Here is a 57671-nt window from a genome sequence, read left to right on the forward strand (position 1 = left end):
GCTGAGTTGCTGAGTTGCTGAGTTGCTGAGTTGCTGAGTTGCTGAGTTGCTGAGTTGCTGAGTTGCTGAGTTGCTGAGTTGCTGAAAAGGATAAGATCAGTTTAGGGAAGGATAAAACGAAAAAAACCTGCTTTTTCAAGCAGGCTTTTCGAATATGGTCGGCGAGAGAGGATTCGAACCTCCGACCCACTGGTCCCAAACCAGTTGCGCTACCAAGCTGCGCTACTCGCCGATTTTTTCTGTATCTTATTTCTTCACGCTACCGCGTAATTTTGCCTGGTGCGAAGGGAGGGACTTGAACCCTCACGTCCGTAAGAACACTAACACCTGAAGCTAGCGCGTCTACCAATTCCGCCACCATCGCGTGCCCAGCAAAATTTGGGGTGGCTAATGGGACTCGAACCCACGACAACTGGAATCACAATCCAGGGCTCTACCAACTGAGCTATAGCCACCATAATTCTGGTGCGTAAGCATCTCTGCTTACTATTTTCACTGCATAACGCGGTTAAAACCAACCACCGAAGCTCTTGCGCACAAACTAAATGGCGCGCCCGACAGGATTCGAACCTGAGACCTCTGCCTCCGGAGGGCAGCGCTCTATCCAGCTGAGCTACGGGCGCGTAGCGCCGTTGCGGATGGGCATACTACGGGCTTGACCTCATACTGTCCAGCGCTTTTTTATAAAAAAAACGCGTTTGATTACGCTTTGTGCATTCCGTCGATTATTAATGCAGTTTTGCTGCCTGCACTGATGATATTGCTGAATAAATCGGCGATATCAGAGATCGCCACGCCAATGATAGCGCAAATATTTCAGCAGTTTTAACTGGCGGCGCCAACGCGAAGGCTGCCGAATCAAACGATAGAGCCATTCCAGACCTAATTTCTGCCAGATTCGCGGTGCACGCGCAACGTGGCCGGTGAAAACATCGTAGGTACCGCCTACGCCCATATAGAGCGCATGCGGCCAGTGCGCGCGGCAATCACGCATCAGCAACTCCTGACGCGGCGAGCCCTGCGCCACCGTGACAATCTGTGCACCGCTGGCCGCAATGCGCGCAAACAACGCCTCACGCTCTGCCGGGGCAAAATAGCCATCCTGACTGCCGACGATGTTCACATTCCACTGACGACGCAGTTTGTCACAGGTTTCATCCAGCACCGCCTGACGACCACCAATCAGAAACACCGGAATGCCGCTGCGGCCTGCGCGCTCCATCAGGGCTTCCCACAGATCGGCGCCAGCGATGCGACTAACCTGCAACTGCGGATATTTTTTGCGTAAGGAGCGCACAATGCTAATGCCATCCGGATATTTAAATTCCGCTTCAGCAATCAGTGCACGCAGTTGCGCATCTTCTTCCAGCGTCAGCATCTTTTCTGCATTCATCGCCACCAGCGTACCACAGCGCGGTTTGCCATCCGGCAGCAAGAAGTGCAGGAAGCTGTCCATGTCGTTAAAGGCGTGAAGATCGACACCGCGCAGGTTATAGCGCGGCTTATCGGTTTTCATGAATAATGTTCCCAAAGGTTAAGACAGGCTGTGAACCACCGGCTCGCTACGTGAGCGAATTAAACCCGCGCGCGCTAACAGCCAGTACAGCAATTTAGCCACCGCCATGCAGGCAGCAAAAATAATGCAAAAGAACACCACGCGCGAACCGAAAGCATCCAGCCCTTCACGCGCCAGCACGATCATATTGAAGACCGCGCCGAAGCAGAAGCTCTGCAGAATCGCCCCGCTATAGCGGTTTGAAGCATCACGGCCTTGCAGATAGAGGTTATCGAACCCTTTCATCAGCCAGCCGACGGCAATCGCACCCAGCGGAATAAACCACACGCCGCCCATTACCAGCAACGAACCCAGCAGCGTCGGCGAAATCGCCAGCCCTGAATGGTTGTTCAGCACTTCCCAGGTAAAGTAGTTGGCGCTGTTTAACACAATCGATGGACGGCCAGGCCAGAGCCAGCTCGGGATGAAGACATAAAAGTCACGCCAGATCGGTGCTAAGCCCTGGAAGTCAATTTTGTCGTAGTTCTGCAACAACAGCGCGAGATTTTCCCAGGGGGAGAAGGTATCACGCGTTAAATACAGGAAGGTGTAAAACGCTTCATCGCCCACCACATCGAGGTTATAGCGCCGCAGTGCCAGCCAGAACATACCCGCAATCGCCATCACGCCTGCGCCCACCAGCATCCACAAGGTGATCCAGCCGCGCGTAATACCGATAAACAGGAACAGAGCGAAGGCGATGATGATATTGGCTCGCGTCCCGCCCACCAGCGCATAGGTCAGTAAACCAAATGCCACCGACACCAGCAAAAACCCCAGCCACTGGCGCTGCGTGGGGGTGAGGAAATAGCGAATCAGCATCGCCGGAATAAAGAAGTAGAAGAAGCGTTTGAGCGCTACGCCGGACACTTCGCTGGAGAAAATCTGGTTATACGCAGAGAGTCGGAACAGCAGCAGGCCGTTGTGCATAAAGAACACGGTCACCGTGCCAATCGCCACCAGCGCTAACAACAGACAAGTGAGATGGGTTTCAACACGGTTCATCTGCAGCCAGGATTTACGCGGCGCAGCGTTAATCGGCCTTAAGCGGACTTTATAGCTGACGTAATAGATGGCGTAGAAACTGGTGGCAGCCAGCAACGCCTGCAACAGGTACTCCGGCGGCACCACTTCCACATTAAAACGGAACACCAACACGCTAGTTAGCGGGAACCCGAAATAAAAAGTCAGCAAATATAAAATGGTGAAGAACAGGTGAAAGTTAAAGCGCACCCGTTTAAATTCCCGCCAGGTCAGCGTCAAAATGAAGCCCAGCGAGAAAAGATAAACCACCAGCAGACCACTAAACTGCATCAGGCTCATGTTCTCTCCCTTTCACTCAGGGTCAACGCGTTGCGCCAGCCAGCCAGATAACCAGGGGCGAAAAAGGCAATCGCGGATTTATCACACTGTGCCAGCTGACGCTGAGCTTCAGCCACACTCGACGCATCCAGTGCATCTTCACTAAAAAGAACCGGCAACCCTTGTTCGCTGAGGTCGCGCCAGAACGGATTTTTGCGGTTCAGCACAAAGGGAATATTGGCCTGAATCAGCAAACATAAGGTGCCAATACCCTGCTGGCGCTCGAACATAAAATAGCCGAGCTGACAGTCGCTGAGCAATTGCAGATAGGTGTCAAAATCTATCTTGTCGCGCAATAAGGTTACCTGACCTTGGGGGAACAGGCGCTGCGCGGCCGTGTTGATCTCTTCGATGTACTCATGATTATTTTCCGGGTAGCCCAGCGGGATCAGTATTTTCACCCGATCGCCAAACTGCGCTCGAATCGCCTGCAAGCCTTCAATATGGTTGTTGCTGCGATCGCCTGAGTTACCCAACAGCACGGTGAAATCACCGGTCGCGCTACCGCCCGGCACTGCGGCATCGGGCATGCGGGTTGGGAAATAGAGCAGTGAAGTGAGCACACGCGGATGGCGTTGTTGAAAAGCGTGCAAATCCCCACGCGTTGCGAACACGTGAGCAATGCGACGCTGTGCCATACGGCGCAGCAGATAAAACAACTGATACTTCAGGCCACGCCCTTCTTCATACAAATCAGCGCCCCAGATGTGCCAGAACGCCTGCTCACGCCGTAATTTACCGCTGAGCAAAGCCAGCCAGATTTGCGGATTAAACTGTCCATGAAAGAAGAAGCGTTGCGTGCGGTCAGCCGCACGGGTTATCACCGTCTGCGCCAGCGCGCGCTTGCTGGGATAGGTTTCAATCTGCAGCGCGGTATAAGCTTGCAGCGCTTCAGGCGTTGAAGTCACCACCATAAACTGGCGCGGTCCAGCACCCGGCAATTCGGTGCTCATCACCTCATTAAAGAAGCGCAACACCGTATGGTTATGATGTGGGATATCCGATCCCAGCACGTGAAATAAAGTCATTTTTTTCGGCAATAAATCATAAAGGCGCCACAGCAAAGGGCGAAGTAGAGCACGTAAGTCGCCATATAGGCTTGTGCGGCTCCGGCGGTTCCATGTAATGGAATCAGCCAATGTGAGAACGCGGTCAGCAGCACGAACTGGCTGATTTCCGTCAAAATATAAAAGCGCAGTGAAGCTTTAGCGATCACCAGATATCCGAAAACATAGGCGCCAACTTTAAAGACGTCACCGCATAACTGCCAGATAAACAGGTCCCGCATCGCGGTAAACTGCGGTGAAAACAGCAGCCAGATGGCAATGTCACGCAGTAACCACACGCAGAAACTCGCAGCCGCCACTGCAGGTAACACAAAACGCAGCGCACGCCCAATTTCACGCGCAATCTGCGGCTTACTTTCCAGTCGCGCCAGCGTCGGCAGTAACCAGACACTAAAAGTCGCCGTAATAAATTGCAGATAGGCATCGGAAATACTGGTCACACCCTGCCACAGGCCTACCTGCGCCCACCCCTGCTGTTCGGCCAGCAGATTACGCATCATCACCCACGCCACTGGCAGGGTCACGGAGGTGATAAGCGCCATCAGGGTGAATTTTGCCAGATTTCGCGCCAAATCCGGCTGCCAGCTCGGTGTTAACCAGCGCAGTGGCAGTACCTGACGATGACGGCGCAGCATCAGCAGTGCCGGGAACACCAACAGTGCAGGTACTAGCGCTAAGCCGACTAACGCTCCGGCATATCCACCCAGCCACCAGCACAACACATAACCCAGCACGCCCACCAGACTACCGATAATCAGCGCCTGCGCATTGCCGCGCGCATCGCGAAACCCCTTGAGCAAGGCCAGCGTCAGATTGGCCCAGGCAATGCCAAACTGCAGAAAAGCCACGATGCGCACCACGTTGGCATAGTCGTCGTGACCAAATAGCGCATGACTGATCGGCCCCGCTGCCAGCAAGAACACCAGCGCCACCAGCGTGGAGAAGCCGATCACCATGGTGGATGCCGTACCCGTCACGGCACGCAGTTGCTCAGGTTGCTGCTGAAATTGCGCGATGTAGGTGGTCACACCGTTGAAAATGCCTGCGCCGGCCAATACACCCAATACGGTAATCAGTTGGCGAAAGTTACCGGCCTGGCCAACCCCTTCTGGCCCAAAGCTGACCGCCAGCAGTTTCACCACCAGCAGACCGGCAATGATTTTTACCAACGTCGATGAGGCCGTCCAGACTGAGGCTTTGGCTAACGACATCAGGCAAAGAAACTCAACAGCGAGCTGATAACGGTGCGCTGATTGTTATCCGACAGGTTATAAAACAGCGGCAGGCGCAGCAGGCGCTCACTCTCTTTGGTGGTGAAGCGGTCATCACCGTGGAAGCGACCAAAACGTTCACCGGCTGGCGAAGAGTGCAAGGGGATGTAGTGGAACACCGTGAGGATTTCCGCCTCTTTCATCCAGTTAATCAGTGCCTGACGGTCGTCGCTGTCGCGCAGTTTGATGTAAAACATGTGCGCGTTGTGAAGGCAGTTTTCCGGCACCATCGGTAGCTCGATGCGTCCCGCCGCCGCCAGCGGTTGCAGGGCATCATAATAGCGCTGCCACAGGCGCAAACGCTGCTGGTTAATACGCTCAGCCGCTTCGAGTTGCGCCCACAGGTAGGCAGCCTGCAGATCCGCCATCAAATAGCTCGAACCGATATCGCGCCAGGTGTATTTATCCACCTGACCACGGAAGAACTGGCTACGGTTGGTGCCTTTTTCACGGATGATCTCAGCGCGCTCCACCAGCTTCGCGTCATTAATCAGCGTCGCACCACCTTCGCCACCGGCAGTGTAGTTTTTGGTTTCATGGAAGCTGAAGCAGCCAATATGACCAATCGTGCCCAGCGCACGTCCTTTGTACTGCGACATCACCCCCTGCGCCGCATCTTCAATCACAAACAATTGATGCTTCGCCGCCAGCGCCATGATGCTATCCATCTCGCAGGCCACGCCCGCGTAGTGCACCGGCACGATCGCACGGGTTCTCTCGGTGATCGCCGCTTCAATCAGGGTTTCATCGATATTTAGCGTATCGGGGCGAACATCGACGAACACGATCACGGCACCGCGCAGTACAAAGGCATTGGCGGTGGAGACAAAGGTATAGCTCGGCATGATCACTTCATCGCCGGGCTGGATATCGATTAACAGCGCGGCCATTTCCAGTGATGCGGTGCAGGATGGCGTCAGCAGCACCTTTTTGCTGCCAAAATGCTGCTCCATCCACTGCTGACAGCGACGGGTAAATCCACCGTCACCGCAGAGTTTGCCGCTGGCCATCGCCGACTGCATATATTCAAGTTCACTGCCGACGACTGGCGGCGCATTAAATGGGATCATGTAGCTGTCCTGTAAAACCAGTAGGCGGTGCTTTCAAGGCGTGCACCGCTGCGTAAATAGAGGCGCATCGCCGTAAGATTGCTAAGCTGGGTCGCGACGCGCAGTCGTTCAAGTTGTCGCACGCGGCCCCAATCCGCTGCCGCCAACAGCAAGCGTTGACCAATGCCCTGCCCTTGCGCTGCGGGTAACACGGCGAGCAGGCCGATACGCGCATCACCGTTCACTTCACGCATCGAGACATAGCCTTGTAATTGGCCGGATTCGTCGCTGGCCACCAGGCATTGGTGATCAAAGGTGCCGCGTACCGCGTTTTCAATCCACTGCGCATAGAAACGACCGCTGTCATCGGCGTTAAACCAGGGCGCACGAAAACGGCTTTGGCGAAAGGCATGCGATGCCGCCTCACGCAATGCCGGAATCTGTGCTTCACGCGCGATGCGCACGCCAACCTGGCGCTCGGTGCGTTTGATATTGATGGCCAGATCGGCCTCACCTTCCACCAGCTGAAAACCGTGCTGGCTTAAGGCATCAATGGCGTCGGTGCGCTCGGCGGGCACTTTGGCCTGCCACAACGTATCTGGCTGTTGCAGCGCGTCGGCAAGGGTGAAGTCGCCATCCAGGTCGATACGCGCACTGTTCACGCCAAAGAAATCGCTTTCCCACTCGAGGGGGTTAATACTGACGCGGACGGGCATGGAGAACATCCATCAGGTATTGGCCGTAGCCGGTTTTGGTCAACGCTTGCGCCGCCGCCAGCAACTGTTCGTCACTTAGCCAACCGTTGCGCCACGCAATCTCTTCCAGACAGGCAATTTTAAAGCCCTGACGTTTCTCCACGGTCTGAACAAACATACTCGCTTCAATCAGACTGTCGTGTGTACCGGTATCCAGCCAGGCAAAACCTCGTCCCAGCAACTCGACAGAGAGTTCACCCTGCTCAAGATACATCTGGTTAATCGCGGTGATTTCCAGCTCGCCCCGTGCAGAAGGCTGCACCTGTTTGGCAAACTCCACCACGCGATTGTCGTAGAAGTAGAGGCCGGTTACCGCCCAACGTGATTTAGGTTGCTGCGGCTTCTCCTCAATGGAAAGCGCATTGAAGTCGTCATCAAACTCCACCACACCAAACCGCTCGGGATCCATCACCTGATAGGCAAACACCGTCGCACCGCTACTGCGCGCAGCCACTTTTTTCAGTTTCGGACTGAAGCCCTGGCCAAAATAGAGGTTGTCGCCCAGCACCAGACAGCAGCTGTCATTGCCAATGAAGGACTCACCAATGATAAACGCCTGCGCCAGACCATCGGGGCTGGGTTGCTCAGCATACTCTAGCTGCAGGCCGAACTCGCTGCCATCACCGAGCAAACGCTCGAAGTGCGCGCGATCTTCCGGCGTGGTGATAATCAGGACCTCGCGGATCCCCGCCAGCATCAGCACCGACAGCGGATAGTAAATCATCGGTTTGTCGTAAACTGGCAGTAGCTGCTTTGAGATAGCGCGAGTAATAGGGTGCAAACGCGTGCCCGAACCGCCCGCCAGGATGATACCTTTCATCGTTGCTGCTCCTGTATTGCGCCTCAGCGCGGCGTGGTTAAACCCAACCGCTCACCACGATAGCTACCGTTGAGAATCGCCTGCCACCATTGTGGGTTTGCCAAATACCACTGCACGGTTTTGCGAATGCCACTTTCGAAGGTTTCCTGCGGCATCCAGCCTAATTCACGCGCAATTTTGCTGGCATCAATGGCGTAACGCAGATCGTGACCGGGACGATCGGTGACAAAAGTGATCAGATCTCGATAGCGCGTCAGATGCGTGGCGCGCTGCTGCGGTGCCAGTTCGTCCAGCAGATCGCACAGGGTTTCCACCACCTCAATATTACGGCGTTCGTTGTGACCACCAATATTATAGGTTTCACCCACTTTGCCGCTGCTCACCACACTGTAGAGTGCTCGCGCATGATCCTCTACATACAGCCAATCGCGAATCTGGCTGCCGTTGCCATACACCGGCAAAGGCTTACCCGCCAACGCATTGATGATAGTCAGTGGAATCAATTTTTCAGGAAAGTGATAAGGGCCATAATTGTTCGAACAGTTGGTGACGATGATCGGCAAGCCGTAAGTGCGTAACCAGGCGCGAACCAAATGATCGCTGCTGGCTTTCGTCGCTGAATAAGGGCTGCTGGGCGCATACGGCGTGGTTTCGGTAAAGAAATCATCGCTGCCATGCAAATCGCCAAACACTTCGTCAGTGGAAATGTGATGGAAGATAAAGCCTTTTTTACGCTCATCCGCCATACCATTCCAGTAATGGCGTGCGGCTTCCAGTAACTGATAGGTGCCCACGATATTGGTTTCGATGAAGGCAATCGGGCCATCAATCGAGCGATCCACATGGCTTTCTGCGGCCAGATGCATAATGCAATCCGGTTGATATTGGGCCATGACACGATCCAGTTCGGCTCGGTCGCAAATATCCACCTGCTCAAAGGCATAGCGCGCATCATTCTGTATTGAAGCCAGAGAGGCTAAATTGCCTGCGTAGCTGAGTTTATCCACCACCACCACCTGATGGTCGGTTTGCTCAATCAGAAATCGCACCAGTGCGGACCCAATAAAGCCTGCGCCACCTGTCACCAGGAACTGTTTCATCGCCAGACACCTTTGGTATCGATAATCCACTGCTGCGTGATCTCGCTGGCATCGATAGCGCGGAACTGCGCGTGATCAACCAGCATCACGATGATATCTGCTTGCTGCAATGCATCCTGGGTGGAAACCAGAGCCGCTTCATGGGCCAGTCGCGCAGGAATGTCTGCCACATGCGGTTCTACCACCAGCGTGCTGCCGCTGTGCCACTCGGCAATCAGGTGCGCCACTGTCATTGCCGGGCTCTCGCGCAAATCATCAATGTTCGGTTTAAACGCCAGGCCGAAGCAGGCAATCGTCACCTCAGAAGCACGTTTGCCGCTGGCAGTCAGGCAATCCGCCAACTGCTGTTTGACCTGATCTAACACCCACGTCGGTTTCGCATCATTCACTTCACGCGCGGTACGAATCAGACGCGCCAGTTCCGGATTTTGCGCCACGATAAACCAGGGATCGACAGCGATACAGTGGCCACCAACACCTGGTCCGGGCTGCAGAATGTTGACTCGTGGATGGCGGTTCGCCAGCGCAATCAACTCCCACACGTTGATCTTCTGTTCCGCACAAATCAGCGATAGCTCATTGGCAAACGCAATATTCACATCGCGGAAGCTGTTCTCCGTGAGTTTGCACATCTCGGCAGTACGCGCGTTGGTTTCCACACATTCGCCGCGCAGGAAGATGCGATACAGTTCGCTGGCCCGTGCTGAGCACGCAGGCGTCATGCCGCCAATCACACGGTCATTTTCCAGCAGCTCTACCATCACTTTGCCGGGCAGCACGCGCTCCGGGCAGTAAGCGATAAACACGTCACAGTTATCACCGTGCTGCGGGAAACGCAGGTCAGGACGTGCCTCCGCCAGCCAGGCGGCCATCTGTTCGGTCGCGCCAACCGGTGAGGTCGATTCGAGGATCACCAAATCGCCCGTTTTCAGCACCGGTGCAATCGACAACGAGGCTGCCTGTACATAGCTCAGGTCCGGCTGATGATCGCCGATAAACGGAGTAGGTACGGCGATTAAGAAGGCATCCGCAGCTTCGGCTTGCGTGGTAGCTCGCAGAAAACCTGCCTGCACGGCTTCACGCACCACGTCACCTAACTCCGGCTCGACAATGTGAATGTCGCCGCGATTAATGGTCTCGACCGCGCGGACATTGATATCCACGCCGATCACTTTTTTTCCCTTTGAGGCAAAAACGGCCGCCGTTGGCAGCCCAATGTAGCCCAGTCCGATAACGGAAATGGTTTCAAAACGCATAATTATACTCTGTGTTGTTTCAGTGCCTGCAGGATGCGCGAGCAGGCTTGTCCATCGCCATACGGATTGTGCGCGCGACTCATCCTCTGCCAGGCTTCCTCGTCCTGCAGCAGCAGGCTGACTTCTTCGACAATCCGGTTGATATCGGTACCGACCAGTTTTACTGTGCCCGCATCCACCGCTTCCGGACGCTCAGTCGTATCACGCATGACCAGAACAGGTTTGCCCAACGATGGCGCTTCTTCCTGAATACCACCGGAATCGGTGAGGATCAGCCAGGAACGGTTCATCAGCCAGACAAAAGGTAGATACTCCTGTGGCTCAATCAAAATGATATTGTCGATGCCGCTCAGGATACGATTTACCGGCTCGCTGACGTTGGGATTGAGGTGCACCGGATAGACGATTTGCGCCTGCGGATGCTGACGTGCAATCTGCGCCAGCGCGCTGCAAATGCGTTCAAAACCGCCGCCAAAGCTTTCACGACGATGGCCGGTGACCAGAATCAGTTTTTTATCCGCATCAAGGAACGGATAACGTGCTGCAAGACGTGCATTCAGATCGCCATCATCCAGCACCCGATCGCGCACCCATAGCAGCGCATCAATCACCGTATTGCCGGTAACAACGATACAGTCATCCGGCAAATTCTCACGCAGCAGATTCTGCCGCGAACTCTCGGTTGGGGTGAAATGGTAGCTCGCCAGATGACCGGTTAAGGTGCGGTTAGCCTCTTCCGGCCAGGGCGACATCAGGTTGCCGGTGCGCAATCCTGCTTCGACGTGCCCCACCGGAATCTGATGATAAAAAGCGGCTAAGCTAGCAGCAAAAGTGGTGGTGGTATCACCGTGCACCAGCACCACATCGGGCTGAAAATCGGCGAGCACCGTTTTCATCCCCTGCAAAATGCGGCTGGTGATCTCCGTCAGCCCCTGTTCCGGGCGCATGATATTGAGATCGTAATCGGGCTGCAGCTTGAACAGCCGCAGCACCTGATCGAGCATTTCACGATGCTGCGCGGTCACGCACAAGCGCGATTCAAACGCCGGGTCCTGCGCCAGTGCCTGCACCAGCGGGGCCATTTTTATCGCCTCAGGACGCGTGCCAAATACGGTCAGAACTTTCACGTGGCTTCTCTTAATGGCTCGTTGGTGACGTCGGACGAGGACGGCGCATCAGCGCCACACCTGCACCCACCAGCGCGCCAATGACGCCCCACATGATCATCATAAACATTCGGCGCGGACTGTCGCGCGACACCGGCTCTTCAGGCGTGCGCAGATAGCGGTAAGTCTGGAAGGGCTTATCCAACTGCGCACCTGCCTGCAACGTGCCCAGCATCGCTCTGTTTTGATCATAGCTCAAATCGTAAGCGGGCCCGCTGGCCTGCAATGTATCGAGCTGAGCCTGCAACATTTGCTGTCCGAGCAGGAAGCGATCGCTGTCAGGCAGCGCTTCGCCAATGGCCGGAGCACGGTTTTCTTTGATGCCCTGCTGACTAGCAACCTTTAAGGCCTGTTCAATACGTTGACGCTGGCGATCAAATACCGCCTGTGCCACTTCCTGCTGACGGGTAACCTGCGCCTGCAGCTGCGCGCTGCGCGCCTGCCATGCCCCCTTCAATTCTGCATTCAAATGGCGCGCCGCGCGTTCGCTGGCATAGGCGATATATTGGCGCAGCAGGTTATTCGCGTCGCCAGCGGTTTCGGCAATCAGCTTAATGTTATCCAGCGTGTTATGCGCCGCATCCGCTGGTGTGAACTGGATATTGGTAATCAAATCATCCAGCAGTGCGGCATCGTTATGCGCGTTGCCACTTTTGCGGCTTTTGAAATAATCGGTCTGCTGCCAAAAATCACGGCGCGTGTCCCAGGAGGCCAACTGCATAGTGAACTCCTGATAGACCTCATCCATCACTGTTGGGGCGGGTGTGTTGAGATTGAGCGTGTTGTTACGCACATCGAGGTTATTGAGGAATTGCTGCTGCACGAAGAAGTCACCCAGCATGTTAACCGTTGGACGATCGGTAACGGCGGTGGTGCTCCAGGCTTGCTTCATCAGCATCGAGGCGAGCCAAGCCAATAAGGCAAACAGCAGCGCAAAGCCGATAACCCAGCGCTTACCGCGCCACAGCGTGCAGCCAAGGCCGCGCACATCCAGTTCGTTCTCCACAACGACAGAGGTCATAACAAAAGTCCTTATCGGGGTACTGATCGGGGTAATTTATTTTTTATCTTCGCCACTGCTTTGCCAGCGGCGTTTAATACGACGAATTTTGCGCGCCACACGCCAGGCGTGTTTCAGGCAATAGCCGTAAAGGAAAAAGGCCATCAGGAACAGCACCAGCATCACCCACTCGGGGATGAAGGCAAGGTATTCGCCCAACACACCAATACCGGCCAACAGCGCTGCAGCTACGGTAATCAGCACAAAGGCCTGACGCGAAGTGAAACCCGCTCGCATGATCAAATGGTGAATGTGCTGGCGGTCAGCTGAAAACGGACTCATCCCCTTACGCAGACGGCGATACATAATCGCCACCATGTCCATTAGCGGAATGGCAATCAGCCAAAGTGCCGTGACCGGCGTAATCGGATGGCTCAAACCCTGGGTGGTTTCCAGCAGGATCCAGATAATGGTGAAGCCAATCATGGTGCTGCCGGCGTCGCCCATAAACACTTTGTAGCGGCGACCAATCAGACCCAGATTGAGCAAAATATAGGGGATGGTGGCGGCGATCATGGCGAAACACCACATCGCAAGACTGGTTTGGCCGTCGAAAAAGAGGATGATGCCCATGGCGGCAAAGGTCACACTGGCCAGCCCACCCAGTAAGCCATCAATGCCATCCACCATGTTAAAGGCGTTAATGGCCGCCCAAACGGCGAACAGTGTAAGTACGTAGCCAAATGGCCCAACAACCAATTCCACCGGACCAATGATAAATCCAAGGCTCAGCAGATACAGTTTTGAGCCGACCATCATCACGATGGCCACCGCCGCTTGTACTAATGCGCGGATTTTAACGCTGATATCGAACCGATCGTCCAGTGCACCCACCAGCACCAGCACCCCTGCGCAACTTAAATAGAGTGCCGCATGGGGTAAATAATAATCTGAAATAGCGAAAGCAAAGCAAATCCCCGCATAAACGGAGATCCCACCTACTAACGGAATGGCGCCATGGTGTCGTTTTCTTGAATTAGGTGTGTCTACCAGCCCAATTTTTTTAGCGGCTTTACGGGCAAAAAATAGGAACACTAAAGTAAACAGAAAAACAAAACCAAGCTCAGTACTCATAGTGAGTAAATTCACGTTAACGCTCTCAGCTAAAATCATCGACAACAATAAGCAAAATTCTTGCCATTGCCGTATATCCCTTGTCCGAATTCTGCCTGGGAAAAATCTTATTGCTGAAAAAATCAGCACATTTCTGGCACAATCATTATATTTCTTCCTGACTGGGCTAATCCTAATGCCCATAAAAAAAAAACGCCACGTTAAGACGTGGCGTTATCAATAAATCCTGGCAAATTGTGCGAAAGAATCGCTTCGCTTAGCGATTCAATTTCGCCAGCTTACGAACGCTTCATCATATCGAAGAATTCGTCGTTGGTTTTGGTCATCGCCAGCTTATTGATGAGGAACTCCATCGCATCAATTTCACCCATTGGATGGATGATTTTGCGCAGGATCCACATTTTCTGCAGCTCTTCCTGCGTGGTGAGGAGTTCTTCTTTACGGGTACCGGAGCGGTTGTAATCAATCGCTGGGAAGACACGTTTTTCAGCAATTTTACGCGACAGGTGCAGTTCCATGTTACCTGTACCTTTAAATTCTTCGTAAATCACTTCGTCCATCTTCGAACCGGTATCAACCAGCGCAGTCGCGATGATGGTCAGGCTGCCGCCCTCTTCCACGTTACGTGCTGCACCGAAGAAACGCTTCGGACGATGCAGGGCGTTGGCGTCCACACCACCGGTCAATACTTTACCGGAAGCCGGTACCACGGTGTTGTAAGCACGCGCCAGACGGGTGATGGAGTCAAGCAGGATAATAACGTCTTTCTTGTGCTCGACCAGGCGCTTAGCCTTCTCGATCACCATCTCAGCGACCTGAACGTGGCGTGAAGCCGGTTCGTCGAAGGTGGATGCGATGACTTCGCCTTTCACCAGACGCTGCATCTCGGTCACTTCTTCCGGACGCTCGTCAATCAGCAGCACCATCAGCACGCAATCCGGATAGTTGTACGCAATGCTCTGTGCGATGTTCTGCAGCAGCATGGTTTTACCGGCTTTCGGTGGCGCCACGATCAGACCACGCTGACCGCGACCGATCGGCGATGCCAGATCCAGTACGCGAGCGGTCAAATCTTCGGTTGAGCCATTACCGCGCTCCATACGCAGACGATTGTTTGCGTGCAGTGGCGTGAGGTTTTCGAACAGAATCTTATTACGCGCGTTTTCCGGCTTGTCGTAGTTAACTTCGTTAACTTTCAACAGCGCAAAGTAACGTTCACCCTCTTTTGGCGGGCGAATTTTACCAGAAATGGTGTCACCAGTGCGGAGGTTGAAGCGGCGGATTTGGCTGGGAGAAACGTAGATATCATCGGGACCGGCGAGGTAGGAGCTGTCTCCAGAGCGGAGGAAACCAAATCCGTCCTGCAATATCTCCAGCACACCATCACCAAAGATGTCTTCGCCACTTTTCGCATGCTGTTTAAGGATAGAGAAAATAATATCCTGTTTACGCATACGTGCCTGGTTTTCCAGACCCATATTTTCGCCGAGGGTAATCAGCTCAGAAACCGGCGTGTTCTTTAATTCGGTAAGATTCATAGTGAGGGTTCTTAAACTCGGGGTAATTCTCGAAATGATTGTCGTGGGTGGTATGGCAAAAATTCCATGCCGTTAATGGCTCTTTTTCAACTCTGCTCGACGATTATCGTCTGATGTGGCGATAGGAAACGAAGAGATGGTCGAAAGGTGATGCCGAATGTGCTAGTCATCAGATTGCCAAACCACGATAACGTTCAATGCGAGCAGGGTCTGACAAGGGAAAACTTTAGATGCAAACTACAAGGTAAGTGCGTAATGCAGTGAGGTCAACTTAACACGCCTGAAGGGAGACGTCCAGCAGTGGCGAAAAAATTCACCACTGCGGAACAACACCGCGCCGGGCTTAGGCCAGGTTAGCGTTCAGGAACTCTTTCAGCTGGCCTTTAGACAAGGCGCCTACTTTGGTCGCAGCCACTTCACCGTTCTTGAACAGCAGCAGTGTCGGGATACCACGAATGCCATATTTAGGCGCAGTGCCCGGGTTGTCATCAATGTTCAACTTGGCGATGGTAAGCTTACCGTCGTACTCTTCTGCGACTTCGTCGAGAATTGGGGCGATCATTTTGCAAGGACCACACCATTCAGCCCAGAAATCTACCAGAGTGACACCGTCGGCTTTCAGCACGTCAGTGTCGAAACTGTCATCGGTCAAGTGAACGATTTTATCGCTGCTCATGTTTAACTCCAAAGATTGTGCCTGGCGAATTGGCGTAAAATATACCAACGTAGGTTGACTTTATTTCATCGGATACGCTTTCGTAAAGCGCTAGTAAGCTGATATTCTACCACACTATGAGCAAAACACACTTAACTGAACAGAAGTTTTCCGACTTCGCCCTGCACCCACAGGTGGTTGAAGCCCTTGATACCAAAGGCTTTTCTAACTGCACGCCTATTCAGGCGTTGGCACTGCCTTTTGCGCTTTCAGGGCGTGATGTTGCGGGTCAGGCGCAAACCGGTACCGGCAAAACGATGGCGTTCCTGACGTCAACGTTTCATCATCTTCTTTCTCATCCAGCCGCTGAAGGCCGCCAGATTAATCAGCCACGTGCGCTGATCATGGCCCCGACGCGTGAACTTGCTGTGCAGATCCATGCCGATGCAGAGCCACTGTCGAAAGTCACGGGTCTGAAACTGGGTCTGGCTTATGGCGGTGACGGCTACGACAAACAGCTGAAAGTGTTGGCCGATGGCGTCGATATTCTGGTGGGCACCACCGGTCGCCTCATCGACTATGCGAAACAAAATCACATCAACCTCGGCGCCATTCAGGTCGTGGTTCTGGATGAAGCCGATCGCATGTTCGATCTTGGCTTTATTAAAGATATCCGTTGGTTGTTCCGCCGCATGCCGCCGGCCACCCAGCGTCTGAGCATGTTGTTCTCGGCGACCCTCTCTTACCGCGTACGTGAACTGGCGTTCGAACATATGAACAACGCTGAATACGTGGAAGTGGAACCGGAGCAGAAAACCGGCCACCGCATCAAAGAAGAACTTTTCTACCCTTCGAATGAAGAGAAGATGCGTCTGCTGCAAACCTTGATCGAAGAAGAGTGGCCCGACCGCGCCATCATCTTCGCCAACACCAAACACCGCTGTGAAGATATCTGGGGCCATCTGGCCGCGGACGGTCACCGTGTAGGTCTGCTGACGGGCGATGTGGCACAGAAAAAACGTCTGCGTATTCTGGATGACTTCACCAAAGGTGATGTAGATATTCTGGTCGCGACTGACGTTGCGGCGCGAGGTCTGCACATTCCTGCAGTGACCCACGTGTTCAACTACGATCTGCCTGACGACCGTGAAGACTACGTGCATCGCATCGGTCGTACCGGCCGCGCGGGTGCCAGCGGACACTCCATCAGCCTGGCGTGCGAAGAGTACGCACTGAACCTGCCAGCGATTGAAGAGTACATTGGTCACGGTATTCCGGTGAGTAAGTACAGCAGTGAAGCACTGATGAGTGAGCTGCCTCCGCCGAAACGTCTGCAGCGCAGCCGTTCTGGAAACGGCCCACGCCGTGGCGGGAACAACAGCAACCGTCGTAGCGGCGCGCCGCGCAATAACAACCGTAAACGTTCGAGTTAAGCACACCATGCTGAGCGCATCGTCACTTTATGCTGCGATTGATTTAGGCTCTAACAGCTTTCATATGTTGGTGGTGCGCGAAGTGTCCGGCAGTATTCAGACCATTGCGCGTATAAAGCGTAAGGTACGTCTGGCTGCCGGTCTGGACAAAGCCAATCACCTCTCCGCCGAGGCGATGCAGCGTGGCTGGCAATGTCTGAAACTCTTCTCTGAACAGTTGCAAGATATTCCGCCCGAGCAAATCCGCGTGGTCGCCACGGCTACGCTGCGTATTGCTGAAAATGCCCAGGACTTCCTGGCTCACGCCGAAGAAATTCTTTGCTGCCCGGTGAATGTCATCAGCGGCGAGGAAGAAGCACGCCTGATTTATCAAGGTGTTGCCCACACTACCGGAGGCTCTGATCAGCGCCTGGTGGTGGATATCGGCGGCGGCAGCACCGAGCTGGTCACCGGCGAAGGTTCGCACGCGACCACGTTGTTTAGTTTGTCGATGGGTTGCGTCACCTGGCTGGAACGCTACTTTGGCGATCGTCACCTGGCGAAAGAGAATTTCGAGCAGGCTGAATTAGCGGCCCGCGACATGATTCGTCCGGTCGCGGCGGCACTGCGCGAAAAAGGCTGGCAGATCTGCGTCGGTGCTTCTGGCACCGTGCAGGCACTGCAGGAAATTATGGTTGCGCAGGGCATGGATGAACGCATCACCCTGAGCAAGCTGCAGCAGCTAAAACAGCGTGCGATTCAGTGCGGCAAGCTGGAAGAGCTGGAAATCGAAGGATTGACACTCGAGCGCGCGCTGGTATTCCCCAGCGGCCTGTCGATTCTGATCGCTATCTTCCATGAACTAAGCATCGACAGCATGACGCTGGCCGGTGGCGCACTGCGTGAGGGGTTGGTGTACGGCATGCTGCATCTGCCGATTGACCGCGACATTCGTAGCCGCACGTTGCAAAACGTCCAGCGCCGCTTCTCTATCGATGTGGAGCAGGCAAGCCGCGTGCGTCAGCTGGCTGAAAGCTTTTTCCGCCAGGTGAGCACTGCCTGGAAGCTGGATAACCGATGTCGCGATCTGCTGCTGAGCGCCTGTTCAATTCACGAAATAGGCCTGAGCGTCGATTTCCGCCAGGCACCCCAGCACGCCGCTTACCTGATTCGCCATCTCGATCTTCCTGGTTTTACGCCCGCACAGAAAAAAATGCTCGCCTGCCTGCTGCAGAATCAGAGTGGCAGTATCGATCTCGCTTTACTGACGCAGCAGAACGCTGTGCCACCACGTATGGCGGAACGCTTAAGCCGTTTACTGCGTCTGGCGATTATTTTCTCCAGCCGTCGTCGCGATGACACGCTGCCTGCGGTTCGTTTACAGGCGGATGATGATGCGCTGCACCTGACACTCCCTGCTGGCTGGCTGGATGCGCATCCGCTGCGGGCCGAATTGCTGGAACAAGAGAGTCATTACCAGTCTTATGTGCACTGGTTGCTGACTATCTCTTAATCAAACCTGCTGCGCTTGCTGATGCTGCGTTGAAAGCTCCCGTCAAATGCTCATTGACGGCATGTGAACTCCGCTTTGCCGGGAACTTTTCGTCTTGCCTCCGCTACGCTCGCAACGGTTCTCGCTACAGGCCTGGCCTGAACGAACGACGGGGGATTTACCCCTTCTTCGCATTCTCCAGCATCGCACGTAAGCCCGCGACGCGCGTCTGCCCGGTTTTCACCCGCTCCTCGGCGCTGATCACCTTTTTCTCGCGCTCCCACACCACATCATCCTGCGGCAGCTCCATCAGGAAGCGGCTTGGTTCTGGGCGGACCAGTTCGCCGTACTGACGGCGTTCACGGCACAGGGTAAAGGTCAGCTCTTTTTGCGCGCGGGTAATGCCCACATAGGCCAGACGGCGTTCCTCTTCGATGTTGTTCTCATCAATGCTGCTCTGATGCGGTAACAACCCCTCTTCCATACCGACCAGATAAACATACGGGAACTCCAACCCTTTGGAGGCGTGCAAGGTCATCAGCTGCACCTGGTCGCTCTCCTCATCGCTCTCGCCGCGTTCCATCATGTCACGCAGCGTAAAGCGCGTCACCACCTGCGCCAACGTCATCGGCTCATTCAGCTCATCGCCCTCCAGCATCTCCGTCATCCACTGGAATAGCGTGTTGACGTTTTTCATGCGCATTTCGGCGGCTTTGGGGCTTGGCGAGGTCTCAAACAACCAGCTTTCATAATCGACACCGCGAATCAGGTCGCGTACCGCATTCACCGGTTCGCGTTCCGTCAGCTGGATAATCTCATTAAGCCATTGAGTAAAACGCTGCAGATGCTCCAGACCGCGCCCGCTCAGCGTCTGTTCCAGCCCCATATCGAAGCTGGCATTGAACAGACTTTTATTGCGCAGGTTGGCCCATTCACCCAGCTTTTGCAGCGTGGCGGGGCCAATTTCACGACGCGGCGTGTTAACGATACGCAGGAAAGCACTGTCGTCTTCCTGATTGGTCAGTACACGCAGATAAGCCAGCAAATCTTTAATTTCCGGCCGCGAGAAGAACGAGGTGCCACCAGAGATGCGATAAGGAATACGGTTCTGCATCAGCTGCTTTTCAAAGACGCGTGACTGATGGTTGCCGCGATAGAGAATCGCATAATCTTTGTAGGCGGTTTTATTAACGAAGTGATGGGCAATCAACTCACCGGCGACCCTCTCGGCCTCATGATCTTCATTGTTGGCACTCAGCACCTTCAGCTCGCTGCCCTCGCCCAGCTCGGAGAACAGGCGCTTCTCAAACACATGCGGATTATTGGCAATCAGGATGTTAGCTGACTTCAAAATGCGCTGGGTTGAGCGATAGTTCTGCTCCAGCTTCACCACTTCCAGCGCCGGGAAATCCTCTTTCAGCAGCACCAGGTTTTGCGGTCGCGCACCACGCCAGGAGTAAATCGACTGGTCATCATCGCCTACCACGGTGAAACGCGCCCGCGCGCCCACCAGCAGTTTCACCAGCTCATACTGGCTGGTGTTGGTATCCTGATACTCATCCACCAATAAATAGCGAATACGCTGCTGCCAACGCTCGCGCACTTCCTGATTGCGTTGCAGCAACAGCGTCGGCAGCGCAATCAAATCGTCGAAATCCAGTACGTTGCAGGATTTCAGATGCTGGTCGTACAGCTGATAACATTGGGCAAAAATCTGGTCGCGCTGGGATTTGGCCAGGCCAGCCGCACCCTGCGGATCGACCAGATCATTCTTCCAGTTGGAAATGGTGGAAATCAGCTGCTGCAACAGCGTTTTGTCTTCCTCCAGCCACTGTTTAGTGAGGTCTTTCAACAGCGCCAGCTGATCTTGATCGTCGAACAACGAGAAGCTCGCTTTCATTCCTAACGCTTTGTATTCACGTTTGATTATCTCCAGCCCCAGCGTATGGAAGGTGGAGATCATCAGGCCGCGCGCCTCTTTACGTCCAAGCGTTTGCGCGACACGCTCTTTCATCTCGCGCGAGGCTTTATTGGTGAAGGTGACGGCCGCGATATGGCGCGCCTGATAGCCACACTCGCGGATCAGGTGGGCGATTTTATTGGTGATGACGCGGGTCTTACCCGAGCCTGCACCGGCCAGCACCAGGCAGGGACCGGTGACAAATTCGACAGCACGTTGTTGGCCGGGGTTTAAACGCATAACGGAATATCACTCGACTAATGAAAAGGAGATCCCCTGACGATTTCGCATGGCAGGAATATGGACAGGTGAGCGACTCCCGGAAACTGACTCAATCAGTCACCGTATCAAGCATACGCAGCCAACGCACCTGCAATTTAAAGTAGGACGGGGATATAATGCGCCGAACATTATACATACATACAGAGACACCAACATGGCGAAAACCGCGGCAGCTTTGCACATCCTCGTCAAGGATGAAGCGCAGGCCAAATCCCTGCTGGCCCAGCTGGAAAAGGGCGCAAACTTCCAGCAGCTGGCAAAAAAACACTCCACCTGTCCATCGGGACGTAACGGCGGCGATCTGGGTGAATTTCGTAAAGGCCAGATGGTGCCCGCCTTTGATAAGGCGGTGTTCTCCTGCCCGCTATTGCAACCTTACGGGCCGGTGAAAACCGCCTTTGGTTATCACATCATCAAAGTGCTGTGGCGCAACTGATCACTTTTTACTTTTCATCTGCTGCAACACGTTGCTGCACTGGTTGGCATCTGTATCACTGGGTGAAATCAGTGCCAGCAGTGCGGCGGCCGGCGCCACCACTGCGCCCAGCGCCACCGCAGCAGCGCCACGTGCGATCAGCGGCCCGGCTTTCACTCCCGCATCCGGATTTTTGAAGGTGCCACGCACATACAGTGGCGATCGCAAGGTGATGATACGAATGCCTTTGCTCTCTGGATTAATGGATAAGTCCATCCTTTCATTGGCAAAGTTAACGTTGCCGGTGACATTAATCACCGCATTCTCCGTATCCAGCACAAACACTTTCGGCGTGGCGAGACCCTGACGGATATTGAGATCGGTGGCAGCACAGTTGATGCGCACCTCATCATCGCCAAACAGTTTGCCGACCACATAGTTACCGACATTCAGGCCGGCAATCTCCATCAGACTACGGCTGATCAATCCGTCATTCATCAGCAGTTTCAGCTCGCCGTTGCTGGTCCCCAGAATATCCGCCACCGAGTTGCCGGTACCGCTCAGGCTGGCATCCCCGTTTAACTGACCCAGGCTACGCTGCATCGCCGTGACATTCGGGAACAGCTGACGCAGTTGCAGCTTACGCGCATGCAAATCCGCGCGCCCGCGCATCGGGCTTTTATCCCCTTCCAGATGAATGGTGGAGTTGATACTACCGCCCGCCATGCCGAAGCGCAGCGGATCGAGCAGCAGGTCACCGTTTTTCAACTGCAGATGGGTATAAAGGTCGCTAAGCGGCAGCTTGCTGCTGTGTTCGATGCGTTTTCCGCTGAATTTCACATCCGCATCCATCACGTCCCAGCTTTTGGTATCAAACTTGTCATGTGGCAGCACGCGATCGGCCGGTTGAGTCGAAGCGTCACCACGCTGGGCTTTAGCCTGCTGGGTTTTCTCACTGCCCTTGCCCGAATTCACGCCAATCAGCGGGCCTAAATCCGCCATGCGCAACTGGTTCGAGGTTAATTCTCCGGTCAACGTTGGGCGCGGTTTCACCTGGTGATAAGCCAGCGAGCCGTGAATATCGCTATCGCCAATATGCCCATTGAAGTTTTCGTAACGGAACAGCGGCCCTTTCTCTTCATTGAAGCGCGCGATCAAATGGCCGTCAGTTTCGTACGGCGGCGTATCAGGCAGCAGCACGCCGGTTAAACCGTACAGATTCGCCAGCGTATCGCCAGCAAAGCGCAGACGCACATCCAGCCCGCCGAGATTTAAAGGATCCTGCAACGTCCCGTCAACGCGCACGCGCGTGGTGCCGTTGCGCACATCCACCTGCAGTGGGAACGGTGTGGTTTTGCTGCGCAACGAGAGCATGCCGCCGATCTTGCCGTCGCCAGTCAGTTTCTGATCGTTGTATGTCCCCTCCGCCTGCCAGCCAAAGACAAAATCGCCCGCGCCTTTCTGCTGGTCGTTACCGCCCGCTACCTGCGCGTAAGGCACCGGTTTGCCCAGTGGATTAAGGGTGACGGTCACATCGGCTTTATTGATGGCATCGCGATAGCGAATCTGACCTTTGTCGAACAGAATATTATCGAGGCGGAAAGACCAGGCAGAAGGCGGCGCATTGGCATCGCTGTTCTCGCTGCTGGCTAAGTTGAAGGTCCAGTTATTCTTTTTATCCGCCGTCTGCACCAGCCGCGCATCGGGCAGCTGCATTTTAATCCACGGCAAATAAACCTGTTTATGCAGGAGCGCCAGCGGCGCAAGCGTGGCTTCAACGCGCTGCAAATGCACCATGGTGACATCGGGAATATTCGGCGGATTGCCCAGCATAATGTCATCAGCATGCACCTGCGGCCACGGCACCCAACTGCGCCAACCGGGTTCTTCGCGATTGCGCACCCAGGCAACACCCAGATCACCACGAATGGCGAAAGGCCGGTTTAACTCAGTGGAGACTTTTTGGTTGATGGTTGGCTTCAGGCGGTTCCAGTCAAACGTGGCGATAATCACCACCACCACCACAACCAACAACAATAAAATCCCGAAAACCCAACTCAGGACTTTTCCCGTACGTGACATTCTGCTTCCTCCTTGCCCTCAACGTCTCACATAACTGTAGTCGAGACGTTGCGGATCGGGATCAGGGAAGCTCGAGCGCCAGGGATTCCAGCGTGCTGAAGGGAACAGGCCGCGAGAAGAAATAGCCTTGTGCCGCCATTGCAGGCGAATTGCGCACCTGCTGCCACTCCTCTTCGGTCTCCACGCCTTCAACAATAACGCCGTTGCAATAGCGATTGATCAACGCCAGTAGCATGGAGAACAGCGAGCGGCCTTCATCGGTAGAGCGCAGCAGCATGAACAGTTCGCGCGACAGTTTAATGTAGTCATAGCGCAGTTCAGTCAGCGCAGAGAAGTTTGCCATGCCTGATCCAAAGTCATCTAGCCACAGCGGGCCCAGTTCAGGCATCTTCGCCACCATCTCTTCCTGCGGCAATGCATGGTGCTCCGTGAGTTCAAATCGCACCCAGGGGAGTTGCGTAATCAACTGGCGGATATCGTCATGCTGCTCAATGGCTAACAGCGTCGGACCATCAATATTCACCGAGGCCACCAGCTGACGCTGACTGAAAAAGTGTGACCACTGTAATAACAGCTCAAGCTGTTCCTCGACGACATCAAGGCGCTGCGCGATAGTCAGCGCATCAAAATAGGTTTCGGGCGACAACCTTTTCTCTGGTGCGGAGGGGTGTGTCACCGCAGTCAGTAATTCAATAGCCAGTAAACGGCCGGAGACCTGGTAAATCGGCTGGAAAGTATAGAATCGTTGGCACTGCTGCCAGAAGAAACGCGTTTCCTGTTGTTGCTCCAGTTCAATTGAAATAGGCAGCCGATGACTTAAATTGTTCATCACCATGGTTTTTTCCTGGTAGGTGGTGGGTGCCTGCAAATTGTTTCTCAGCGGCAAGTATCGGCGAGTAACACGATAACTTTATTGGTCTCAGCCACCTCACGAGCAGTTGAGTGTATCAGCGCGTTTCAGGCTTAATCGGCAAAACAAGCGGCGCTTTGTCCGTTAAATCGCCGTGGAAAGTGGGTGCAGGCACCTTAAGTTAAATTAAAACATCGTTTTAAAAACCATTGACAGCTGCCATACCAGACGCGAGACTCGAGGGCAGAATTCACTACAGGCCGAAGACCATGACGCAGAAGAACATTGCCATCATTGGCGAATGCATGATTGAGCTGTCCGAAAAAGGTGAGAACATCAAACGTGGCTTTGGCGGCGACACGCTAAACACGGCGGTTTATCTGGCACGCCAGTCAGATAGCCAGCAGCTGCGGGTGGACTATGTCACCGCGCTGGGCACCGACAGTTTCAGTGACCAGATGATCGCTGCCTGGCAGCAGGAGCAGGTTCACACCCAGCTCATTCAGCGTCTCGACAATAAAATGCCGGGCCTCTATTTCATTGAAACCGACGAACACGGCGAGCGCACCTTCTGGTATTGGCGCAATGATGCCGCTGCGCGCTTCTGGCTGGATGGCCCAGAGTCTGACGCGATTTGCGCCCAGTTGGCCCACTACGATTACCTCTATCTCAGCGGTATAAGCCTGGCGATTCTGCCGGCCACCAGCCGAGAGAAACTGATGGCACTGCTCAGCGCCTGTCGCCAAAACGGTGGCAAGGTCATTTTCGATAACAATTACCGTCCACGTCTGTGGGCAGACAAATCCAGCGCGCAACAGGCTTATGCCGAGATGCTGCATCACGCCGATATCGCCTTCCTGACGCTGGATGATGAGCACCTGCTGTGGGGTGAACAGCCGCTGGACGCAGTGATTGCACGCACGCGCGAAGCCGGTGTGCAGGAAATCGCCATCAAACGCGGTGCCGATTCCTGTTTAGTGGCGATAGGCGATGAGCCGCTGCGTGAAGTGCCCGCCATCAAGTTGGCAAAAGAGAAGGTGATCGACACCACTGCCGCAGGCGACTCTTTCAGCGCCGGTTATCTGGCCGTACGTTTAGCCGGAGGGAGGGCAGAAGATGCGGCCGCGCGCGGTCATCTCACCGCCAGCACGGTGATCCAGCATCGCGGAGCCATTATCCCTTTAAGCGCTATGCCGCAATAACCCTCCCCTCAACATTTCCCAGCGGCGCTATTTCAGGCACGACGCCTGGCGCCGCTGGATATCCGTTGGCACGATGCATGGCGCCAATCGTTCACTTTGCCGCTGTTGATTTGATAATCACGACTTACACAATGCACAGGATAATTTGCCTTAAATCCCGAGATTACACTGTGAATTTTAACTAACCTCGCCAGCGATCCATCTTTGGCTCATATCCGCCTACGCCAGTTTAGCAGCCCTTACCATATCAATTTAAATTCAATAGATTACCGACAGAAATCGGGCCGCCAGGCATAGTCCGAAACTGCAGAAATGGTGGGTTTTCGGCTGGACGCCAGCGCGAAAACAGACCATGTTTTAATCAATAACAGCAGGACGCTGTTAATCCGGCCGCGAACAAAATAATGACAACACGACTCGCTCAGGACTGATTTATGCACACAGAAATCATTAATATCTGGCCACACGGTGATGCGCCAGGCGCGAGTGATTCGCGCGCTCAACCGCAAATCGTCGATCTCGCCAAAGAGTACGAACCCTATGACCGCGCCGCGACCGGCGTGCGTTGCCCTGAAATGGCAATCTGGCACCCGGAAACCTCCAACGGCATTACGCTGCTGGTGGCGCCCGGCGGCGGCTATCAGCGAGTGCTGATTGACCGTGAAGGCAGTGCCCTCGCCACGTTCTTCACATCGATGGGGTATACGCTGGCAGTGATGACTTATCGCCTGCCCTACGATGGCCATCACGAAGGTCCCGATGCCCCACTGGCCGATGCACAACGTGCGGTGCGCGTGTTGCGCGATCGTGCGCAGCGCGGCATGAACGGCAAATACATTGTGATGATGGGCTTCTCAGCGGGTGGGCACGTGGCTGCCAGCCTGGGGACGCGCTTTGGTGAGAAAATTTATCCGGTGCAGGATCAGGCCGACAGCTTCTCGCCGCGTCCAGATGCCATGGTGCTACTCTACCCGGTGATCAGCATGCGCGACGGTCTGGCACACGAAAGCTCGCGCACTCGCCTGCTCGGCGCATGGCCGGATCAGAGGTTGATTGATGCGTATTCCATGGAAACGCGCGTACATGCGCAGACACCGCCCACGCTGCTGATTCACGCTAGCGATGATGACGCGGTTTCGGTGAACAACAGCATGGTGTTTTTCAGCGCCCTGCGTGAGCACAAGGTGCCGGTGGAAATCCACTTTTATCAGAAAGGCGGCCATGGATTTGGCATTCGCGGCGTCGCTGATCTGCCCCTCGCCAGTTGGCCGATGCTGGTCACCGAATGGCTACGCGCTAAGACATAATCCCCTTCATAATTTGAACCGCAGCGGCGCTGGCTGCATGCAGTCACCCCAGTCACCGGCTTAAGTCAGTGACTGGCGATGAACATACTTGCCGCCTTACTGCAGCTCAAATTATTTCAGGGATAATTCATGCCCTGAAACGCAGCGACGTGGCTGCATGGATGTGATGTTCAAAAGCGCCTCAAGGCGCTTTTGTGCTGCTACTCAAATTATTTTGGCGATCTCATATGCCATGAATCATAAGACTTGATGACTCGGCCATGAATGATAAATCCTGCGTCATGACGAGGGTTGAGCCGGGTCGGTCGCGCTCGCGCTGCCGTTACTTTCCGGTTTAGCTTCATCAGAAGCCGCCGGTGCCGCAGGCGCATCCGGTACCTTCATCACTTTATCCCAGCCGTCCTGCAGCATCTTCACGTTGGTCTCAGCTTCACCTTGTGGTTGAATCAGCACCATCGTCAGTTCCTGCGTCAGTTGCTGGCGCAATTCCTGATTCAGCTGGTCACGCGTCAACCCACTGAGAAACGCCTGACGCAGCTTTTGATACTGCTCCGGCGCGATATCCACCACCGCATTCTGCTGCGAGCGCAGACGCTGCCCCATCAAGATATCGGTATCCGTGCGCGCATAGGTGGCGAACAGCTTATTCAGTTCCAGCAGCTTCTGCGCCATCAGCGCATCAAACTCATCCTGCGGTAACCCTTTATCACGTACTGCCGCCAGTTCTTTCGCCACCTGGTTCATGTTCTGCGCCAGCGATGCGTTCGGGCTGTCCATGTTGATGGAACACTGCGCACGCTGGTAAAGCACGCGGCAATCAAAGCCCACCTGCACGCTCTGTGCTTTGCTGTCCGCCAGCACGCGTTGCACATGCCAGAACAGCGCTTCACGCGCCAAATCACTCTGCCAATAGTGCTGTAAGTTCTGTGAGTCACGAATCGGTTGCCACGGCGTATCCCACACCAGCGACAGGCGATCCTGACTCATCCCGCCATTCACCAGATTGACGGGCTGATGCGGCAAAGGAGAGAGCGTAGGCAGCGCTGCGGGCGCAACCCGTTTACCCTTCAGCGCGGAGAAGGTTTTGTTAATTTGTTCTGCCATGCTGCGGCTGTCAACGTTGCCCACCACATATAGGGTCATGCCATCCGGCGTGTACCACTGCTGATAGAAGCTGTTGAGCTGTGCAATATCCACCGGCGCGCGCGGTTGTTCGCCCGGATCGTGCGCAAGCATCGCGGAACCTTTCAGACGGTAACGCCACCAGACATCCTGGGTATTTGGCGGCCAGGTGGCGATGGGATCGGTCGCGGTCAGCGCGGTCGAAACCACCTGCTCATTAATGGTCATTTTCCCTGCGGTCGCCGCCAGCCAGTTCAGCGCTTCTTTCAGCAGCTCCGGGCGGTTGTTGGGCAAGCTCAGGTTGTATTGGGTGTAATCGTACGATGAGATCGCTGGCGGCAACGGGCGTTGCGGATCCATGGCTTGCTGCCACAGTGCACGCTGTTGATTGGTATCCAGCGCGGTGTTGTGCACCATTGCCAGACGCGGTATCAGATGGCTGAAACCGGTTTGCTGAGCGCTCTCCACCAGTGAACCGGTGTTAACAATCAGACGTAATTCAATACGATCGCTTGGACGTTGTGGCGTGGTGAGTAACTGCCAGCTAAAACCATTGTCCAGTTTGCCTTCCTGCCACGCGGGATCGGGCTGGAGTGTCTCGGCGTGCGCGCCAAAGCCGGATGCCGCAAGGATTAATCCGCCAACCAAAAGTCGAATTCTGGTGCCCTGCATGTGAACCCCTACATAAACAGATCAACGCTCGTTATCGCGACATGTACGGTCACATCTTTGGTGACCGGCGCGGCCCATAGCCGCCACGTTTAATGAAGAACAGACTCTTTGACCACAGGAAGGTCAGGATGTCGCGCAACGAGGTAAAAAATCGGGAAAAAAATCAATGGGGTTTATTATGCAAATGCCCGCTGTCAGGGCAAGCGACAGCGGGCATTTCTCAGGAAATTAACGCAAATAGACGATCAGACGCTGGTTTGTGAGGCGTTATTGACCTTTTTCGCTGAAGAAAGCGTCGCTTTCATCTGCTTCTCATCCAGCTGACCGACCCACTTCGCCACAACAACCGTCGCCACGCCGTTACCCACCAGGTTGGTCAATGCACGCGCTTCGGACATAAAGCGGTCGATACCCAGAATCAGCGCCAGACCCGCTACCGGCAAATGTCCGACTGCAGACAAGGTGGCCGCCAGCACGATAAAGCCACTGCCGGTTACGCCCGCTGCGCCTTTTGAGGAGAGCAGCAGCACCACTAACAACGTGATCTGGTGGAAGATATCCATGTGCGCATTAGTGGCCTGGGCAATGAATACCGCCGCCATGGTCAGGTAAATCGAGGTGCCATCAAGGTTAAAAGAGTATCCCGTTGGAATAACGAGACCCACCACTGATTTCTTACAACCCAGCTTCTCCATCTTGTCGAGCATACGCGGCAGCGCAGATTCAGATGAAGAGGTACCCAGCACGATCAGCAGCTCTTCTTTGATGTAGGCGACAAATTTGAAGATGTTAAAGCCGGCCCAGCGTGCAATCAAACCTAACACCACCACCACAAACAGTACGCAGGTGATGTAGAAGCAGATGATCAGCTGACCGAGCTGCACCAGTGAGCCCACGCCGTATTTACCAATGGTAAACGCCATGGCACCGAAGGCACCGATCGGCGCAAGGCGCATAATCATATTGATAACGCCGAAGATCACTTTGGAGAAGCTCTCAATGACGTTAAACATCACAGTACCGGCGTTACCCAGACGATGCAGGGCAAAACCAAACAGAATGGCGAACAGCAGCACTTGCAGGATATTACCGCTGGCAAAGGCACCGATTACACTACCCGGAATAATATCAAGCAAGAAGGCAACAACACCCTGTTCTTGCGCCTGTTGGGCGTATACCGCCACGGCTTTGGCATCCAAAGTCGCGGGATCAACGTTCATCCCCGCGCCCGGCTGCACCACATTAACCACGACCAGGCCAATAATCAGCGCTATGGTACTGACAATTTCAAAGTAGAGCAGCGCAACTGCGCCAGTCCGTCCAACTGCTTTCATGCTCTCCATGCCGGCAATACCGGTCACCACCGTACAGAAAATCACGGGGGCGATGATCATCTTGATCAGCTTAACGAAACCATCGCCAAGCGGCTTCATTTGCGCGCCTAACTCAGGATAGTAGTGGCCTAACAGGACGCCGATGCCGATGGCAATCAGCACCTGGAAGTAGAGGCTTTTGAACAGTTTCATAACAGGTGTCCAGGTATAGACGGAATTCACCGCCGTTATTATGGAGAACGCATGCGGCAAGCCGCCTGGAAGCGAAAAACCTTACCGATTGCGGGAAAATAACACTCCGATAACAGGATTAATATACCCTTACATTCCTTACAAAAGTTACAAAACTCTAACTATGAACTGAAACGCTTCAGCAAACTATCTGACTGCAATTTCGTTAGGAAAATCAATAAACAATGTGATTATTCAGGATGTGACGAGCTGTCAAGCCAGCGTTGGTTGAAGACGTTAAGAGGGAGCGCTTCAGCGTATAAGTAGCCTTGCCCTATAGTAATTCCGCGTGCCAGCAGCCAGTCTCGCTGCTCATCGGTTTCCACGCCTTCAGCAATAACATCAAGATGAATGATGTCCGCAATCGCCGCGACAATACGCACCATGGTGTCATCATCCGGTAGCGCCGCGACAAAACTACGGTCCATCTTCAGCTTGTTCACCGGCAGCGCTTTAAACTGATGCAGGTAATTGAGATTGGAGTAACCCATGCCAAAATCATCCAGCGCCACGGCCACGCCGGTTTGCTGCAGTGAACGCAGCAGCGAAATCGCTTGCTCGGCATCGCCAATCTGCGCGGTTTCGGTAATTTCCAGCACGAAATTGCCGGGTGCAATACGATGGCGCTCCAGCAAGCCTTGCAAATGGCTCACCATGCTGGGGTCACGCAACTGAACTGCCGATATATTGACGCTCAGCGGAATATTGATGCCCAGCTTCTGCCACGCGGCAAGGATGCGGCAGGCTTCTTCAAACACCCAGCGCCCAATCGCGGAAATCACCCCAATCTCTTCCGCGCTGGCGATAAACTCTTCTGACAAACCATAGCTGCCATCCGGCATACGCATACGCAATAGCGCTTCCGCGCCCGCCAGCTCACCGGTTTGCATATTGATTTGCGGCTGCAGATAAAGTGCAAATTGACCATCCTGCAACCCCTGCAGGATATCGTGCTCCTGCGTCAGGCGTTTTTGCGCCCGCTCAGTCAGCGCCGGATCAAAGAACAGAATCTGGTTTTTGCCTTGATGACGCGCCGACATCATTGCCGAGGTCGCGCGGTCGAGTTGCTCGCTGGCACTGACGACGCTGTCATCATGCAGCGCCAGGCCAATACTGGCGTTTGGACGCAGCTGAAGCTGATGCAGGTTCACCGGCTGGTTAATGCGAATCATCAGGTTGCGCGCCAGACGCATGGCGCGGAACGGGTTGTGCGCGCGCTTCATCAGTAGCGCGAAATCACTGGGTCCGGTTTGCGCCAGCAGGGTGTGGTCGTCAACGGTGCTTCGAATCTTCTCCACCAGCGTCAGCATCAGGGTGTCGCGCTGTTCATCACTGAGAACGCCATTGGCTTCCTGCAGTGTTTCGATACGAATCACCATCAATCCCCACGGCTGACGGCTATGGCGATGACTGGCGTGCTGATCCAGTAACGCCAGGAACAGGGCCCGGTTGGGCAGGTCGGTCACGGCAAAATGGGTGGTCATGCGACTCATCTCATCATGAATCGACTCCAGCACCTGTTGATTGCGGTTGTAGCTGCGGATCAGCATGCCGATTTCATCGTCGCGATGATTATGCGGCAGGTCGAGCTTGTGCGTGAGAATGGCCTGCGGTGGCAACTCCTGCAAATCACGCGACAAACTTCTCAAAGGATGGACGATCAGGCGATTGATACACCAGCTAATCGACACCGAAAGTATCAGCGCCAGCAGCAAATAGGTGGTAATCATGGTGGAGAGCGTGCTGAGCAGGAACTGGTATACCCGTGAGGAGTCGGCCTGCAGCACCAGATAGGCGATAGGCTTCGGCAGTCCAGTACGCTCTACCGAATAAAGCGGCAGCGTGATTTGCACCGGCAGTTCAAACAGACGTGCCACGAAACGCGGCACCGGTTTTTCCGGCACAAAATCGGCGTGCAGCGCCTGAAACGCATTCGGCAATACCACATCGGCACGCGACAGGATGCCCGCCGGTTTCAACGTATTCAGGATGCGTTCAGCTTGCGGAATATCGCCTTTCAGAACGGCTTCCGACAGCGGCTGGCGCACCGTGTGCGCGATATTTTCCATCTGCTGGGCGTAGTCAATCCTGCGCTGCTGCACAAAGTGGAATAACTGGATGACGATAAAAATGCTGATGGTCACCATTGCCACGGCGGATACCGTTGCCATCTGTTTTATCGTTAACGAGCGACTGACGCGCAACAAAACCCTCTCCCGACCACTTAAATCGACTATGTATACCCTAAATTATTCAAGGTGCAGGCAGGCGGCAAGGGAATGAATCCCCAGGAGCTTACTCAGGTAAGTGACTGGGATAAATGAGCACAGCCAACGCACCTGCAACTTGAAGAATGACGGGTATAGATGAAATGCGCAGCGAGTATATCGCAGGTCAGCATTTTTATGCGCCGGGATAAAGTCGAAAAAAGGCAGGAAGGGCAAGATAAAGTGGTGATTAGGAATTGTGCACGTTAAAGTCGCGGCGCAAAATTTGCGCCGCGCCCCCAGCTATTGCGGATAAGGCACCCAATCGCCGCCGTTCAGACGAATCCAGGGTTTACCCTGATACATCATCACCACCGCATTATCATTCTCGGACACCACCGGTGATTGCGGCAAATTATCCGCTAACACCGACATATTGACGTTCGGCGCGTTAAACACCTGACCATCCACCACACGGGAAATGATTTCGGAAATCGCCAGCAGACTGGTCGGCGTATCAATGCTCAACGGCTGCCCCTGATGCGGCGCTTTCATCCCGACAAACTTAATGCCCACCGGCACATGCGTAATGCTCGGGCTGGGAATATCACGCAGACCAGACATCTGCATTTTATCGCCCTGCAGCGCAGCACCGTGCTCCGGTACCACCAGCACCATCACGCGGCGTCCTGATTTCTCCAGATTGGTCAGGAATGTATCCAGCTGATCAAACAGCATTTTAGCGCGCGGCTGCCAGTCAGCGGTGCGCGTGCTGCCGAGTTCGCGCGTGCCGTCATGCAACGGAATCAGGTTATAGAAGGTGGCACTGCGCGCATCGCTGCTTTTAGTCCGATCGTCGAGCCAGCGCTGCATCAATTGCCCGTCATTGAACACTGGCGAACCATCAAAGGAGGTCAATTCTGGCGCAATTCCCGCTTGTGACATCAGCGGTACCTGCAAATTGCCCTCTTCACGCAGCTCTTTGAGATAGTTACCAAACACGCCGGTATGATCCATCATCAGTTCCTGCTTAAAGCCCAGTTTCGCCAGGTTATCAAACAGGTAACAGCGCTGATCGGTGGCCTTATACAGATTAGAGTGTGAAGTCTGGCCACAGCTGGCACGCAGCAAACGAATCCCTGCCGGACCGCTGTAGCCGGTGGCAGAGTTGTAGTTGTCCAGCAGGATATCAAAATGCTTCCATAGCGGATGGTCACGCAATTGTGCTACATCCATGTCCGACCATGACAGCGAACAGATGTTAATCACTAAAATATCAAACGGCTGAGAATCTGCGGGCAGCGCATCCGGGAAATGGGTGGCGCGCTGGCGCTCACTGTCGTAGAAACGATTTAGCCAGGAGGTCAGATTGGCACTGGTCGGGGGTGCAGATTGATCCAGTCCCTCCGGTGCTTTGGTCGCGGCTGGAGGGTTATTCAATGCCACTTCCGGTGTCGCCGCTTTGGTTGGCAGCAGATTCATCGCCGGTCCGGCAATGGTCAGCACGTTAAGCCAGATCAGCATCAGTGAAACCAGCACCGTGATGCGGATCCACTGCGCCACGAACATATAGATCACCAGCAGCACAAAGCCTGCGCCAATCATTTGCCAGTTGATAAAGCGCTCCAGCAGATCGAGCAGATAAGCTGAGGAGAAGCCCGCGACCTGGCTACCCTGGCTCATGATCGATTCCAGCCCCGGCAGCCAGGTGTCATGCCAGAACAGCGCAAAGCCAATCGGCAAGGATACCCAGTGACGCACACGATGCACACGAAGTGACGGCAGCGGGAACAGCAGCCACGCCAGGAACACCAGATTGCTCAGCGCATGAAAATTAAGGTAGCCGTACCACAACAGACCAAATTTGATCAGGAAGTAGAAATTCCAGCCGCCGAGACCGCGCCACCACGAACCGTGCAGCGTCGAAGGTTTGTTATCACTCATTACGGTTTGGTATCCGTTTTAGCAGATTTGCGTTGCCACTGCCCTTCCGACTTCAGCGCACGCGGTGGCAGCAGACGCATCAGCAGGCTGGTGCTACTGCGCGGTAACCAGCGCACAAACAACGATTTCAGGAACAGTAAAATTAATAACAGCAGGATCGCCACCTGCACCCAATCCATCAGTGTCATCAGCGGCGATCTCCATCAAGGTTGAGAACAATAGGTTGCGGGGTTTGCGCCCCACGCAGGTCAGAAGCGGACACCTTGTTTGCCCGCGGGGCCGCAATCGGTGCCATCGGCACTTCACGCTGCGCCACCGGCGTCAGCTGGCGAATCTTGTGCACTTCCGACAAAATCTGGTTGTCCTCGAACCACACCACGCGGTTACTAAACAACTCATCGTGCGGCAGCGAGAAAATCGATTTCAACGCAATATCCAAATCGTTGAAGCGGCAGGATGACAGAAACAGATAGATGCGATCGTTAATCAGCGTCACCAAATCACCAAAACGACGCGGTTTACACAGCGTCAGAATCTGCTCGGGTTTCAGCTGCGGCACCGGGCGCAATGCCACCATCAGCCCCTTGTCGTTTTCCGGCAGCAACGTATTACTCATCAGCTGCTGTACAGCCGAGCAGAACGGCTCCAGCTGCAAATAGCCTTTTTGCTGCAGCGGCTGTAATGCCTGCATCAGCGCGGGCAAGTTGGCCGGAACATGACGCGTAAACTGCTGGCCCTGAATCCCTTCCAGCGTGGTGAGAAAGCGTGACAGCGTTTGAGCGCCGGGCACGATGGCATTGACGCCACATGCCAGCAATAATCGCTCATCGCTATACCTAAGACTGGTACTGATTTCGCGTACCACAATCTTTAATGCGTTACCGCGTGAGCGGCGCAAACTGTGGACCATTTTTGCCAGGGCATTGATATCCTGGTTATGGGCCAGACTAAAAATGACCGTGGCGGCGTTGGCCTGTTGCGCACGCGAAAATACGCTTTCATTATCACTAAACAGCTGCCACTGGCTGGAAAGCGGCGGTGCGCCTTCCAGCACCCCTTCTTGTGCCAGAAACTGATTTTCATCATTAAGGCTAAGGGGGATGGTTTGCTCAACGTCATTAATGGCAATGAATTGATTATTATTACAACTCAGGCGAATCGCACGGTCAGCCAGTAATTTGTCTGCGGAGTACCACCAGTTAATTCGATATTGCCAGCTATCCTGTTGAAATTCTAAATGTGCGACACCATCAAGTTGGCGAAAATAACGCTGTAGATGGTTACGCAGATGAATAATCGACGCCCCCGAGGTGATCAGTAACAGCGTGATTTGTTTTTTGATCAACAACCGCCGCATGCGTTTCACCCAAAGCGTGAGTTCATCCTCGGATAATTTACTCCACTGCGCAGCGTTGCTGTAAAACAGCACTAAACCACTGCGGCTATTCAGTACACGCGCGAAATCATTCTCCAGATGCTGCAGGCCGGTTTTATTGGCCGGCAGCGAAAATAAGGGAATGCGCGCTGGGCCCGTCAGCGGGTCCGGCGTAAGTAAAGACTGAGGCTTCTCATCAGAACTGACCAGGGTTGCCGCCTGTTGATGGCTCACTACCTGACGCAGCAGTACCCGCGCATCTTCCTGACGCTGACTGGTAATCCAATAAAACCCCGGATTTTGCAGGGTGACTAATTCCTGCTGAACTTGTTGTAGGCCAAGCGCATAGCGATTTTTCATATTTGTTTCGCGATCAGAACAATCCAGGCTAGTTTAATATAGACGGCGACGATTGGAACTGCTGAAATAAATAAAACCTGCGCTATCTCAAATGATATTGATTTTTACATAGTCTGCGCATTTTTCCGGGTTTAAACTTTACAAAAAATAGAACCACAATTCATCCATTGCTGTTTTTTGGTGGCAAAAAGTAATGAAAACAGAGAATGCCTTTTCGCTGATCGCGTCTACCACTGAAGATCAGGATGACATTAATACCCTGAGCGAAGCCTTTTCCCTTAAGGCATTTCGTTACATTGATATTGCCCGCGAAGAGCGACTGAATAGTCTGCTGACGCGCTGGCCGCTGCTGCGTGAATTATCCGCCGACCAGGAGCCTGAGCGCTAATGCCGGTCATTGCCTTACAAGGTTTGCGCGGCGGTTGTGGCGCAACATCACTCAGTGCGGCACTTGGCTGGGCGCTCAATGCTTTACAGGAGTCGGTGCTGGTCATCGACTTTTCTGATTCGAATCAACTGGCTGCCCATTTTAACTTGCCGCTCAATCACACCCAAGGCTGGGTTCCTGCGCTGCTGGAACAGCAGCCGTGGCAGCAGTGCGCGCAGCGCTATCAAACCGGTTTGGATTTCCTGCCGTTTGGCGCATTAACCTCTCAGCAGTGCTTAAGTCTGCAAAACGCCGACACCTCGTTCGCCACGCCGTTACTGAAGGCGTTGCCGGCCCTGAAATCACACTATCGCTGGGTGATCCTCGACCTTCCAGCGGATCTGCTGCCGTGGCAACGATCCTTCGCCCTCCACGCCGATCGCCTGCTGCAGGTGCTATCGCTGGATGCTAACTGCCAGTTGCGGTTGCACCATCCGCGTTTTTTGCCGCACACGCTGTTTCTGATCAATCAATTCAATGCCAACAGCCAGCTGCAACAGGATCTGCATCAGCTGTGGCTGCGCACGCTGAAGAATCTGATTCCGCAGGTGATTCACCGCGATGAAGCACTGGCAGAAGCCTTAATGATGAAACAACCGGTGGGTGAATATCGTCCTCATGCGCTGGCGAGCGAAGAAATCAATACGCTGGCGAACTGGCTATTGCTGAACGTTGCGGGCGGTGCGGCGTGAATCCGTTGCGCTGGCTGCTGGTACCTCAGGCCTGGCAGGCGCTGCAAAGCCGTGCCCGCGTGGCGCGCCAGCACGGCGCGGGCCGCTTAACCGTGATGTTGCATCTGCTATGGTGCGTGCTCGCCTGGTCGCTGCTGCGGCTGGAAATGCCCGGCTGGCAGCGCTTGCTGCAACAGCGTCAGCGATACTATCCGCAAATCTCGCCGCTACGTCCACGCCCGTTAGACGTTGTGCGTTACGCCATGCAGAGCTTGTGGCTGATGCTGGTGTTACCGCTCGACAACAGCGCGCGCAGCGAGCGTAAACGGTTTAACGCGTTTGGCCCCCTGTTCCGCTGGCGTCAGCAGTTTTATCAGTGGCTGGGAGCGCTTCCCGCGCACATAGCGAAAACGGGCATTCATCTGCGTACCGAACAGCAGTTGCAGAAACTACCACCGCGTGTACGCCAGCTGCTGTTTATTGTCGCGGCGATTGTCGCCAGCCTGCTGGCGCTGTTGTGTATTTCACAGCCATTTGGCATCACCACGCAATTTGTCTTTGTACTGCTGCTGTGGGGCCTGGCGATGATGGTGCGCCGGGTGCCGGGCCGCCTCTCTACTATCATGCTGATTGTGCTGTCACTCACCATTTCCTGTCGTTATTTGTGGTGGCGCTACACTGAAACCCTGAACTGGGACGATCCGCTGAGTCTGACATTCGGTCTGCTGCTGATTGGCGCTGAAACCTACTCATGGACGGTGCTGGTACTGGGCTATTTCCAGACGCTGTGGCCACTCAATCGCCAGCCGGTCTCCATGCCACCCGAGATCACTTCCTGGCCCAGCGTCGATATCCTGGTGCCCACCTACAACGAACCGCTGAGCGTGGTGAAACCAACCATTTATGCCGCGATGGGCATCGACTGGCCGCAGGACAAGCTCAACATCTATATCCTTGATGACGGTACGCGCGAGGAGTTTCGCGAGTTTGCCGCCAGCGTTGGGGTGAATTACGTGGTGCGCCCCAGCCACGAGCACGCCAAAGCGGGCAACATCAACCATGCCTTGAAAGTGGCCTGCCGCAGCGATTACGTGGCGATTTTTGACTGTGACCACGTACCGACGCGCTCATTCCTGCAGATGACCATGGGCTGGTTCCTGAAGGATCACCGCCTTGCGATGCTGCAAACGCCGCACCACTTCTTCTCGCCCGATCCGTTCGAGCGTAACCTTGGTCGCTTCCGCCAGACACCCAATGAAGGCTCGCTGTTTTACGGCCTGGTGCAGGACGGTAACGATACCTGGGATGCGGCGTTCTTCTGCGGCTCTTGCGCCGTGTTGCGCCGCGCCGCGCTGGATGAGATTGGCGGCATAGCGGTGGAAACCGTAACCGAAGATGCGCACACCTCGCTGCGTCTGCATCGTCAGGGTTACACTTCCGCCTATATCCGTATTCCACAGGCGGCGGGCCTCGCCACCGAGAGTTTGTCCGCACACATCGGCCAGCGTATTCGCTGGGCGCGCGGCATGGTGCAGATTTTCCGCCTCGACAATCCGATGATGGGCAAGGGCCTAAAGCTGGTACAGCGGCTGTGCTACGCCAACGCCATGTTGCACTTCCTCGCCGGGATTCCACGTCTGATCTTCCTGCTGGCACCGCTGGCGTTTCTGCTATGCCACGCCTACATCATCTACGCGCCGGCGCTGGCGATTGCAATCTATGTACTGCCACACATGGTGCACACCAGCCTGACCAACTCCCGTATTCAGGGACGCTGGCGTCACTCGTTCTGGAGTGAAGTGTATGAAACCGTGCTGGCGTGGTACATCGCGCGTCCCACCACCGTCGCGCTGTTCAACCCGCACAAAGGCAAGTTCAACGTCACCGCAAAAGGTGGCCTGGTCGAAGAGCGCCACCTCGATTGGGTGATCACCAAGCCCTACATGATGCTGGTGCTGCTGAATATCGCGGGCATCGGCATGGCGTTCTGGCGCATGGCGTATGGCCCGGCTAACGAGTTACTCACCATCTGGGTCAGCCTGGTGTGGGTGGTGTACAACATGATTATTCTCGGCGGTGCCGTAGCCGTTTCGGTGGAAGCGCGCCAGATTCGTGAAGCACATCGCGTGGAGATCGCCATGCCCGCCGCCATTGCACGTGAAGATGGCCATATGGTGCCGTGCACCCTGCGCGACTATTCAGATGGCGGGGTTGGCGTCGAACTGCGTGAAGCCGATGCGTTAAAAGAGGATGAGCCGGTGTGGCTGCTGCTGCGCCGTGGCCAGCAGGAGTTCAGCTTCCCGTGCCAGGTTCAGCGTGTATTTGGCCGTCGCGCGGGGATTCGCCTGCATCAGCTCACCACCCGCCAGCATATTGAATTTATCCAGTGTACCTTCGCCCGCGCCGACACCTGGGCGCTGTGGCAGGACGGCTTCCCGGAAGATAAACCGGTGCAGAGTCTGGCCGATATTATGGTGCTGGGTTTCAAAGGTTACCTGCGTCTGGCGGAGTATGGCCCTGCCCCGCTGCGCCGTCTTTTCCGTGCACTGACTTCCCTGGTGAGCTGGCTGGCAACACTGCTGCCGCAGGGCATTAGCCGCGCACCTGCGGCAATCAAAACCGATTTTTCATAAGTTGATGATATGACCATGACGAGAAAACTGAGCTGGTTTACTGCCCTGCTGCTGGGCACTGCAACGCTGGCACAGGCCGCACCGCAGCCTTCTGCCCCTGAAGCACCGCGCGCCAGCGCACAGATACCGCTGCCGGTCGTCAGCCAGCCGCTGAATGCCAATGCCCCGCTGCGCGACAGCCAACTGCTGTTTAATCAGGTCGCGCCGCCGCCGGGCAGCATGACGCTGCGCGGCACCGAGCCTACCAGCCAGATCGAGTTCGGCGTGCGCAGTGATGAAGTGGTGACACGCGCCATGCTGACGCTCAGCTATCGCCCTTCACCGGCGCTGATTCCGACGCTGTCGCAGCTCAAGGTCTATCTCAACGATGAGCTGGTGGGACTGGTCACCGTGACCGCCGATCAGCTGGGCAAAGAAAATCAAACTCAGTTGCCGATCGATCCGCGCTTTATCGGTGACTTTAACCGCGTGCGCCTCGAACTGGTGGGCCATTACGCCAACGTGTGTGAAAACCCGGCCAACAGCACCATCTGGATGGATATCGGTAAAGAGAGCAAACTCGACCTGACGCTGCAAAAGCTGCCGTTGAAGAACGACCTGTCGCACTTCCCGGAACCGTTCTTTGATGCCCGCGACAGCCGCCCACTGCAATTGCCGATGGTGTTCAGCAATCAGCCTAACCTGCTGCAGCAGCGTGCCGCAGGGATTCTGGCTTCGTGGTTCGGCAGCAAAGCACAGTGGCGTGGTCAATCCTTCCCGGTCCTGTATAACCAGTTACCAAAAGAACAGCATGCGGTGGTGTTTGCCACCAACGATCATCGCCCGGACTTCCTGAAAGATCTGCCATCGGTGGAGAAACCCACGGTGGAAATGGTGAGCCAGCCGGACAATCCCTACGAAAAAATGCTGCTGATTCTCGGCCGCGATGACAACGATTTGCTGACCGCCGTCGAAGGTATTGCGCAAGGCGAACTGCTGCTGCGCGGGGATACCTCAACCATCGACAGTGTAAAAATGCTGGCACCGCGTCATGCCTATGATGCGCCAAACTGGGTGCGCACCGATCGCCGCACCACGTTTGCCGAGCTGACGCAGTATCAGAACCAGCTACAGGCCGATGGTTTGCAGCCGAACCCGATCAGTCTGACGCTGAACCTGCCACCGGACCTGTTTCTGGTGCGTGCGCGCGGCATCGACATGGATCTGATTTACCGCTACACCTCGCCGATCCAGCAAGATGGCTCGCGCCTGGCGGTGCATCTGAACAATCAGTTCATGCAGGATTACCCGCTGACGCCGAAAGACACGGCAGGCCAGCAGATCATGCGCATTCCGCTGATGCAAGGCCTGCAGGACAGCAACCGCCAGTTGACCATCCCGGCGCTGCGCCTCGGCGTGGTCAACCAACTGCGCTTCAGCTTTGATTACGCCAACACCTTTATCGGTGGCACCGCCGACGGCCGTTGCGAAACCGTCACCGCCGTCGGTCATCACGTGGTGATCGATGACAACTCCAGCATCGATTTCTCCGGCTATCGCCACTACATCGAGATGCCGTCGCTGGGTGCGTACGCCAACGCCGGTTTCCCTTACAGCCGCTATGCCGATCTGGCGCAGACGCTGGTGTTAGTGCAGCCAAAACCTGCTAATGGTGAAGTCAGCACCATGTTGAACGCGCTGGGCTCCATCGGTGCCCAGACCGGTTATCCGGCGCTGCGCGTGCAGATGAGTGATGACTGGAACCAGGCGAAAGATAAAGACGCCGATCTGCTGATGATCGGCGGTATTCCGCAGGATTTGCAGGATGACAAGAAGATCAATCTGCTGGCGGATGCGGCGCGTAGCTGGATCAACATGCCAGCACGCCCGATCACCGCGCAGAACGTACCGGTGTCCGCCAGCGACCGTGCGGTAGAGAGCCAGACCGGTATCCGCTCACGCGGCCCAATGGGGGCCATCGTCGGCTTCCAGTCGCCGTTTAACGATCAGCGCAGCGTGGTTGCGCTGCTGGCTGACAGCCCGCGCGGTTGGGATCTGCTGAATAACGCCCTGCTCGATAGCGGCAAGCGCGCTGCCGTGTTCGGTTCTGCCACCGTTGTGCGAGAATCGGGCGTCACCAGCGTGCGCGTCGGCGATACCTACTTCGTCGGCCATCTTCCATGGTGGGAGCGCCTGTGGAATCTGCTGGCAACGCATCCGGTGTGGCTGGCGATTTGTGCCGTGGTGGTGGTGATACTGTTTGCTCTGATGGCATGGCGCTTGATGCGCATGGTGAGCCGTCGCCGCCTGGCCGAGCTGGAAGATGATGAATAAACTGCCACTCGGGCTGCTGATTGCCAGTATCCTGGCGGGCTCCGGCATCGCTGCCGAGGGCCCGCAGGTGTCACCGGTGGCCTGGCTGCTGATGCAGATTCGCACCGGTGAATCCACCAACAAGTATGATCTGGTGCAGCAGTCGCTTTATCGCCTGGAAAAAATCGACCCTGATAATCCGCAGGTGCTGGCAGCGCAAATTCGCATGGCACTGCGTCAGGGCGATCAGGCAAAAGCGCAGACGCTGCTGGATGAACTGAAGAAAGTCGCGCCGAATGACGTGGCGACGCGTGAATCCGAAACCGGCCTGCGTCTGATGAGCGCTGAAGGGCGCCAGCAACTGCAGCAGGCACGTTTGCTGGCCACCGCAGGTCGCGTTGAAGAAGCGAAAACGGCCTGGGATGCCTTGTTCCACGGCGTGTTCCCGGATGTGAATACTGAACTGGAATACTGGCGACTGGTGGCACGTTTACCCGGTCAGCAGCCCACCGCTTATCGCCAGTTGCAGGCGCTGGAAGCGCGTTATCCCGGCAATATCGGGGTTGAACTGCAGCTGGCGCGCATGGCGTTTGATAACAATCAGCCAGGCGAGGCGCTGGTGCAGCTGCGTCGTCTGGCCAATCGTGACGGCGGGCGTGATGCCGCCTCCGAACTCTGGCTGCAGCAGATTCAAAATCAGCCGGTGTCAGACAGCACGGTTGCCAGTCTGAAGCAGTATCTGCAGGTATTCACTTCCGGTGATGCGCAACAGCGCGGCGAGGAAGAACTGGCCCGACAGCAGAAGCTGCTGGCCGATCCCGCTTATCGTCAACGCATGCGCGGGCTGGCGCTGGTCGATGCTGGTGGAGGCGCAGGTGCCATCGCGTCACTCAGCGCCGCGCTGAAAGCCAACCCGAATGATGCCGAACTGATGGGCGCGATGGGCCAGGCGCAGGCGCGTGCCAACAACCGCGCAGCAGCAATAAGCTGGCTGCAGAAAGCGATTCAGGCCGGACAGGCCAGCACCCAGATTGGCAAGTGGCAATCACTATTGCAAACCAACCGCTACTGGCTGGCAATTAACAACGGTGACGACGCGCTAAAAAAAGGCGATGTGGCCGGTGCGGAACGCCAGTATCGCAGTGCGCAGGCCATTGATAACCGTGACAGCTGGGCGCTGATTGGCCTCGGTGATGTCGCCCAGGCACGGAAAAATGACGCGCAGGCTGAGCAATACTGGCAGCAGGCGCTGCGCCTCGATCGCAGCAATACTACCGCCGTGCGCCGACTGGCCGCGCTGTATCAGCAGCAATCACCTGTTCGCGCGATGGCGTTTATCAATGCCCTGCCCGCCGCTCAACAGCGGTCGCTGGCGGAGACGCTGCGTTCACTGCGCAGCGACAGCCTGCGGGCTGAAGCCGATGCGCTGGCGCAGCAAGGTCAATGGCATCAGGCGGTGGTGAAATATCGCCAGGCCGCGCAGGACAATCCCAACGATATCTGGCTCTCGTATCGTTTAGCCGGTGCGCTACGCAGCAGCGGCGAAGAAGCACAAGGCGCTCAGGTGATGGACGCCATGGTGCGCCAACACGCGCAGGAACCCGCCGCGCTCTATGCCTGGGCGCTGTGGCTCTCGTCCGGCGATCAGGATGATGCGGCACTGGCGGCACTGCATCGCCTGCCGGAAACCCGTTGGGACAGCAATATGCACGAGCTGGCGGACCGCTTAACGCAGGATAAAGTCTACGCCCGTGCCAGTGAGCTGCGCGCCAACGGCAATGAATCTGCCGCGCTGGCACTGTTGCAACAGCAGCCGGCCTCGACGCGACGTGATATCACCCTGGCGGATTGGGCTCTGGAACGCGGCGACGCGAAATCGGCGCTGGCGAGTTACCAACACATACTGCAGCAGGATACAACCAACAATGATGCAGCACTGGGCCGTATCGAAGCACTCATCGCCCTGAAGCGCAAAGACGAAGCACGCACAGCGCTGCAGGCTTTACCCGCCAGCGTGGCGCAGCAAAATATCAACAGCGGTCGCCGCGTGGCGCTGGCATGGCAAAACAGCGGCGATACGGCGCATGCGCAGCAGCTGTTCAATGATTTAAAAACCCGTGCTGCCAAAGAAGCGCCATCGCAAAGCAAAGCGCTGGTGTATCGCGATGCGGCACGTCTGGAAACTCTGCAGCAACAGCCGGATGCGGCGCAGCAGGACTATCGTCTGGCAATGACGGCCAGCGGCATCAGCGCCGACGCACCGCAGGATAATGACAGCTACACCCGTTTGACGCGTAACGATGCCAGTGATGACTGGTTGAAGCGCGGCATTCGCAGCGATGCCGCCGATCTCTATCGTCAGCGGGACACCACCTTCACGCTTGAACAGGATTATTCGCGCGATAAAGGCACCGGCGGTATCTCCGATTTCACCGCGCACACCACCATGATGCAGGCGGAGACACCGCTGGCCGACGGGCGCAGCTTTTTACGCGTCGATCATGTTCTGGTATCAGCGGGCACTTTCTCTACCAGCAATGGCAGCCACAGCGAACGCTTTGGTAGCTGTAATGATGATAACTCCGGTGGCTGTAGCCGCGACTTTATCCAGCATGATGAAGGCACGGCGATAGGCGTTGGTTGGCATAACGATCGCTGGTCTGGCGATATCGGCACCACACCGCTCGGCTTTGAAGTCACTAACTGGGTGGGCGGTCTGAGCTGGAAAACCGACTTGGAAGATATTGGCGTGACGTTCACCGCTTCACGCCGCCCCATCTCCAGCTCGCTGCTGGCCTATGCCGGTGCACGCGATCCGGCGGCCAACGGCGGTAAAACCTGGGGCGGCGTAGTGGCAACCGGTGGTTCGGTGGGGCTGAGTTACGATCAGGGCGGTGCGAATGGCGTATGGGCCGATATCAGCGCCCACCAAATTACCGGGGAAAATGTCGCAGACAACAGCCGTGAACGCCTGATGGCAGGCTATTACTACAAGTTGATCAACGAAGATAATCGCCGTGCCACCGTCGGACTGAACAGCATGCTGTGGCATTACCAAAAAGACCTTAGCGACTACACCTTCGGCCAGGGGGGCTATTACAGTCCGCAGCAGTATTTCTCGCTGGCGGTGCCGGTCACTTATCGCCAGCGCACCGAGAACTGGTCGTTTGATCTGGGCGGCTCGGTCTCCTGGTCACAATCGCAAACCGACGGTCAGCAGCGTTATCCGGTCAATCCTGGCTTTACGCTGGCTTCCAACCCGACCTCCGACAGCAGCTCCGGCAACGGTTTTGGTTACACCCTGCAAGCAGTGGTAGAACGACGCATCACGCCGCACTGGTCAGTCGGTCTCGCGATGGATATTCAGCAAGCCAAGGATTACACCCCGAGTCACGGCTTGATCTACATGCGTTATTCAATGGGCGGCTGGAATGGCGATATGGATATGCCACCACAACCGCTTGAGCCGTATGCGGACTTCAAATAAAAAAGCCGCACTTCGCTGATGAAGTGCGGCCCTTTCAATTGCGTAGTACGTAGCGCTGCTACAAAAATCGCGCTATGAGCTGACAACGCGATGTATCGCGAAATATTTAACGCTTTTCCTGATACGCCAGCCAGGTCAGTAACTGCAAGCTGGCGGAGAAGTAGTTCTGATCCGGCGCTAAACGATCGCTAAGATAACCGGTTTGATTCAGGGTCAGATCGCGAATCGCCAGCAAGCCGCCGTCCAGATTGTATGGAGCAGGGGTGTTGGCGAGCACATCAAACCAGGCCGGTGTCGTCTGGCGACCATAGCCCTGCCAGACGCGCTGGAACGGCACCAGACGCAGGCTTTGCGGGTCATACCACCAGATATTGAGCGGAATACGAATCGCATCGTAGCTAAAGCGATTGGAGTAACCCACTGCCGGTGCCACTGAACCATCGGCATTCAGCGCCACCCAATCGAGCGGCAGACCGGTTTTGCCAAAGTGCATATCACCGAGGAGTTCCATGCCGTCATCGATCAGGTTATTCCATACGCGCAAATGGCTGCGCTCAGCAAACTCCTGCCAGGCGGCAAACAGGAAATAAGAGGGATTCAGCACGACATAGCTGTTTTTATTGAAGCCCTGTGCGCCTGGCAACATCACCGTGTGGCCGCCAAACGTGATCACGTTTTGTTTGACGATGGCGCGCTGAATACGATCAGAAGTTGACTGATAATCACCGCCCCACTTTTGGCCTGCGCGCTGCAGTGCCCACGCAATCAGCACATCGCCATCAGAGGCATTATTCTTGTCGGCAATCGGGTCTGAAGCACCCGGCGTGTAACGCCAGTAGAACAGATCGTTTTGCGGATTACGCAGATGGGTGCGCGTCCATTTCCACAGCAGATCAAACGTGGTGCGGTCGTCATTCGCGACGGCCAGCAGCATGCCATAGCCCTGACCTTCGGTATGACTCACATTATTGTTGGCCGTATCACTGATACGACCATCGCTGCTCATAAAGCGGCCTTTGAAAGTGCTCCAGCCATCTGCAGCGGCCTGAGCATTAAAAAACATCACCATGAAACACAGCATCCATTGACGCCAGAAGCGCATGACTCTCATCAAACAATCCTATTGATATCGGTAATGCAGCGTGTTGCTGTCATTCTTCTCAAAAGTGACCGGCACCGCAGCGCTGCCGCCTTGTGCCTGCAGCCACTGTGAATAAACACCCGCCAGCACGGCACTCATCGCCAGTTGCCAGCGCTCGGCATCCACATTGCTGTCGCCTTTTGGTAACGCGTGGTGCTGAATCAAAATGGCATTTTCCTGTGGCTGCAACTGGGCAAATCCCCAGTTGAAGCGCGCCAGTTGCAGATTCATCTCGCGTTCCAGATCCTGCACGGTGCGCGCTTCCGCTAAAGGATAGCGCGCTGCCAGCGATGCGCCCACATTGTTGAGGAAGCCTTCGGCTTCCTCGCCCGCGTTGTCCAGCATCCCTTCAATCATCACGCTGACCAGATCAAACCAACCCGGCTGATGCGGATGGCTGACGCGCGCGGTTGCCTGCTCACTCATTTAGTTGTCTCCGAACAGATAACGGAAGTACAGATTCGCTGTGCTCTCGTTGTAATCGCCAAAGGTGTCGTAGCCTAATTGCCCACCCACAGTGACATCTTTGTTGATCTTGTAATCCGCACCGGCGTGCAAGTTGTAGCCAATACCGTTCTTGCTCTCGCCGCTGTAGTAAGCGCTTTTCACGTAACCCTGATCGGCCAGACTCTGCATTTGTGCCTGGTAAGTCGGATCGTTCGGGAAGTAAGCGCTCTTATCCTGGCTGTAGGATTGATAACCCACCGAACCGCCCACGTTCACTTTCAGATCGTCGAACTTGCGGGAGAACTCAATCGGGAACGAGACCGATGCATAGTTCTGCGGGCTGAAGTAACCGCCCTGACCGTAGCTGAAGTAACTCAGGTTTTTCGAGTAATCCATCCACGACAGGCTCATGCCCACCTTCAGCTCGCGATCGTCGTAGTGGAACGGACGCACATACGCACCGGCAGTCGCCTGCACACTGTTGTTACTCGCCACGTTTTCACCGATGTAGCTGTAAGCGCCGCCGCCGAGATAGAAACCGGCATCGCCGTTATCGTAGCTCAGCAACGCATTACCGCCGTTTTTGGTCACGCGACCCCAGCGCTTACCGCTGGTTTTATCTTCCACGCCCACATAGGAGAGCAGGCTGTCGGTCATCGCACGACGTTCACCGGTGAGGATCAGCGTCAGGAAGTCAGTGAGTTTCGGTGACCACTGCACGCCCCCCACCAGGGTACTCAAATCCTGTCCCAGTGGCGTACTGCCGAGGTCGATTTTGTAGCTATCGCCTTTCAATGCCAGGTTCAGCTCAACACCGGTGGCTTTCTGCGAATCAGTGGATGAAGACGGGACATCGTCAATTTTGGCATCGCCAGACGCCACCACATTACCCTGCACCAGGGCATTGGTGCCGAAACGACGCCACGCGTCGCCCGCCGCACTGCCCGCCGTGAGCGAGACAGGTGTCATAGTAAAGTCAAAGCGCGATTCGCCAAACGGGACGGTGGAGAAAGTCAGTGGCGCTTTGGCTTCGGTCAGTTTGCTCAGACCCGATTCGCCGTCACGACCACGTACCTGCATGCCACCCTGAATCCAGGTGCCGGTTTTCTCTTGCAGATCGTCCATCATACTGTCGATCTGGCGCAGCGTCTGGCTCTGCTGGATTGCCGGTGTATTGCTGGCCAGCGTGGTCCCCGTTGCGCTGCTGGTGACATCCGGTGCCGATTGCCATGGCATCACCGCGCCATAAGCAGACGGAGAACGCCCCACCGGCGAAGTACCACGGTTGATGAACGGGTTATCCGCCAATGCCAGACCACCCACGCTTGGCGTATCACCGTTGGTGGCACCCTGCAGACCAATCAACTGCCCGCGCGCGCTGCGCAGATAGCTCATGGCCTGGCTGTGATTGCCGTTGGCTTCAGCCACGCGCGCCAGTAACAGCTGGCGATCCGGTGACTGCTCATTGTTCAGGCCGCGTGTCAGGGTATTGGCTTTATTGACGTCATTATTCGCCAGTGCCACGTTGATGGCACCGGTACGCGCATCTTGCGTTGGCGTATCCTGGGTCATCAGGTAGTCATACACCACACCCGCTTCTTTGTTCATCTTGCCGGACTGATACAGTCGCGCCATGGCGAACATCAGATCGCGGTTCTGTGGATCGTGCTGCAGTGCGCCCACCAGCTTGTCGTAAGCCGCGGCGTACTGCTTCTGCTCACGCAGACGATCCACTTCGTTGATCACGTAACCGTTGCGAATACCCGCCAGCTGCGTTGGTGTACTGCGCGCCTGCAACTCCGGGCTGCTGAGGAAGCTCTGCGCTTCGGTATTCAGACCCGCCTGGTTGAGCACCGCAACCTGTGCAGCGTAATCACCGGCATTCCCCTGAATGCCGCGCTGCATATTGCTGCGCACCACAGAGACAGCGGTGGTGAGATCGCCCGCTTTCGCCAGCTTCTGTGCCAGGTTACCGGCATCCACCGGGTTGGACGGAGGTGACGAGGCCAGCGCACGCAGGGTATTCGCCGCTGCAGCATTCGAGCCCTGCGCCAGATACTGATCGGCGGTGGTCATCTGCAGGTTGAAGTTCACACGCTGCGCCAGCTCGCGCATATCGCTGCTCTTGCTGCCGTTCGGTATGCGTGACAGCAGTAAACTCGCCTGCTGCCAGGCACCGCTCTCGCTGGCGTTCAATGCGCCAGCATACAGCTCTGCCGTGCTGGCGCCGCTGCGCATCGACGGCTGCATGATATTGGCGGCCATCATATTATCACCCTGTGCGCGATAAATACGCGCCAGGTCGAGGCGTAACCAGCCATCATTCGGGAAGCGCTGAATACCGCTGTTCAAGGTGGCTATCGCGGCGCTGTTGTTGCCCGCCGCCAGCTCACGCTTAGCCTGCGCACGAATCGGATCGGTGCTGCTGCCGCGCGGGGCCACGCTCTGGCGCACGCTATCCGGCAGAGAAGCCAGCAGCGTGTTGGCTTCGGCACTGCGGTTCTGCTGACGCAGCACGTAGAACAGGCCTTCTTTGGCGTTACGGTTGTTCGGATCGGCTTGCAGGATAGAGCGATAAGTTTGTTCTGCCTGGTCGAGTTGATTGCTGCGACGCTGCACGTCCGCGCGGAACAGCTTAGCTGAAACGCCTTTCTCGCCATCGGCCTGCGCCAGGGGTTCACTCAAGGCTAATGCCTGCGCGCTGTCACCGTTTTTCAGCGCCTGCTGCGCGGTCGCCAGTTGAGCATAGAAGCGCGCATCGGCTGCCTGCTTCTGGCGCGTCTCGCTCTGATCGCCGCCCATCTGTGCCGCGCGCGTCAGATAATCAGCCGCTTCGGCATAGCGCCCGGCACGCTGAGCCACATAGCCCATACCCGCCAGTGCATCGGCATCCTGCGGGTTCGCCTGCAGCACTTTCTCAAAGTTGTTCTGCGCGTTGCTGACGTCACCACTGTTCAGTGCGGTAAAGCCAGCACCCTTCTCAGCGCCGCCAACATTTTTACGGTAGTAATCCATCACCGCATTGTCTTGCGGATGACGCTGCTGCCAGGTTTGGTACAGCGAGGCATCGGACGCCTGCGGGCCGAGCCACAGCAGCGCCTGACGCAGTGAACGGTCGGCGTCTTTATTGCCATCCGCCAGCGTGCCCAGCAGATCAATACCCTGACGACGGGTCGATTCCTGATAGGTCAGTGCCTTGCCCAGCGCCAGCTTCGCGCCGGTATCCTGTGGATGATCGGCCGCGAATTGACGCAGCGCTTCGACTGCCTGCGGCAGCAGGGCCCGGTCACCGGCCATGGTCAGGTAATATTCGGCCGCCACGCTCGGTGGTGGCTCATTACCGTTAAAAGTATTGCGCCAGGTCTGCAACGAAGCCGCGATATTGCCGCTGCGCGCTTGCTGGCGCGCTAACGACAGCTGCGCCTGTGGGATGGTTTGCAGCTGACGCGCATTATCCAGCTCGGTGAGGTGCGGATCGTTTGGCGATGCGGCACTCAGTCGCGCGCGCCACTGCGCCGCTTCCGCGCTGCTGCCGCTTTGCTGGGAATAGAGCGCCAGCAAATAAAGCGCCTGAGTGTTGTTGGGTTCCACCATCAACACTTTTTGCAGCGAAGATTTGGCCAAATCGTCATGCGCTTTCTGATGCCAGTAAGCCGCCTGATCAAACAACGCTTGTAACGCAGGATTGGTGCTCTCCGCCGCCAGCAGCGGCTGAGAGAACGCCAGTGCCCCACCCAGAATCAGGGCATGACGAATACCGGCACTCAACAGATTTTTTTTCATTGTTTTTATCCTTACTTCTTGCCGGACTTGCTATCAGCTTTCGGGTTGAGGCGTCGCCATGCATGACGCTTCAGCATCGCCCATGCGCTACCGCCGACCAGCGTTGCCAGCAACAGAGCGGCCAGCGCCATCAGCACCGAGTGCTGGTTGGCATACCACACCACCATCATGTACCACGGCATTTCGCCACTCGGGAACTGTGGGCCGACGCGGAAACTGCGAATACCGTTTTCATCAGTGATGATGGCGGTATCGCCACGAATGCCCGCGTTAATGCGCGCCGAGTTGAGATCTTCATGCAAACGCAGCAGCTGTTGATCGCTGGTTGCCACCGTCATCACCACCAGGCGATCGGCATTCCACGGCGAGCGGTAGCTGACAAAGCCACGCCACGCTTCGTTGGAGGAGAAGTAACGATCGGCATCCAGCTGCTGAAGGTTCCAGTCGCCGGTCAGCCAGCCACGCAGCTTGTCCCAGGTCGTCGGATCTTTCACGCCCAACGTATTACCGCTGGTCTGATAAGGCGTGTTAGCCAGCATCTGCTGATTGAATTCACTGTTCTGTGTGGTGCTCACCGCCAGCAGATCACTGCCCTGCAGGCGTGTCAGGTTAGTGCCACCATTTGGCAAACCAAACAGCACCTGGTTCTGCACCAGCGGTACACCGGTCGCGTTACCCGCACGTGAAGACATATCCAGCAGCGTGGAGATCTCTGCATCGGTCGGTTTTTCTGGCAGCAGCAAGGTGGTCTGCGAGAAGTCCGCCAGACGCGAGAACGGGAATGATGCGCCAACGAAGTACGACAGGTTCGGCAGCATGGTGAAGTGACGCGTGTGGCTCAGATCGATCCACGAATCATCTTCGATGCGGCTCTTGATGTTGTTGTTGAGCAACACACCACATGGCGCGTCCGCTTTCGGTTTGATGTTGAAGTACAGCGCCAGCTGGTTATCACCGTAAATCAGATACGGCTCCAGCTTCAGGGTGTAGTGCTCCTGACGGGCGTCGCCGCCCAGACGATGCCAGGCGCTCTCCAGCAAGCCGACTTTGTTTACGGTCAGGTTGCGCAGGAAGGTGCCGTTAAGCATCACGTTGAGAAACGATTTGTTCTCATCAATCCAGCTTTCCGACGGGAAGCGGTAGTGCAGCTCGACCGGAATAGTGTCGCCATCCCACATGAACAAATCAGGTGCCGCGCGGAAGTTCACGCTCAGCGCATCATGCCAGATGCCGGTGGTGGTCAGACTCTGATCTTTACGCAGCAGCTCGCTCAACCGCACCGGACGAGTGGTATTGATCCAGCGCGGCGCGTCATACGGCTTACGCAGGCCAATCGGCTGCGGCTGCACGTTCAGGCTGCTGGCATCGGTCGCCAGCGGTTGCGTGGTCAAACGGTTTGCCGCCTGACGCAGCTGAGCATCATCCGCACCGACAACTAACAGCAGTTTGTAAACCGGGTTGTTCGGGTTATCAATCACCTGCAACAGCGGACCGTTGGTGGCGGGTAAAGTCACAGAACCGATCTTCTCACCGGGATGGCCAATCAAAATGCCGTTGTGCTCAGGCAGATCGCCACGCACCACCGGGAAACGAATGCCGCGATAGTCCGATTGAATACCCATCCATGATGCCACTAACGCCGCCGCGCTGATGCTGTCCGGCGTGGCGTTGGCGGCAAAGCCAAAGGTCACGCTGGCTGGCGTCATACGCTGCGCATCCATAAACGGACGCGGGAAGTTGCGCAGGCTGGTGCCGATATTCAACTGCTGGCCTTCGAGGCTCAGCGTGGTTTTAGGCAGAATCGACACCTGATACTGCTGTGCACTCTCTTTTTCGCACAGCAGTTTGTCGGCATCGTTAATTTTGAAGCTGAGGTTGTTGCTTGAGACCACCATTGCCGCTGGGATATCCAGCTGATAGTCGCTGACATCGCTGTCACTCGAACCCAATGGCAAGGTACCCAGCGGCTGACCATTCAGCATCAGCTGCAATGAGGTGTTGCGCGCCGCCAGTGCCGCTGAAACGCGCAGCGACAGATTCAGACGCGCGTTGGTGATCACTTCATCGCTCGGCAGAGTAAACACGATACCGGATTGCAGCTGACCACCGGTCAGGGTGATACCCTGCGGCTGACCCATCTGCGCCACGGAAATGGTGCTGCTGACGGGCTGGTTGAGCATTGCAGAAGCGGAAGCCACGGGCGCGGCCATTGGGGCCGCAGGTGCGGCATCCGGCAGCACCATCTCTGGTGCAGGCGTGGTAGCAGGCAACTGCGTATCGGGTGCTGACGTATACGGGGAGTTGGCTGCAGGCATATCAGCCGCAGCCGGGGCAGTATTTTCAGTTGCTGGTGCATTTTCAGTGGGCGCATAAGGTGTTGCACCCGCCGCCTGCTGCAACTGGGCATCCGCTTCACTCTGGATGCCTTGCGGTGGCGGCACGTTGGACAAGGCCGAACTATCCTGCGTTACCGCAGGGGTTTCTGCCCAGGCCGGGGCGAGCATCAGCGCTGTCGCCAGCGAGCTTGCCAGCAACGTTTGCGTCAAATTCTTCATACTGCGCTGTCCTCTTTCACTGCCGACTGGTTGTCACGCTTATGCTTCTCACGGCGATCTTTCCAGGTCAGCCAGAACAGCTCAAATACGGTACGAATAATGGTGCCCAGCGATACCAGCGGGTTGTCCTGCTTATACTCGGGCTGGATCCACGCATCGGCGCGCGCCAGTACCACACGCACCAGCTCACGACGACGCGATAGCGGCATATCACCAAAGCGCAGACGAATGGTCTCTTCATCGCCGGAGATTTTGCTCACCGGAATAGTGATGGCACCGGATTTCAGCAGCAGATCAATCTCTTCAATTTCATCATGCTCATGACGGTTGTCCGGTGCATCCAGTTGCGCGCCGCCCATCGACAGGTCGCTGGTTTGGGTGCGTGATGAGATACCGCTGGCGTAGTGAATCACCGCCGGAATCTGCACTTCGATACGAATGGTTTTACGCACCTGTTTGGTTTCGCGCGCCACGGCAATCGCCGCCATCAGGATGATCAGGCTGAACACCGCCCAGCCGACGTTGAGGGCGATAACATAGGGATCAACACCGAAGTAATCATGTGCCGTTGCACGCACCACACCCGCGACGATACCAATGGTCAGCAGTACCGCGACAATCACATGGGGGCGGACGATGTGGAAATCGAAGAAGCCCTGGTCCAGCAGGCCCCCCTTATCCGTTACGTTAAATTTACCGCGCTTTGGTGCCAGCATGGTCAGCAACGTCGGGATCACGAGGTGGAAGCACATCACGGTTTCGTAGATTTCACCCCAGAAGGTGTAACGGAACTTGCCGTTCATGCGGGAGTTGACGTACAGCGACATCACCAGATGCGGCAATACGTAGGCGAAGATCAGCGACGCCGACGAGTGAATAATGTTCAGGTTAAACAGCAGGTACGCCAGCGGCGCGGTCAGGAATGCCACGCGCGGCAGACCGAACTGGAAGTGCAGCATGGCGTTGAGGTAGCAGAGACGCTGCTGCCATTTCAGACCGCGGCCAAACAGCGGATTATCCACACGGAAGATCTGCGTCATGCCACGCGCCCAGCGGTTACGCTGAACCACGTGCAGACCGAGACGCTCGGTGGCCAGACCCGCAGCCAGCGGAATCGCCAGGAAGGCAGACCCCCAACCCAGGCGCTGCATTTTTAATGCGGTGTGCGCATCTTCGGTCACGGTTTCCACCGCAAATCCACCAATCTCTTCCAGCGCGCTACGGCGAATCACCGCACAGGAACCGCAGAAGAAGGTGGCGTTCCAGTTGTCGTTACCCTGCTGAACCGGGCCGTAGAACAGCGCGCCTTCGTTCGGAATGGTACGCGCTGCACGCAGATTACGTTCAAACGGGTCCGGCGAGTAGAAGTAGTGTGGCGTCTGTAACAGCGCCAGCTTGGGATCGTTCAGGAACGGACCCACAGTCGCCTGCAGGAAAGTACGGGTGGCCACGTGGTCACAGTCAAAGATGCAGATCAGCTCACCCTTGGTGATTTTCATCGCATGGTTGAGGTTACCGGCTTTCGCATGACTGTTGTCGTCACGGGTGATATAGCCCACCCCTACATCGGCGGCAAAAACCGCAAACTCGCTGCGCTTGCCGTCATCCAGCAGATAGACCTTGAGCTTGTCACGCGGATAATCAATGCACTGCGCCGCCAGCACGGTATCACGCACTACGTCGAGGCTTTCGTTATAGGTCGGGACATAGACGTCAACGGTAGGCCACAGGCTGGTATCGTCCGGCAACGGTTCAATGGTGCGTTTTAATGGCCAGGTGGTCTGCAGGAAGCCGAGAATCAGAATCAGCCAGACATACAGTTCGGCCAGATATAAGCCGATGCCGAGAATCGCTTCAATTTCGGAATTAAACTGCAGCGTCTCCGTGGTGCGCCACCAGATATATCGGGTCGACATCAGCGCAGAAAGGATAACCATGATGACGGTTATTTTGCGGCTTTTGCTGAAGCCCAGTAAAAACATCATCCCGATGCTGATTAAGCCAAAAATATATTGTTTTTGGCTGTCCATAGGCGTGATGACGATTACCGCAGCCACAGGTGCAAGCACCAGCAGCAGCAGGTAAAACCCGAGTTTACTCATGATTCACCCTAAAGAAGCTGTGTTGTTATTATTGCTAATACCGCCAGGCAAATGCCTGGCGATTAATAATGGCTGCGGATAGGTGCCTGAACTTCACCGTTACCCACGGTAATATTCAGGATATTGGCTACGCGCTTCGCCACCAGTTCGACATCAAAGGCTGCGGCTGATGCCGGGCTGAAATCATAAACTGATTGTTGTGAAGCATTGGCTTCCGCGACGCTTTCATCACGGTGCACAACGCCTAATAAATTTTCGCCCAAACGCTGCTGCATAAAGCCGGTGACTTCGCGGCTAATATTGCGGCGATTGTCACTTTGGTTAAGTACGAAATAATGACCACGCTTATTGTTAAGTGGCTGACCAATCATGCGGTCATTTTCAATTTGTGGCAGTAAAGAGACCGAGGCGGTATCTGCCAGCATCACCACTAAATGCATATCGGCTAAAGCCTGCATTGCTTTAAGCGCGGGACCCGGGCCTGGCGGGAAATCGGCAATAATCACCAGCCCCGGATAATTCAGCACCGTATCCAGTCCACGACGCAGGAAATGCGGGTCTTTGATCAGATTCTCTTCAAAACGCTCACGCTGCTGTTCGGTGACATCGCCATAAGGCATGACGAAAATATTACCGCCGGTGGTGAGGATGGATTGGCTCCAGTCCGCCTGCTCTTCTGAGCGCGCGACAAAACCGCGGCCATCGTGCAGTGGCACACCAAAATGCAGGCGCAGTGCGTTCTGGACATCGAAATCGATTGCCAACACCTTGCTGCCAGCGCGAGCCAGACTCCATGCAAGGTTGGCCGCCATAGTGGTTTTCCCTACTCCCCCTTTTGGCGAGCACACACAAACTAACGGCATAGCGCAATCTTCTCCAGTAACGGTTTCAATGGTGTTTCTTTAGAAATATTAGCAGGTTCCGCAGGTCGTGAGCGGAACAGTGAACCAAAGCGGGACGGTGCAGCAGCTGGGCGCGCCGGTTCTGCCGGTGCGGCGAACGTTGGCGCAGGTGCAGGACGCGCTGGCTCAGCCGTTACGGCAAACGTTGGAACCGGTGCAGGACGTGCTGGCTCAGCCTGGCGCGCTGCTTCAACGGGTGCAGCAAAGGCAGCTGCCGCCGCCGGAGCGGGTGCGACTGCGGCCGCCGGTTTAGCGGGTGCCGGTGGGAACAGTGAGGTGGTCGCCTGACGCTCAACATGGGTGGCTTTCGGCGCCTGGGTCAATACAGAAGGTGCCGGCTTAGCCGCCGGAGCAGGCGGGAACAGCGATGAAACACCGGTCGGCGAGGTCGCTGGCGCAGATTCAACCGGTGCAGTGGCTGCCAGGCTATCAAGAATCGAACCGCGTGGGGTGCTCGCCACAGGCGCAACCACTGCAGGGGCAGCCTGAACTGGCGCGGTAAACTCATCGCCACGAATCGGTTGTGGCTGTGGCAGGTCAATACGCTGACCACTGCCTAATTCAGGCTCATTATCTGTCGCCAATTGGCGAATGATCGCCCACTGGCTGTGATCCGCTTCCTGCGATTGCCCAGACATATCCTTAAAAGCGATATCAAGCGTTTTGGTTTTTTCTTTAAAACGCTGCAGATCGTCGTAATTCTTCATGATCAGAGCCTGTAAAAGCGGGAGGGAAATTTTCGCGAATATATCACACACATTAAAATAGAGTGAGAGAATTCTGATTACAAAAACGGCGTATTCAACAAAAGACTTTTATCAATATGATTGAAATTCTGGCAATGCAAAAAGCGTGCAGATATTTAAGGCCCGAGATTTATTAATATCGATTAACTGAAATAATAACGACAAAAACATTCACCTAAGCTACTGATATGAAGCAGAAGTGCTTCAAGTTGCGGATTTAACAGGTGCGTGATTATGCTCACATAATCCTGACGCTATTCAGAATTTGTCTTAACGATTTAACCCCTAATCAGGACCAATCAATTACTGATGCACTGGAGTAATACATTTCCAGGCGCTTCTGGCAGAAACATTTCTCTTGTTAGCATCCCTGAAGTATAACGCAGGAAAAAATAAAGGCTCCCGCAGGAGCCTTTATTCATTTTTGGCGTTGTTAATTACACGCCCACTGGCTGATTCTCGTCCTCATCCACCGCGAAACAGGCAATTTGCTGCTCGCCATATTGCTTA

General features: G+C 55.6%; 41 protein-coding genes and 4 tRNA genes (1 of these 45 running past the window's edge). 10 read left to right on the top strand and 35 right to left on the bottom strand.

The features are described 5' to 3' along the window. Window positions 1-155: 155 nt before the first annotated feature. The 18 genes from AC1MDE_RS10040 to trxA all read right to left on the bottom strand — a co-directional run bounded on the left by AC1MDE_RS10040 (window position 156) and on the right by trxA (window position 15749). A tRNA-Pro gene (locus tag AC1MDE_RS10040) sits at window positions 156-232 on the bottom strand. A gap of 45 nt (window positions 233-277) precedes the next feature. Next, window positions 278-364, bottom strand: a tRNA-Leu gene (locus tag AC1MDE_RS10045). A 15-nt stretch (window positions 365-379) separates the two neighbouring features. Then, window positions 380-455 (bottom strand) — tRNA-His (locus tag AC1MDE_RS10050). Window positions 456-546: 91 nt separating this feature from the next. Then, a tRNA-Arg gene (locus AC1MDE_RS10055) sits at window positions 547-623 on the bottom strand. A 158-nt stretch (window positions 624-781) separates the two neighbouring features. After that, the gene (gene wecG, locus AC1MDE_RS10060; protein ID WP_058960371.1) at window positions 782-1516 is read right to left on the bottom strand and encodes a lipopolysaccharide N-acetylmannosaminouronosyltransferase; all 735 of its coding nucleotides are present in this window, start codon (window positions 1514-1516) and stop codon (window positions 782-784) included. An 18-nt stretch (window positions 1517-1534) separates the two neighbouring features. Further along, entirely contained in the window at window positions 1535-2878 is a 1344-nt protein-coding gene (wzyE, locus tag AC1MDE_RS10065) for an ECA oligosaccharide polymerase (protein WP_479397923.1), read from the bottom strand. Then, on the bottom strand, window positions 2875-3945 hold the full coding sequence (wecF, locus tag AC1MDE_RS10070) for a TDP-N-acetylfucosamine:lipid II N-acetylfucosaminyltransferase (protein ID WP_480344527.1): 1071 nt from the start codon (window positions 3943-3945) through the stop codon (window positions 2875-2877). The genes wzyE and wecF overlap by 4 nt, the downstream gene beginning before the upstream one ends. Next, a complete protein-coding gene (gene wzxE / locus AC1MDE_RS10075) occupies window positions 3942-5195 on the bottom strand; it encodes a lipid III flippase WzxE (protein WP_480344528.1) in 1254 nt (417 codons plus the stop codon). The genes wecF and wzxE overlap by 4 nt, the downstream gene beginning before the upstream one ends. Continuing rightward, window positions 5195-6325, bottom strand: coding sequence for a dTDP-4-amino-4,6-dideoxygalactose transaminase (gene rffA / locus AC1MDE_RS10080; RefSeq protein WP_058960375.1), 1131 nt, complete (start codon window positions 6323-6325; stop codon window positions 5195-5197). Before rffA ends, wzxE begins: the two co-directional genes overlap by 1 nt. Beyond that, on the bottom strand, window positions 6322-7020 hold the full coding sequence (rffC, locus tag AC1MDE_RS10085; RefSeq protein ID WP_034827844.1) for a dTDP-4-amino-4,6-dideoxy-D-galactose acyltransferase: 699 nt from the start codon (window positions 7018-7020) through the stop codon (window positions 6322-6324). The genes rffA and rffC overlap by 4 nt, the downstream gene beginning before the upstream one ends. Continuing rightward, window positions 6998-7879 (bottom strand): glucose-1-phosphate thymidylyltransferase RfbA, encoded by an 882-nt coding sequence (rfbA, locus tag AC1MDE_RS10090; protein WP_097118511.1) that lies wholly within the window; start codon window positions 7877-7879, stop codon window positions 6998-7000. Before rfbA ends, rffC begins: the two co-directional genes overlap by 23 nt. A 23-nt stretch (window positions 7880-7902) precedes the next feature. After that, the gene (gene rffG, locus AC1MDE_RS10095; protein ID WP_097118510.1) at window positions 7903-8979 is read right to left on the bottom strand and encodes a dTDP-glucose 4,6-dehydratase; all 1077 of its coding nucleotides are present in this window, start codon (window positions 8977-8979) and stop codon (window positions 7903-7905) included. Then, window positions 8976-10235, bottom strand: coding sequence for a UDP-N-acetyl-D-mannosamine dehydrogenase (gene wecC, locus AC1MDE_RS10100; RefSeq protein WP_480344529.1), 1260 nt, complete (start codon window positions 10233-10235; stop codon window positions 8976-8978). The genes rffG and wecC overlap by 4 nt, the downstream gene beginning before the upstream one ends. Before the next feature lie 2 nt (window positions 10236-10237). After that, the gene (gene wecB / locus AC1MDE_RS10105; protein ID WP_034827841.1) at window positions 10238-11362 is read right to left on the bottom strand and encodes a non-hydrolyzing UDP-N-acetylglucosamine 2-epimerase; all 1125 of its coding nucleotides are present in this window, start codon (window positions 11360-11362) and stop codon (window positions 10238-10240) included. A 10-nt stretch (window positions 11363-11372) separates the two neighbouring features. Next, window positions 11373-12422: an ECA polysaccharide chain length modulation protein gene (gene wzzE / locus AC1MDE_RS10110; protein WP_480344530.1), complete on the bottom strand. Its 1050-nt coding sequence runs from the start codon at window positions 12420-12422 to the stop codon at window positions 11373-11375. A gap of 36 nt (window positions 12423-12458) precedes the next feature. Then, window positions 12459-13535 (bottom strand): UDP-N-acetylglucosamine--undecaprenyl-phosphate N-acetylglucosaminephosphotransferase, encoded by a 1077-nt coding sequence (gene wecA, locus AC1MDE_RS10115; protein ID WP_034827962.1) that lies wholly within the window; start codon window positions 13533-13535, stop codon window positions 12459-12461. 278 nt (window positions 13536-13813) lie between these two features. Further along, window positions 13814-15073, bottom strand: coding sequence for a transcription termination factor Rho (gene rho / locus AC1MDE_RS10120; protein ID WP_034827837.1), 1260 nt, complete (start codon window positions 15071-15073; stop codon window positions 13814-13816). A gap of 343 nt (window positions 15074-15416) precedes the next feature. Further along, on the bottom strand, window positions 15417-15749 hold the full coding sequence (gene trxA / locus AC1MDE_RS10125; RefSeq protein WP_003851963.1) for a thioredoxin TrxA: 333 nt from the start codon (window positions 15747-15749) through the stop codon (window positions 15417-15419). A 116-nt stretch (window positions 15750-15865) separates the two neighbouring features. Here trxA and rhlB point away from each other — a divergent pair, with 116 nt between their 5' ends. After that, the gene (gene rhlB, locus AC1MDE_RS10130; protein ID WP_038643814.1) at window positions 15866-17161 is read left to right on the top strand and encodes an ATP-dependent RNA helicase RhlB; all 1296 of its coding nucleotides are present in this window, start codon (window positions 15866-15868) and stop codon (window positions 17159-17161) included. A 7-nt stretch (window positions 17162-17168) separates the two neighbouring features. Beyond that, window positions 17169-18653 carry a guanosine-5'-triphosphate,3'-diphosphate diphosphatase gene (gene gppA / locus AC1MDE_RS10135; protein ID WP_058960380.1) on the top strand — a complete coding sequence of 495 codons (1485 nt, stop codon included), beginning with the start codon at window positions 17169-17171 and terminating at the stop codon, window positions 18651-18653. A 157-nt stretch (window positions 18654-18810) separates the two neighbouring features. On the opposite strand, the gene rep is transcribed toward gppA, so the two are convergent. Further along, on the bottom strand, window positions 18811-20832 hold the full coding sequence (rep, locus tag AC1MDE_RS10140) for a DNA helicase Rep (protein WP_058960381.1): 2022 nt from the start codon (window positions 20830-20832) through the stop codon (window positions 18811-18813). A gap of 196 nt (window positions 20833-21028) precedes the next feature. Between rep and ppiC the strand changes: the two genes are divergently transcribed. Continuing rightward, window positions 21029-21310: a peptidylprolyl isomerase PpiC gene (ppiC, locus tag AC1MDE_RS10145; RefSeq protein WP_034827827.1), complete on the top strand. Its 282-nt coding sequence runs from the start codon at window positions 21029-21031 to the stop codon at window positions 21308-21310. Here the strand turns inward: ppiC and AC1MDE_RS10150 are convergent, their stop codons facing one another. Both AC1MDE_RS10150 and pdeH read right to left on the bottom strand, forming a co-directional pair. Then, a complete protein-coding gene (locus tag AC1MDE_RS10150) occupies window positions 21311-23371 on the bottom strand; it encodes an AsmA family protein (protein WP_058960382.1) in 2061 nt (686 codons plus the stop codon). 61 nt (window positions 23372-23432) lie between these two features. Continuing rightward, window positions 23433-24206, bottom strand: a complete 774-nt coding sequence (gene pdeH / locus AC1MDE_RS10155) for a cyclic-guanylate-specific phosphodiesterase (protein WP_038643818.1) — start codon at window positions 24204-24206, stop codon at window positions 23433-23435. Window positions 24207-24490: 284 nt separating this feature from the next. Between pdeH and kdgK the strand changes: the two genes are divergently transcribed. After that, window positions 24491-25423 (top strand): 2-dehydro-3-deoxygluconokinase, encoded by a 933-nt coding sequence (gene kdgK, locus AC1MDE_RS10160; RefSeq protein ID WP_058960383.1) that lies wholly within the window; start codon window positions 24491-24493, stop codon window positions 25421-25423. Window positions 25424-25857: 434 nt separating this feature from the next. Next, complete coding sequence (locus AC1MDE_RS10165) at window positions 25858-26730, top strand: alpha/beta hydrolase (protein ID WP_034827823.1); 873 nt, start codon at window positions 25858-25860, stop codon at window positions 26728-26730. A gap of 279 nt (window positions 26731-27009) precedes the next feature. On the opposite strand, the gene AC1MDE_RS10170 is transcribed toward AC1MDE_RS10165, so the two are convergent. From AC1MDE_RS10170 to bcsE, 6 genes are all read right to left on the bottom strand, one after another. Next, complete coding sequence (locus AC1MDE_RS10170; protein ID WP_479397919.1) at window positions 27010-28524, bottom strand: M16 family metallopeptidase; 1515 nt, start codon at window positions 28522-28524, stop codon at window positions 27010-27012. 245 nt (window positions 28525-28769) lie between these two features. Further along, on the bottom strand, window positions 28770-30050 hold the full coding sequence (locus AC1MDE_RS10175; RefSeq protein ID WP_479397918.1) for a dicarboxylate/amino acid:cation symporter: 1281 nt from the start codon (window positions 30048-30050) through the stop codon (window positions 28770-28772). A gap of 230 nt (window positions 30051-30280) precedes the next feature. Next, window positions 30281-32293, bottom strand: coding sequence for a biofilm formation regulator HmsP (gene hmsP / locus AC1MDE_RS10180; RefSeq protein WP_182057602.1), 2013 nt, complete (start codon window positions 32291-32293; stop codon window positions 30281-30283). Window positions 32294-32599: 306 nt separating this feature from the next. Beyond that, window positions 32600-34240 carry a cellulose biosynthesis protein BcsG gene (gene bcsG / locus AC1MDE_RS10185; RefSeq protein WP_479402915.1) on the bottom strand — a complete coding sequence of 547 codons (1641 nt, stop codon included), beginning with the start codon at window positions 34238-34240 and terminating at the stop codon, window positions 32600-32602. After that, window positions 34240-34428 (bottom strand): cellulose biosynthesis protein BcsF, encoded by a 189-nt coding sequence (gene bcsF / locus AC1MDE_RS10190; protein ID WP_038643825.1) that lies wholly within the window; start codon window positions 34426-34428, stop codon window positions 34240-34242. Before bcsF ends, bcsG begins: the two co-directional genes overlap by 1 nt. Next, the gene (gene bcsE / locus AC1MDE_RS10195) at window positions 34428-35975 is read right to left on the bottom strand and encodes a cellulose biosynthesis protein BcsE (protein ID WP_479397916.1); all 1548 of its coding nucleotides are present in this window, start codon (window positions 35973-35975) and stop codon (window positions 34428-34430) included. Before bcsE ends, bcsF begins: the two co-directional genes overlap by 1 nt. 193 nt (window positions 35976-36168) lie before the next feature. Here bcsE and bcsR point away from each other — a divergent pair, with 193 nt between their 5' ends. From bcsR to bcsC, 5 genes are read left to right on the top strand one after another with little or no spacing between them, the layout of a single operon-like run. Then, entirely contained in the window at window positions 36169-36363 is a 195-nt protein-coding gene (gene bcsR, locus AC1MDE_RS10200; protein ID WP_034827811.1) for a cellulose biosynthesis protein BcsR, read from the top strand. Beyond that, window positions 36363-37094, top strand: coding sequence for a cellulose biosynthesis protein BcsQ (gene bcsQ / locus AC1MDE_RS10205; protein ID WP_058960387.1), 732 nt, complete (start codon window positions 36363-36365; stop codon window positions 37092-37094). Before bcsR ends, bcsQ (AC1MDE_RS10205) begins: the two co-directional genes overlap by 1 nt. After that, window positions 37091-39706: a UDP-forming cellulose synthase catalytic subunit gene (bcsA, locus tag AC1MDE_RS10210; protein ID WP_479414823.1), complete on the top strand. Its 2616-nt coding sequence runs from the start codon at window positions 37091-37093 to the stop codon at window positions 39704-39706. The genes bcsQ (AC1MDE_RS10205) and bcsA (AC1MDE_RS10210) overlap by 4 nt, the downstream gene beginning before the upstream one ends. A gap of 9 nt (window positions 39707-39715) precedes the next feature. Then, window positions 39716-42019, top strand: a complete 2304-nt coding sequence (bcsB, locus tag AC1MDE_RS10215; RefSeq protein WP_480344531.1) for a cellulose biosynthesis cyclic di-GMP-binding regulatory protein BcsB — start codon at window positions 39716-39718, stop codon at window positions 42017-42019. Beyond that, window positions 42012-45485 carry a cellulose synthase complex outer membrane protein BcsC gene (gene bcsC, locus AC1MDE_RS10220; protein ID WP_479414825.1) on the top strand — a complete coding sequence of 1158 codons (3474 nt, stop codon included), beginning with the start codon at window positions 42012-42014 and terminating at the stop codon, window positions 45483-45485. The genes bcsB (AC1MDE_RS10215) and bcsC overlap by 8 nt, the downstream gene beginning before the upstream one ends. A gap of 106 nt (window positions 45486-45591) precedes the next feature. Here bcsC and AC1MDE_RS10225 read toward each other — a convergent pair whose 3' ends face one another. The 8 genes from AC1MDE_RS10225 to dppF form a co-directional block, all read right to left on the bottom strand. Then, window positions 45592-46596: a family 8 glycosyl hydrolase gene (locus tag AC1MDE_RS10225; RefSeq protein ID WP_480344532.1), complete on the bottom strand. Its 1005-nt coding sequence runs from the start codon at window positions 46594-46596 to the stop codon at window positions 45592-45594. A gap of 9 nt (window positions 46597-46605) precedes the next feature. Continuing rightward, window positions 46606-47052 carry a cellulose biosynthesis protein BcsD gene (bcsD, locus tag AC1MDE_RS10230; protein WP_479401285.1) on the bottom strand — a complete coding sequence of 149 codons (447 nt, stop codon included), beginning with the start codon at window positions 47050-47052 and terminating at the stop codon, window positions 46606-46608. Then, complete coding sequence (locus AC1MDE_RS10235; RefSeq protein ID WP_479397912.1) at window positions 47053-50856, bottom strand: cellulose biosynthesis protein BcsC; 3804 nt, start codon at window positions 50854-50856, stop codon at window positions 47053-47055. 11 nt (window positions 50857-50867) lie between these two features. Then, a complete protein-coding gene (gene bcsB, locus AC1MDE_RS10240) occupies window positions 50868-53411 on the bottom strand; it encodes a cellulose biosynthesis cyclic di-GMP-binding regulatory protein BcsB (RefSeq protein WP_480344533.1) in 2544 nt (847 codons plus the stop codon). Further along, a complete protein-coding gene (gene bcsA / locus AC1MDE_RS10245; RefSeq protein ID WP_058960394.1) occupies window positions 53408-55513 on the bottom strand; it encodes a UDP-forming cellulose synthase catalytic subunit in 2106 nt (701 codons plus the stop codon). The genes bcsB (AC1MDE_RS10240) and bcsA (AC1MDE_RS10245) overlap by 4 nt, the downstream gene beginning before the upstream one ends. A 62-nt stretch (window positions 55514-55575) precedes the next feature. Then, window positions 55576-56376: a cellulose biosynthesis protein BcsQ gene (gene bcsQ / locus AC1MDE_RS10250; protein ID WP_479397911.1), complete on the bottom strand. Its 801-nt coding sequence runs from the start codon at window positions 56374-56376 to the stop codon at window positions 55576-55578. After that, complete coding sequence (bcsO, locus tag AC1MDE_RS10255) at window positions 56367-57122, bottom strand: cellulose biosynthesis protein BcsO (RefSeq protein WP_479397910.1); 756 nt, start codon at window positions 57120-57122, stop codon at window positions 56367-56369. Before bcsO ends, bcsQ (AC1MDE_RS10250) begins: the two co-directional genes overlap by 10 nt. 476 nt (window positions 57123-57598) lie before the next feature. Continuing rightward, a protein-coding gene (dppF, locus tag AC1MDE_RS10260; protein WP_479397909.1) for a dipeptide ABC transporter ATP-binding subunit DppF crosses the window boundary here: on the bottom strand, window positions 57599-57671 show its end. The gene runs 935 nt beyond the window's last position; only the last 73 of its 1008 coding nucleotides appear in the window; its start codon lies off the right edge, out of view; it ends in the stop codon at window positions 57599-57601.

It is taken from the genome of Pantoea folii (assembly GCF_056678875.1).

Bases quoted from the DNA above. Each gene is read 5' to 3' on its own strand.
- wecG (WP_058960371.1), bottom strand. From the start codon at position 1,516: ATGAAAACCGATAAGCCGCGCTATAACCTGCGCGGTGTCGATCTTCAC.
- wzyE (WP_479397923.1), bottom strand. From the start codon at position 2,878: ATGAGCCTGATGCAGTTTAGTGGTCTGCTGGTGGTTTATCTTTTCTCG.
- wecF (WP_480344527.1), bottom strand. From the start codon at position 3,945: ATGACTTTATTTCACGTGCTGGGATCGGATATCCCACATCATAACCAT.
- wzxE (WP_480344528.1), bottom strand. From the start codon at position 5,195: ATGTCGTTAGCCAAAGCCTCAGTCTGGACGGCCTCATCGACGTTGGTA.
- rffA (WP_058960375.1), bottom strand. From the start codon at position 6,325: ATGATCCCATTTAATGCGCCGCCAGTCGTCGGCAGTGAACTTGAATAT.
- rffC (WP_034827844.1), bottom strand. From the start codon at position 7,020: ATGCCCGTCCGCGTCAGTATTAACCCCCTCGAGTGGGAAAGCGATTTC.
- rfbA (WP_097118511.1), bottom strand. From the start codon at position 7,879: ATGAAAGGTATCATCCTGGCGGGCGGTTCGGGCACGCGTTTGCACCCT.
- rffG (WP_097118510.1), bottom strand. From the start codon at position 8,979: ATGAAACAGTTCCTGGTGACAGGTGGCGCAGGCTTTATTGGGTCCGCA.
- wecC (WP_480344529.1), bottom strand. From the start codon at position 10,235: ATGCGTTTTGAAACCATTTCCGTTATCGGACTGGGCTACATTGGGCTG.
- wzzE (WP_480344530.1), bottom strand. From the start codon at position 12,422: ATGACCTCTGTCGTTGTGGAGAACGAACTGGATGTGCGCGGCCTTGGC.
- wecA (WP_034827962.1), bottom strand. From the start codon at position 13,535: ATGAGTACTGAGCTTGGTTTTGTTTTTCTGTTTACTTTAGTGTTCCTA.
- rho (WP_034827837.1), bottom strand. From the start codon at position 15,073: ATGAATCTTACCGAATTAAAGAACACGCCGGTTTCTGAGCTGATTACC.
- trxA (WP_003851963.1), bottom strand. From the start codon at position 15,749: ATGAGCAGCGATAAAATCGTTCACTTGACCGATGACAGTTTCGACACT.
- rhlB (WP_038643814.1), top strand. From the start codon at position 15,866: ATGAGCAAAACACACTTAACTGAACAGAAGTTTTCCGACTTCGCCCTG.
- gppA (WP_058960380.1), top strand. From the start codon at position 17,169: ATGCTGAGCGCATCGTCACTTTATGCTGCGATTGATTTAGGCTCTAAC.
- rep (WP_058960381.1), bottom strand. From the start codon at position 20,832: ATGCGTTTAAACCCCGGCCAACAACGTGCTGTCGAATTTGTCACCGGT.
- ppiC (WP_034827827.1), top strand. From the start codon at position 21,029: ATGGCGAAAACCGCGGCAGCTTTGCACATCCTCGTCAAGGATGAAGCG.
- AC1MDE_RS10150 (WP_058960382.1), bottom strand. From the start codon at position 23,371: ATGTCACGTACGGGAAAAGTCCTGAGTTGGGTTTTCGGGATTTTATTG.
- pdeH (WP_038643818.1), bottom strand. From the start codon at position 24,206: ATGGTGATGAACAATTTAAGTCATCGGCTGCCTATTTCAATTGAACTG.
- kdgK (WP_058960383.1), top strand. From the start codon at position 24,491: ATGACGCAGAAGAACATTGCCATCATTGGCGAATGCATGATTGAGCTG.
- AC1MDE_RS10165 (WP_034827823.1), top strand. From the start codon at position 25,858: ATGCACACAGAAATCATTAATATCTGGCCACACGGTGATGCGCCAGGC.
- AC1MDE_RS10170 (WP_479397919.1), bottom strand. From the start codon at position 28,524: ATGCAGGGCACCAGAATTCGACTTTTGGTTGGCGGATTAATCCTTGCG.
- AC1MDE_RS10175 (WP_479397918.1), bottom strand. From the start codon at position 30,050: ATGAAACTGTTCAAAAGCCTCTACTTCCAGGTGCTGATTGCCATCGGC.
- bcsG (WP_479402915.1), bottom strand. From the start codon at position 34,240: ATGAGTGATAACAAACCTTCGACGCTGCACGGTTCGTGGTGGCGCGGT.
- bcsF (WP_038643825.1), bottom strand. From the start codon at position 34,428: ATGACACTGATGGATTGGGTGCAGGTGGCGATCCTGCTGTTATTAATT.
- bcsE (WP_479397916.1), bottom strand. From the start codon at position 35,975: ATGAAAAATCGCTATGCGCTTGGCCTACAACAAGTTCAGCAGGAATTA.
- bcsR (WP_034827811.1), top strand. From the start codon at position 36,169: ATGAAAACAGAGAATGCCTTTTCGCTGATCGCGTCTACCACTGAAGAT.
- bcsQ (WP_058960387.1), top strand. From the start codon at position 36,363: ATGCCGGTCATTGCCTTACAAGGTTTGCGCGGCGGTTGTGGCGCAACA.
- bcsB (WP_480344531.1), top strand. From the start codon at position 39,716: ATGACCATGACGAGAAAACTGAGCTGGTTTACTGCCCTGCTGCTGGGC.
- bcsC (WP_479414825.1), top strand. From the start codon at position 42,012: ATGAATAAACTGCCACTCGGGCTGCTGATTGCCAGTATCCTGGCGGGC.
- AC1MDE_RS10225 (WP_480344532.1), bottom strand. From the start codon at position 46,596: ATGAGAGTCATGCGCTTCTGGCGTCAATGGATGCTGTGTTTCATGGTG.
- bcsD (WP_479401285.1), bottom strand. From the start codon at position 47,052: ATGAGTGAGCAGGCAACCGCGCGCGTCAGCCATCCGCATCAGCCGGGT.
- AC1MDE_RS10235 (WP_479397912.1), bottom strand. From the start codon at position 50,856: ATGAAAAAAAATCTGTTGAGTGCCGGTATTCGTCATGCCCTGATTCTG.
- bcsB (WP_480344533.1), bottom strand. From the start codon at position 53,411: ATGAAGAATTTGACGCAAACGTTGCTGGCAAGCTCGCTGGCGACAGCG.
- bcsA (WP_058960394.1), bottom strand. From the start codon at position 55,513: ATGAGTAAACTCGGGTTTTACCTGCTGCTGCTGGTGCTTGCACCTGTG.
- bcsQ (WP_479397911.1), bottom strand. From the start codon at position 56,376: ATGCCGTTAGTTTGTGTGTGCTCGCCAAAAGGGGGAGTAGGGAAAACC.
- bcsO (WP_479397910.1), bottom strand. From the start codon at position 57,122: ATGAAGAATTACGACGATCTGCAGCGTTTTAAAGAAAAAACCAAAACG.